The organism is Streptomyces sp. NPDC015139 (assembly GCF_043079785.1).
Classification (GTDB): Bacteria; Actinomycetota; Actinomycetes; order Streptomycetales; family Streptomycetaceae; genus Streptomyces; species Streptomyces albidocamelliae.
Genome location: NZ_JBIBUW010000014.1, coordinates 1 through 57,671, shown reverse-complemented (window position 1 = coordinate 57,671; position 57,671 = coordinate 1). Strand labels below are relative to the sequence as shown.

General features: G+C 72.2%; 49 protein-coding genes (1 of these 49 running past the window's edge). 31 read left to right on the top strand and 18 right to left on the bottom strand.

What is annotated here, in order from left to right; genetic code table 11:
• Positions 1-218 carry the 5' end (the start) of an RNA polymerase sigma factor SigF gene (locus ACF08B_RS31225; protein ID WP_093477088.1) on the bottom strand. The gene continues 679 nt to the left of window position 1, outside the view, so only the first 218 of its 897 coding nucleotides appear in the window; the start codon lies at positions 216-218; its stop codon lies off the left edge, out of view.
• A gap of 246 nt (positions 219-464) precedes the next feature.
• Here ACF08B_RS31225 and ACF08B_RS31220 point away from each other — a divergent pair, with 246 nt between their 5' ends.
• From ACF08B_RS31220 to ACF08B_RS31195, 6 genes are all read left to right on the top strand, one after another.
• Positions 465-842: an STAS domain-containing protein gene (locus tag ACF08B_RS31220; RefSeq protein WP_059251093.1), complete on the top strand. Its 378-nt coding sequence runs from the start codon at positions 465-467 to the stop codon at positions 840-842.
• Positions 843-1,162: 320 nt separating this feature from the next.
• Positions 1,163-1,732 (top strand): ATP-binding protein, encoded by a 570-nt coding sequence (locus tag ACF08B_RS31215; protein WP_392320496.1) that lies wholly within the window; start codon positions 1,163-1,165, stop codon positions 1,730-1,732.
• A 469-nt stretch (positions 1,733-2,201) separates the two neighbouring features.
• A complete protein-coding gene (locus tag ACF08B_RS31210) occupies positions 2,202-2,912 on the top strand; it encodes an LPXTG cell wall anchor domain-containing protein (RefSeq protein WP_392320495.1) in 711 nt (236 codons plus the stop codon).
• 60 nt (positions 2,913-2,972) lie between these two features.
• Entirely contained in the window at positions 2,973-3,908 is a 936-nt protein-coding gene (locus ACF08B_RS31205) for a hypothetical protein (protein ID WP_392320494.1), read from the top strand.
• A 14-nt stretch (positions 3,909-3,922) separates the two neighbouring features.
• On the top strand, positions 3,923-5,032 hold the full coding sequence (locus ACF08B_RS31200; RefSeq protein WP_392320581.1) for a hypothetical protein: 1,110 nt from the start codon (positions 3,923-3,925) through the stop codon (positions 5,030-5,032).
• Between the two features lie 2 nt (positions 5,033-5,034).
• Positions 5,035-6,342: a hypothetical protein gene (locus ACF08B_RS31195; RefSeq protein ID WP_392320580.1), complete on the top strand. Its 1,308-nt coding sequence runs from the start codon at positions 5,035-5,037 to the stop codon at positions 6,340-6,342.
• Positions 6,343-6,460: 118 nt separating this feature from the next.
• On the opposite strand, the gene ACF08B_RS31190 is transcribed toward ACF08B_RS31195, so the two are convergent.
• Positions 6,461-7,966, bottom strand: coding sequence for an oligopeptide:H+ symporter (locus ACF08B_RS31190; RefSeq protein ID WP_093477098.1), 1,506 nt, complete (start codon positions 7,964-7,966; stop codon positions 6,461-6,463).
• A gap of 494 nt (positions 7,967-8,460) precedes the next feature.
• On the opposite strand from ACF08B_RS31190, the gene ACF08B_RS31185 reads away from it, so the two are divergent.
• Both ACF08B_RS31185 and ACF08B_RS31180 read left to right on the top strand, forming a co-directional pair.
• Positions 8,461-9,138, top strand: coding sequence for a response regulator transcription factor (locus ACF08B_RS31185; protein WP_020940464.1), 678 nt, complete (start codon positions 8,461-8,463; stop codon positions 9,136-9,138).
• Positions 9,139-9,185: 47 nt separating this feature from the next.
• Positions 9,186-10,457: an ATP-binding protein gene (locus ACF08B_RS31180; RefSeq protein ID WP_392320493.1), complete on the top strand. Its 1,272-nt coding sequence runs from the start codon at positions 9,186-9,188 to the stop codon at positions 10,455-10,457.
• A 161-nt stretch (positions 10,458-10,618) separates the two neighbouring features.
• Here the strand turns inward: ACF08B_RS31180 and ACF08B_RS31175 are convergent, their stop codons facing one another.
• Positions 10,619-11,146, bottom strand: a complete 528-nt coding sequence (locus ACF08B_RS31175) for a GtrA family protein (RefSeq protein ID WP_392320492.1) — start codon at positions 11,144-11,146, stop codon at positions 10,619-10,621.
• Between the two features lie 183 nt (positions 11,147-11,329).
• On the opposite strand from ACF08B_RS31175, the gene ACF08B_RS31170 reads away from it, so the two are divergent.
• The 3 genes from ACF08B_RS31170 to ACF08B_RS31160 are packed head-to-tail and all read left to right on the top strand — an operon-like array spanning position 11,330 to position 14,189.
• The gene (locus ACF08B_RS31170) at positions 11,330-12,469 is read left to right on the top strand and encodes a 5-(carboxyamino)imidazole ribonucleotide synthase (RefSeq protein ID WP_392320491.1); all 1,140 of its coding nucleotides are present in this window, start codon (positions 11,330-11,332) and stop codon (positions 12,467-12,469) included.
• Complete coding sequence (gene purE, locus ACF08B_RS31165) at positions 12,466-12,987, top strand: 5-(carboxyamino)imidazole ribonucleotide mutase (protein ID WP_392320490.1); 522 nt, start codon at positions 12,466-12,468, stop codon at positions 12,985-12,987. Before ACF08B_RS31170 ends, purE begins: the two co-directional genes overlap by 4 nt.
• Before the next feature lie 5 nt (positions 12,988-12,992).
• A complete protein-coding gene (locus ACF08B_RS31160) occupies positions 12,993-14,189 on the top strand; it encodes a dipeptidase (protein WP_392320489.1) in 1,197 nt (398 codons plus the stop codon).
• 72 nt (positions 14,190-14,261) lie between these two features.
• Here the strand turns inward: ACF08B_RS31160 and ACF08B_RS31155 are convergent, their stop codons facing one another.
• Together ACF08B_RS31155 and ACF08B_RS31150 are read right to left on the bottom strand one after the other, a co-directional pair.
• Positions 14,262-14,654, bottom strand: coding sequence for a VOC family protein (locus ACF08B_RS31155; RefSeq protein WP_392320488.1), 393 nt, complete (start codon positions 14,652-14,654; stop codon positions 14,262-14,264).
• A 348-nt stretch (positions 14,655-15,002) separates the two neighbouring features.
• On the bottom strand, positions 15,003-16,346 hold the full coding sequence (locus tag ACF08B_RS31150; RefSeq protein ID WP_392320487.1) for a UDP-glucose dehydrogenase family protein: 1,344 nt from the start codon (positions 16,344-16,346) through the stop codon (positions 15,003-15,005).
• A gap of 180 nt (positions 16,347-16,526) precedes the next feature.
• On the opposite strand from ACF08B_RS31150, the gene ACF08B_RS31145 reads away from it, so the two are divergent.
• The 3 genes from ACF08B_RS31145 to ACF08B_RS31135 all read left to right on the top strand — a co-directional run bounded on the left by ACF08B_RS31145 (position 16,527) and on the right by ACF08B_RS31135 (position 19,119).
• A complete protein-coding gene (locus ACF08B_RS31145; RefSeq protein WP_093696573.1) occupies positions 16,527-17,684 on the top strand; it encodes an acyl-CoA dehydrogenase in 1,158 nt (385 codons plus the stop codon).
• A gap of 151 nt (positions 17,685-17,835) precedes the next feature.
• Positions 17,836-18,210 carry a four-helix bundle copper-binding protein gene (locus tag ACF08B_RS31140; RefSeq protein WP_392320486.1) on the top strand — a complete coding sequence of 125 codons (375 nt, stop codon included), beginning with the start codon at positions 17,836-17,838 and terminating at the stop codon, positions 18,208-18,210.
• A gap of 69 nt (positions 18,211-18,279) precedes the next feature.
• Positions 18,280-19,119: a class I SAM-dependent methyltransferase gene (locus tag ACF08B_RS31135; RefSeq protein WP_392320485.1), complete on the top strand. Its 840-nt coding sequence runs from the start codon at positions 18,280-18,282 to the stop codon at positions 19,117-19,119.
• Here ACF08B_RS31135 and ACF08B_RS31130 read toward each other — a convergent pair.
• Complete coding sequence (locus ACF08B_RS31130; RefSeq protein WP_392320484.1) at positions 19,116-20,432, bottom strand: LCP family protein; 1,317 nt, start codon at positions 20,430-20,432, stop codon at positions 19,116-19,118. The two genes, ACF08B_RS31135 and ACF08B_RS31130, sit on opposite strands and share 4 nt — an antisense overlap.
• Positions 20,433-20,524: 92 nt before the next feature.
• Here ACF08B_RS31130 and ACF08B_RS31125 point away from each other — a divergent pair, with 92 nt between their 5' ends.
• Both ACF08B_RS31125 and ACF08B_RS31120 read left to right on the top strand, forming a co-directional pair.
• Positions 20,525-21,100: an acyl-CoA thioesterase gene (locus ACF08B_RS31125; RefSeq protein ID WP_093477118.1), complete on the top strand. Its 576-nt coding sequence runs from the start codon at positions 20,525-20,527 to the stop codon at positions 21,098-21,100.
• Positions 21,101-21,279: 179 nt separating this feature from the next.
• Positions 21,280-22,941 carry an LCP family protein gene (locus ACF08B_RS31120; protein WP_392320483.1) on the top strand — a complete coding sequence of 554 codons (1,662 nt, stop codon included), beginning with the start codon at positions 21,280-21,282 and terminating at the stop codon, positions 22,939-22,941.
• Positions 22,942-23,001: 60 nt separating this feature from the next.
• On the opposite strand, the gene ACF08B_RS31115 is transcribed toward ACF08B_RS31120, so the two are convergent.
• Complete coding sequence (locus tag ACF08B_RS31115) at positions 23,002-24,375, bottom strand: LCP family protein (protein ID WP_392320579.1); 1,374 nt, start codon at positions 24,373-24,375, stop codon at positions 23,002-23,004.
• Positions 24,376-24,655: 280 nt separating this feature from the next.
• Here ACF08B_RS31115 and ACF08B_RS31110 point away from each other — a divergent pair, with 280 nt between their 5' ends.
• The gene (locus ACF08B_RS31110) at positions 24,656-25,684 is read left to right on the top strand and encodes a glycosyltransferase family 2 protein (protein WP_093477122.1); all 1,029 of its coding nucleotides are present in this window, start codon (positions 24,656-24,658) and stop codon (positions 25,682-25,684) included.
• A 75-nt stretch (positions 25,685-25,759) separates the two neighbouring features.
• On the opposite strand, the gene ACF08B_RS31105 is transcribed toward ACF08B_RS31110, so the two are convergent.
• From ACF08B_RS31105 to ACF08B_RS31090, 4 genes are all read right to left on the bottom strand, one after another.
• A complete protein-coding gene (locus ACF08B_RS31105; protein WP_392320482.1) occupies positions 25,760-27,400 on the bottom strand; it encodes an LCP family protein in 1,641 nt (546 codons plus the stop codon).
• 185 nt (positions 27,401-27,585) lie between these two features.
• A complete protein-coding gene (locus ACF08B_RS31100; protein WP_392320481.1) occupies positions 27,586-29,337 on the bottom strand; it encodes an LCP family protein in 1,752 nt (583 codons plus the stop codon).
• A gap of 231 nt (positions 29,338-29,568) precedes the next feature.
• Positions 29,569-30,768 (bottom strand): LCP family protein, encoded by a 1,200-nt coding sequence (locus ACF08B_RS31095; protein ID WP_392320480.1) that lies wholly within the window; start codon positions 30,766-30,768, stop codon positions 29,569-29,571.
• A 310-nt stretch (positions 30,769-31,078) separates the two neighbouring features.
• A complete protein-coding gene (locus ACF08B_RS31090) occupies positions 31,079-31,834 on the bottom strand; it encodes a TIGR03089 family protein (protein WP_392320479.1) in 756 nt (251 codons plus the stop codon).
• A gap of 110 nt (positions 31,835-31,944) precedes the next feature.
• Here ACF08B_RS31090 and ACF08B_RS31085 point away from each other — a divergent pair, with 110 nt between their 5' ends.
• Positions 31,945-33,378: a peptidoglycan recognition protein gene (locus ACF08B_RS31085; RefSeq protein WP_392320578.1), complete on the top strand. Its 1,434-nt coding sequence runs from the start codon at positions 31,945-31,947 to the stop codon at positions 33,376-33,378.
• A gap of 193 nt (positions 33,379-33,571) precedes the next feature.
• Positions 33,572-34,654, top strand: coding sequence for a sugar phosphate nucleotidyltransferase (locus tag ACF08B_RS31080; protein WP_392320478.1), 1,083 nt, complete (start codon positions 33,572-33,574; stop codon positions 34,652-34,654).
• A gap of 143 nt (positions 34,655-34,797) precedes the next feature.
• Here the strand turns inward: ACF08B_RS31080 and ACF08B_RS31075 are convergent, their stop codons facing one another.
• The 4 genes from ACF08B_RS31075 to ACF08B_RS31060 all read right to left on the bottom strand — a co-directional run bounded on the left by ACF08B_RS31075 (position 34,798) and on the right by ACF08B_RS31060 (position 38,737).
• Positions 34,798-35,820, bottom strand: coding sequence for a DNA-3-methyladenine glycosylase family protein (locus ACF08B_RS31075; RefSeq protein WP_392320477.1), 1,023 nt, complete (start codon positions 35,818-35,820; stop codon positions 34,798-34,800).
• Positions 35,821-35,900: 80 nt separating this feature from the next.
• Positions 35,901-37,253: a coenzyme F420-0:L-glutamate ligase gene (locus tag ACF08B_RS31070; RefSeq protein WP_392320476.1), complete on the bottom strand. Its 1,353-nt coding sequence runs from the start codon at positions 37,251-37,253 to the stop codon at positions 35,901-35,903.
• A complete protein-coding gene (gene cofD / locus ACF08B_RS31065; RefSeq protein WP_392320475.1) occupies positions 37,250-38,209 on the bottom strand; it encodes a 2-phospho-L-lactate transferase in 960 nt (319 codons plus the stop codon). Before cofD ends, ACF08B_RS31070 begins: the two co-directional genes overlap by 4 nt.
• A 33-nt stretch (positions 38,210-38,242) precedes the next feature.
• Positions 38,243-38,737 carry a cysteine dioxygenase family protein gene (locus ACF08B_RS31060; RefSeq protein WP_073901344.1) on the bottom strand — a complete coding sequence of 165 codons (495 nt, stop codon included), beginning with the start codon at positions 38,735-38,737 and terminating at the stop codon, positions 38,243-38,245.
• 678 nt (positions 38,738-39,415) lie between these two features.
• On the opposite strand from ACF08B_RS31060, the gene ACF08B_RS31055 reads away from it, so the two are divergent.
• The 3 genes from ACF08B_RS31055 (at position 39,416) to ACF08B_RS31045 (ending at position 45,088) form a co-directional block, all read left to right on the top strand.
• The gene (locus ACF08B_RS31055; protein WP_010986447.1) at positions 39,416-39,679 is read left to right on the top strand and encodes a WhiB family transcriptional regulator; all 264 of its coding nucleotides are present in this window, start codon (positions 39,416-39,418) and stop codon (positions 39,677-39,679) included.
• Positions 39,680-39,872: 193 nt separating this feature from the next.
• Positions 39,873-43,586, top strand: coding sequence for a glycosyltransferase (locus tag ACF08B_RS31050; RefSeq protein WP_392320474.1), 3,714 nt, complete (start codon positions 39,873-39,875; stop codon positions 43,584-43,586).
• Positions 43,583-45,088, top strand: a complete 1,506-nt coding sequence (locus ACF08B_RS31045; RefSeq protein ID WP_392320473.1) for a DUF5719 family protein — start codon at positions 43,583-43,585, stop codon at positions 45,086-45,088. The genes ACF08B_RS31050 and ACF08B_RS31045 overlap by 4 nt, the downstream gene beginning before the upstream one ends.
• 69 nt (positions 45,089-45,157) lie before the next feature.
• Here ACF08B_RS31045 and ACF08B_RS31040 read toward each other — a convergent pair whose 3' ends face one another.
• Positions 45,158-45,544, bottom strand: a complete 387-nt coding sequence (locus ACF08B_RS31040; protein ID WP_093477152.1) for a metallopeptidase family protein — start codon at positions 45,542-45,544, stop codon at positions 45,158-45,160.
• Between the two features lie 400 nt (positions 45,545-45,944).
• Between ACF08B_RS31040 and ACF08B_RS31035 the strand changes: the two genes are divergently transcribed.
• From ACF08B_RS31035 to ACF08B_RS31010, 6 genes are all read left to right on the top strand, one after another.
• Positions 45,945-46,319, top strand: a complete 375-nt coding sequence (locus tag ACF08B_RS31035; protein WP_392320472.1) for a DUF3499 domain-containing protein — start codon at positions 45,945-45,947, stop codon at positions 46,317-46,319.
• Between the two features lie 169 nt (positions 46,320-46,488).
• Positions 46,489-47,853 (top strand): phosphomannomutase/phosphoglucomutase, encoded by a 1,365-nt coding sequence (locus tag ACF08B_RS31030; RefSeq protein WP_392320471.1) that lies wholly within the window; start codon positions 46,489-46,491, stop codon positions 47,851-47,853.
• A gap of 113 nt (positions 47,854-47,966) precedes the next feature.
• The gene (locus ACF08B_RS31025; protein ID WP_079060162.1) at positions 47,967-48,137 is read left to right on the top strand and encodes a Trm112 family protein; all 171 of its coding nucleotides are present in this window, start codon (positions 47,967-47,969) and stop codon (positions 48,135-48,137) included.
• Positions 48,138-48,285: 148 nt separating this feature from the next.
• A complete protein-coding gene (locus ACF08B_RS31020; protein WP_392320470.1) occupies positions 48,286-49,413 on the top strand; it encodes an SIS domain-containing protein in 1,128 nt (375 codons plus the stop codon).
• A gap of 137 nt (positions 49,414-49,550) precedes the next feature.
• A complete protein-coding gene (gene manA, locus ACF08B_RS31015; protein ID WP_093477158.1) occupies positions 49,551-50,702 on the top strand; it encodes a mannose-6-phosphate isomerase, class I in 1,152 nt (383 codons plus the stop codon).
• A gap of 141 nt (positions 50,703-50,843) precedes the next feature.
• Positions 50,844-51,824 (top strand): cation diffusion facilitator family transporter, encoded by a 981-nt coding sequence (locus ACF08B_RS31010; protein WP_392320469.1) that lies wholly within the window; start codon positions 50,844-50,846, stop codon positions 51,822-51,824.
• 25 nt (positions 51,825-51,849) lie between these two features.
• Here ACF08B_RS31010 and lepB read toward each other — a convergent pair whose 3' ends face one another.
• Complete coding sequence (lepB, locus tag ACF08B_RS31005) at positions 51,850-52,542, bottom strand: signal peptidase I (RefSeq protein WP_392320468.1); 693 nt, start codon at positions 52,540-52,542, stop codon at positions 51,850-51,852.
• Positions 52,543-52,924: 382 nt separating this feature from the next.
• Here lepB and ahcY point away from each other — a divergent pair, with 382 nt between their 5' ends.
• Both ahcY and ACF08B_RS30995 read left to right on the top strand, forming a co-directional pair.
• Complete coding sequence (gene ahcY, locus ACF08B_RS31000) at positions 52,925-54,382, top strand: adenosylhomocysteinase (protein WP_093696556.1); 1,458 nt, start codon at positions 52,925-52,927, stop codon at positions 54,380-54,382.
• Positions 54,383-54,563: 181 nt separating this feature from the next.
• A complete protein-coding gene (locus tag ACF08B_RS30995; RefSeq protein WP_093477169.1) occupies positions 54,564-55,178 on the top strand; it encodes a hypothetical protein in 615 nt (204 codons plus the stop codon).
• Positions 55,179-55,215: 37 nt separating this feature from the next.
• On the opposite strand, the gene ACF08B_RS30990 is transcribed toward ACF08B_RS30995, so the two are convergent.
• Entirely contained in the window at positions 55,216-56,196 is a 981-nt protein-coding gene (locus ACF08B_RS30990) for an RDD family protein (RefSeq protein WP_392320467.1), read from the bottom strand.
• A 143-nt stretch (positions 56,197-56,339) separates the two neighbouring features.
• Here ACF08B_RS30990 and ACF08B_RS30985 point away from each other — a divergent pair, with 143 nt between their 5' ends.
• Complete coding sequence (locus ACF08B_RS30985; protein ID WP_392320466.1) at positions 56,340-57,347, top strand: stage II sporulation protein M; 1,008 nt, start codon at positions 56,340-56,342, stop codon at positions 57,345-57,347.
• Positions 57,348-57,671 lie beyond the last annotated feature (324 nt).

Below are 57,671 nucleotides of genomic sequence, written 5' to 3'. Positions count from 1 at the left end.
ACGTACGAATATTCGTGCGTCCCCTCCTCCAGCGACTCGAGGCGCTCGAAGAGGGTCTTGGAAAGGGCCCGCGCGTCGACCGGGCCGATCTCGTCGTACCGAGGGATCTCCGGGAGTCCCTCGAGGAGATCGAGAGGATCGATGGCATGATCCAGTTGTTCCGGTGGGGGTGTCGACGTCGCGAGCGGGGTATGCGATTCGTCGAGCCGGGGTGACATGGGTGTCCTCCATCGTTCTCGGCATAAGGCAGCCGAAGCCAGAACGTGCACTGCGGTGTGCGGCGCCTCCGAAGCCGGCGTGTTGGTCTACGTGTCCTTACTAGCCCTACCCGCTTCCCCGAGTTGGTCGCAAGTGCGTTCTGTCCATATATGTCCGTTTGTGTGCGGATGTTCGGGTGTCGGAGTCCGCAGGGAAGGCGTAATGTTCGAGGGCATCAGCAGCCACGACCTCGGGAGAGAGACGGCATGGACCACGGGACGGTCGGCAGCGCACAGTCGGGCCGGCTTCTGGTGGAGGTGCGGGAAGAGGGCTCCAGCGCCGTTGTGACACCGGCCGGCGAGCTTGACCACCACACCGCCGATCTTTTGCGTGAGCCCCTCGACGACCTTCTGGCCAAGGGCTTCTCGCGGCTTGTGGTCGACTGTTCACGCCTGGAGTTCTGCGACTCCACAGGGCTGAACGTCCTGCTCGGGGCGCGCCTGAAGGCAGAAGCCGCGGGGGGTGGAGTCCACCTGGCGGGAATGCTGCCGGTGGTCGCACGCGTGTTTGAGATCACAGGGGCCGAGGCGGTCTTCACCGTCCACGACTCCGTGGAGGCGGCCCTGGCCGACGGCGCGGACTGAGCGGGTGTCCCGGCCCTGCCGGACGGCGCTCGTTTCTGTGACGTTGCGCCTGTCACGCCGAAGACGGGGGTGTTCCGCCGGATCCGTCGGGCAGGAGAGGGCAGGAGGAGGCAGGAGACATCCTGCCGACCGCCCGCCGCCGGACCGACCCGGTACCGGTGGACGACCTGGAAGGCGATCCCGGACGGGACATGTGTGCGACGGACGGGCCGACAAGGGACGTCGCACGGACGGTGGGCGTACGACGGATCGACCGGCCGGCACGCAGTGGTGCCGGGCTTTTGAATTGTGAACTGGTGAATCGGTGAGGTGAAGCGCTGATGAGCACCACCCGGCCTTACTCGCCGGGCGACCGCGGCCCGGAGCCGAGCGGCGCTTCCGGGGCGTCCGAGGGGGATGCGCCGGCTGTCGGCGCAGCCACGGGGGCAGCCGCGCCGTCCGTGCCGTCGGTGCCGTCCGGTGGCACCCCGGGGACACGGGGCCGGCAGGTCCGCAGACTCGTCCTGGAGGGGGAGAGCGGCGTCGTCCCGCTCGCCCGCGATTTCACCCGCCAGGCGCTGTACGCGTGGGGCTGGCTGCCCGCCGACACCGCCGACCAGCGGGCCGCGGCCGAGGACGTGCTGCTCGTCGTCTCCGAGCTGGTGACGAACGCCTGCCTGCACGCCGAGGGTCCCGACGAGCTGTTCCTCGCCTGCGACAACAAGGTCATCCGGCTGGAGGTCTCCGACCGCGGCACCGGCCAGCCGTCCCCGCGCACCCCGCACCGTGCCGGCCGCCCCGGCGGCCACGGCATGTTCATCGTGCAGCGGCTGTGCCTGGACTGGGGCGTCGTCCGCGCCCCCGGCCGCCCCGGCAAGACGGTGTGGGCGGAGCTGGGCGCTCCGGCGTAGGCACGGCCGGGCGCGTCCTGGCAGCGGCGCAGGCGCGGCCCGGCGACCCGGACGGCCCGCGCGCGTCTCGGAGTGCTCCCTGGGTGAGGGATGAGCGCCGTCTGCCTGTGCCCGCCTGTTCGCGTCCCGGTGCGAGGGCCGGCCGCTGCCGTTCCCGCGCGCCTCGTGGTCGAGGCCCCGCCGGTCCCACCCAGGCTCCGGCGCGCCCTGTGCCCGTGGACGAGGGGCCGGCCCGCACTCGTTCCGGCTTGCGGCCTGAAGCCCCCGGCGAGGGTCCGGCGTCTTCGGGCGGGCGGCACCGGCGCGCCCCGCGGGTCCCCGTCTCCACTCCGGCATCTCCGCGCGCGCCGGATCGCCACAACTCCGGCCTGTGACGCGTCTTCCTTCCTCACGACCCCGGGCGTACCTTGACGGCCGAATCTGATATGCCGTCAGGTACCTCGTCGTGAATGAATGGGGTGGACCGATCGTGTCGTACCCGAAGCGAACCGCCGCGCTCGCGTCCGCCGCGGCCCTGGCCGGCTCGGTGGTGCTGCTGGCCGCCCCGGCCGCCCACGCCGACGTCGTCGACGTCAACTACCGCTGCCAGACACCGATCGGCGTCAAGAGCGCCGTCTCGCCCATCGACATCAAGGGCGTCCGCAGCGGCGGCGGCTACAAGATCACCATGTCCTGGCAGAAGGGCGTCTCCTCCAGCCCGGTGGAGCTGGGCAAAGGGGCGATGACCCCGAGCGCGACCATCAGGCTGGGCGGTGCGGACAGCGGCACGCTCGCGGTCAGCGGCCCCGCCAACGCGGCCGCCATCCCCGCCAACACCCCCATCAAGATCAGCGACTTGAGCGGCACCTACACGCCGAGGAAGACCGGCAAGGTCACCTTCACGGCGGCCACGCTCACGATCAAGGCGCTCGGTACGACGACGACCTGCGCGCCCACCAACGGTCCGAAGCCGTCGCTGACCCTGGACGTCACGGCGGCGGGCGGCTCGTCCTCCGGCGGCTCCTCCTCGTCCTCGGGAGGCTCGTCCTCGGGCGGTTCCTCCTCCGGCGGACAGCTCCCGCAGACCGGCCCCGCGGATTCGGCCGTCGCGCTCGGCACGCTGGGCGGAACGGTCCTCCTGGCCGGCGCGGCGGGCGCGCTGTGGCTGACCCGGCGCGGTCAGACCGCCGCGCGCCGCTGAATCCCCGACCCGACCGCCCGGCCCACGCCTGCCCTCGGCCCACGACCGCCGGAGCCGCCCATGCCGTCCGCCACCCGCGCCCCGCGCCGCCGCCGGCGCCTGCACCGGGCCGCCGTGTCCGCGGCCCTGTGCCCGGTCGCGCTGCTGGGTGCGGCGCACGGGGCCGCCGCCGACACCTGGTCCGTGGCGCCCACGGGCGCCGGCCGGCCGTTCCTCTACGCGGAAGGGCCGCCCGGAGCCGTCCTCCAGGACACGGTGTCCGTCACCAATCCCGGGCGGACGCCCGTCGTCGTACGGCTGACCGGCACCGGTGTCCGGACCGCCTTCGCGGACGGGCGGGTACGCGTCCCCGCCCGTACCCGCGCCGACGTGCCCTTCACGGTGACCGTCCCGGCCGGGGCCGAGCCCGGCGACCTGTCCGGCACGGTCGTCGCCCGTGATGCCGGTGGCCGGACGGCGACCGTGCGGCTACGGCTGCGCGTCGCCGGCCCCGCGCTCGCCGCGCTGACCGTCGAGCACCTGTCCGTGGGCGCCGACCGGATCACCTACGAGCTGGTCAACCGCGGTACGACCGTCCTCGTGCCGAGGCTCGCGGTGCGCGCGGACGGCGTCCTCGGCCGGGTCCTGGACCGCCCGCCGCGCGACCTGCCCGTCCGCCTGCGCCCGGGCACGCGCCTGAAGCTCACCGAGCCCTGGCCGGAGCGGCCCGCGGTCGACTCGGTCGACGTACGGCTGACGGTCACGGCCGCCGGCGGAGCGCACGACACGGCGACCGCGTCCGCGCGCTTCGTGCCGTGGACCGTACCGGCGGGAGCGGCCGCCGCGCTGGCCGCGGGCGTGGTGCTCGCCGTACGGCGGCGGGGGAGCCGTACGGCCGCCGACGGCCGTGCGCCGGGCCGGGGCGGGGGCGGCCCGGCGTCCGGTGGCGCCCGTGACTCCGGCGCGGACGAAGAGGTGCCCGAGGGCGTCGAGTCGACGGGAGGACCGGTGAGGTGAGCGGCACCGTACGGATGATCCGGCTGTCCGTGTGGGCGGCCGTGCTGGCGCTGCTCGTCCTGGCCCTCGCCGGGCCCGTGACCGCCGCCGACCGGCCGGCCGTGCAGTTGTCGGCGTCGCAGGCCGGCACCGGCGGTTCGGTCACCGTCACGGGCACCGGATGGCGCCCGCACACCCTGCTGATGCTGCTGGTGTGCGGGCGGGCCACACCGTCCCGGGGCGTCGTCGGCGGCACCAACTCCTGCGCCAACGGCGACGGCCGGGCCGTGACCACCGACGCGCGGGGCGCCTTCCGCCGGAAACTCCCCGTCGCCGAACCACCCGTGCCCTGCCCCTGCGTGGTCCACGTGGCCACCGTCACCGGCACGACGGCCGAGACGGACGCGGTCCTCCGGGTCGCCGGACACCCCGTCGCCCCGCTGCCCGCCCAGCGTTCCGGCGGCCGCCTCGCGGTGCTGTCCGACACCCGGCTGACCGGTTCGGGCTCGCTGCTGACCTGGTTCGGGGCCCCGCCGGGCCGCACCCTGGTCCTCACCGTCGGCAACACCGGCACCAGTCCGATCCGGGACCCGGTCTTCCAGGTCGGCACCGCGCACGGGGTCTTCGCCCCGCAGTGGGACGACCAGCAGTGGCGCGGCACCCTCGGACCCGGGAAGAAGGCGCGGATCGAACTGCCGGTCGAGCTGTCCGCCGGGGCGTACGGCGACTACACGGTGACCCTGAAGTACGACGGCCGGGTCCTCGCCGAGCAGCCGTGGGGCGTGGGCCGCCCGTGGGGCGTGACGCTGTTCTGGCTGCTGCTCTGCGTGGTCGTCCCGGCCGCCCTGTTCCGCGCCGGGATGGCCGTGGTGGACCGGGTACGACCGCGCCGCCCGGGCGGTGACCGCCACCGGCGGCCGTCCCGGCCCGCCCTGCGACCGCCGGGCGCCGCGCGGCTGCCGGGCACCCGGCGGCTTCCGGGCGGGGGCGGCCGGGCGCGGGAGACCGCACCGCCCCCGACGACTCCGACCCTGCCGTGGTTCGGCCCGGGCTCCGTTCCGGGCGGCCCGGCCGGCCGGCTCTCCGCACCGCACGACGACAGCCCGACGAGTCCTACGACTCCCACCACGAAGGGACCCACGTGAGCATGCGAAGGAGAGGCACACCGGTCGGCGCGCGCAGGCCGGCCGCGGCGGGCGCCGCGCTGGTGCTGGGCGGTGCGGGAGTCCTGCTGGGCCTGGCGGCGGTGCCCGCGCAGGCGGCGCAGGTGTCGTTCGCCACCCACTGCGTGCCGCCCGCGGGCATCGACCCCGTCGACGGCACCACCAAGGTCGAGATCACCGCGCCCGCCACCGCGAAGGTCGGCGACACGGTGGACATCGTGTGGAAGTTCGCCCAGGCCGCCTCGAAGAACCCCGACATCATCGACCTGCCCGCGAACTCGGTCCAGCCGTCCGGTGTGCTGAAGGCGGCCGGCGCGCAGACCGCGGACATCGCGATGAGGGGCCCGCGGGAGAACCCGGCGATCCCCAAGGGCGGCGCCATGGTGCTGTCCGACATGAAGGGCAGCCTGAAGCTGACGACGGCCGGCGAGGTGACGCTGACCCCGGACGCGTACACGGTGAACGCGATGTCCACGGACACCGAATGCTCGCCGAAGGAGACCGTGCAGAAGGCGGCGACGATCCAGGTCACCGCGGGCGGCGGCGGGACCTCCACGGCGACGCCCACCAAGTCGGGCACGCCGACCGGGTCGGCGACACCCACGAAGACCGCGACCGCCACCCCGACGGCGACCGGCGGCACCGGGCAGACCGACTTCACCGGCAAGGAGGTGCAGATCCCGTACGCCTGCAAGACCCCGATCGGCGACAAGGACGCGACCTCGCCGGTGCAGATCAACGCCAAGAAGAACGGCGGGAGCTACGACCTCACCGTGCAGTTCAAGAAGTCGGTCATGGACAGCCCCGCCGACATCCCCAAGGACTCCGTGAAGCCGTCCATGGAGGTCGTGCTCGGCGGGGCCGACAAGGGGACGGTCCACGTGGAGGGCCCGGCGAACGCGAACCCGATCAAGTCCGGCGACCCGATCGAGATACCCGACCTCACCGGCACCTACAAGCCCGGCGCGGACGGCACCTCGACCCTGTCCCCGGGTGTCCTCACGGTCAAGGCGCTCGGTACGACCACCACGTGCACGCCGAAGAAGACGGAGGTCTCGCTCACCCTGGACACCGCCCAGCAGCCGGGCGGCGCCGCGGGCGGCACGTCGACCTCGGGAGGCGGTGTCGCGGGCGGCGGCAGCGGTGACAGCGGCGACAGCGGTTCGGGCGGTCTCGCCGAGACCGGTTCGAGCGACCACGGCGGACTGAAGGCCCTGGGCCTGGTCGCGGGCACGGCGATCCTGCTGGGCGCAGCGGTCTTCACCTTCATGCCCCGCCGCGGAACCCGCTAGCCGCGGCGCGGGCCCACACGGGTGACCGGTGGTGGGCCGGCGCACCGGTGCCGCGTACGCCGAAGGGCCGCCGCATCCCCAGGGATGCGGCGGCCCTTCGCCGATCAGGTCCGGGCGGTCAGCGCACGTCGCCCATCAGGGCGTTGACCTTCCGGCGGTACATCCAGACCGCGAAACCGGCGACCACGGCGAGCGCGGCCTCCAGGCCGACGAAGCCCATCCGGTCGAGGTTGACCCCGCCGACGGCCGGGTTCGACAGCAGCGCGGTGATCGAGTCGCCCGCGGTGACCGCGAGGAACCAGACGCCCATCATCTGCGAGGCGTACTTCTTCGGCGCCATCTTCGTCGTCACCGACAGGCCCACCGGCGACAGCGTCAGCTCACCGACGGTCTGCACGAAGTAGATCGCGACCAGCCACATCGCCGCGGCCTTGTGACCGCCCTCGGCGATCGACAGCGGGGCGAGGAAGAGGAAGAAGGACGCACCGACCAGCACCAGGCCGGACGAGAACTTCACGATCGTGCTCGGCTCCTTGCCGCGGCGGTTCAGCCACAGCCACAGCCAGGCGAACACCGGCGCCAGCGCCATGATCATGACGGGGTTGACCGACTGGTACCAGGAGACCGGGAACTCCCAGCCGAAGACCGAGTTCTCGGCCTTGCCCTCGGCGAACAGCGACAGGGTCGAGCCACCCTGGTCGTAGATCATCCAGAAGACGGCCGCGGCCACGAAGAACCAGACGTAGGCCGACACCTTCGACTTCTCGGCGGCGTCCAGGTCCTTGTCCCGGCGGATACGGGCGATCACCAGTATCGGGACGATCAGACCGATGAGGGTGAGCGGGATCAGCGCCCAGTTCAGCGTGAAGTGACCGGAGAAGCCGACGGTGGCGTAGAAGACCGCGGCGATGCCCAGCCAGATCAGGCCCTTGCGCAGCGTGGCGGCCTTCTCGGCGGCGGACAGCGGCGTCGGGACGACGCTGGACTTCTCGCTCAGGTGGCGGCCGCCGAGCAGGTACTGGGCGAGGCCCAGCGCCATGCCGAGCGCGGCCAGCGCGAAGCCGATGTGCCAGTTGACGTTCTCGCCGACGGTGCCGATGACCAGCGGAGCGGCGAAGGCGCCCAGGTTGATGCCGATGTAGAACAGCGTGAAGCCACCGTCACGGCGCGGGTCGTCGGCGCCCTTGTACAGGTGGCCGACCATCGTGGAGATGTTGGCCTTCAGCAGACCCGAGCCGATGGCGACGAGACCGAGGCCCACGAAGAAGCTGGCCGAGACCGGCAGAGCCAGGCACAGGTGGCCGAGCATGATGATCAGACCGGAGACGGCCACCGTCTTGCGGGGACCGAGGACGCGGTCCGCGAACCAGCCGCCGGGAAGGGCGAGCAGGTACACGAGCGACACGTACACCGAGTAGATCGCGGTCGCCGTGCCCGCGTTCAGGTGCAGGCCGCTCGGGGCGACCAGGTACAGCGGGAGCAGGGCCCTCATGCCGTAGTAGGAGAAGCGCTCCCACATCTCGGTCATGAAGAGAGTGGCCAGTCCGCGGGGGTGGCCGAAGAAGGTCTTCTCGGAGCCGGGGGTGCCCGGGCGGACCGAGTCCTTCGTCAGGCTGGACGCCATGGTCGTTCCTTGCTGGTCGGGACGCGCGGTGGAGCGTTGCGCGCCCGGTGGGGGTGTCGGCCGGCACCGGCGGGGTCGGTCGTCCACCCCCACGCCCGGGGGGAGTCCGCTGCCGGATCACGGAGCGGTGGACGGCGACCACCGGGATCCACGCCCCGGGACGCGTCGCTGCGCCCGGAGCCCGGCCAGAGGTCATTCCTGTTGAGGCTGATCTTGATCAGCCCGCACACAAAAGAGACCCTCAGCGTCAAGTGCTCGCCAAAGGTCCCCGGTGTGCTAGAGGCGTTCACGTCACTCTACGTCAGGACACTGCCGGATATGGAAGGACTTGAGACGCGGATCACAGGTGTCGGAGGAACCGCGGGTCACGTTTCGAAGGTCCCTTCTACGATCGCATCCCCAGGTCAATGGTTCGTACCAGTGCGCCGCAAAGGTAAGAATCCCTGGAAGCGATCACACCCCAGCACCGCGCACGGGCGGTCTACCATCACCTCATGACCCGTGTACTGCTCGCCGAGGACGACGCGTCCATCTCGGAGCCGCTGGCCCGCGCCCTGCGCCGCGAAGGTTACGAGGTCGAGGTGCGCGAGGACGGCCCCACCGCACTCGACGCCGGCATGCAGGGCGGTGTCGACCTGGTCGTGCTGGACCTGGGCCTGCCCGGGATGGACGGCCTGGAGGTGGCCCGCCGGCTGCGTGCCGACGGCCACACCGTGCCGATCCTCATCCTCACCGCGCGCGCCGACGAGGTGGACACCGTCGTCGGCCTGGACGCGGGCGCCGACGACTACGTGACCAAGCCCTTCCGGCTCGCCGAACTGCTCGCCCGGGTGCGGGCGCTGCTCCGGCGCGGTGCCGCCGAGCCGCAGCAGCCGCCGGCCACCCACGGTGTGCGGATCGACGTCGAGTCGCACCGGGCGTGGATGGGCGACGAGGAGCTGCAGCTCACGGCGAAGGAGTTCGACCTGCTGCGCGTGCTGGTGCGGGACGCCGGCCGGGTCGTCACGCGCGACCAGCTGATGCGCGAGGTCTGGGACACCACGTGGTGGTCGTCGACGAAGACCCTCGACATGCACATCTCCTGGCTGCGCAAGAAGCTCGGGGACGACGCGGCGAACCCCCGGTACATCGCGACCGTGCGCGGCGTCGGCTTCCGTTTCGAGAAGAGCTGAGAGAGCTGAGAGAGCCGCGCCCTCAGGGCCTGCTCGGGTAACAGGACATGCGCCGACGTCTCATCCAGTCCACCCTCGCCGTCGTTCTCGTGGTGATCGCCGTCTTCGGCCTCTCCCTGGTGATCGTCGAGACCCGGACGATCAGCAACAGCGCCCAGGAACGGGTGGAGTCCGAGGCGCTGCGGCTGGCGAGCATCATCGACAGCCGGGTGCTGGCCGAGGAGAAGGTCAACGCGAACGTCCTGCGCAATCCGGTCGGCAAGGACCAGTACGTGCTGATCACCATGCCCGGCAAGGCGCCGATCGAGATCGGCACCAAGCCGCAGGGCGACGTCATCCACTCCACGCAGCACGGCGAGGAGGGCGAGACGGTCACCGTGCAGGAGCCGCGCTCCTCGGTGACCCGTGAGGTCGGCCGGACCCTGCTGATCATCGGGCTGGTGGCGCTGCTGGCGGTGGTCGCGGCCGTGCTGCTCGCCGTACGGCAGGCCAACCGGCTCGCCTCCCCGCTGACCGACCTCGCCGAGACCGCCGAACGCCTCGGCTCCGGGGACCCGCGCCCGCGGCACAAGCGCTACGGCGTCCCCGAGCTGGACCGGGTCGCCGATGTGCTGGACTCCTCGGCCGAGCGGATCGGGCGCATGCTGACCGCCGAGCGGCGGCTCGCGGCCGACGCCTCCCACCAGCTGCGCACGCCGTTGACCGCGCTGTCCATGCGGCTGGAGGAGATCACCCTCACCGACGACCCGGACACGGTGAAGGAGGAGGCGAACGTCGCGCTCACGCAGGTCGAGCGGCTGACGGACGTCGTGGAGCGGCTGCTCACGAACTCCCGCGATCCGCGTACCGGCTCCGCCGTCACCTTCGACCTGGACGAGGTCATCCAGCAGCAGCTCGCCGAGTGGCGACCCGCCTACCGCTCGGTGGGCCGGGCCATCGTGAGCTCCGGCAAGCGGCACCTCCAGGCCGTCGGCACGCCGGGCGCGGTCGCCCAGGTGCTGGCCGCGCTGATCGAGAACTCGCTGATGCACGGAGGCGGCACGGTCGCCCTGCGCACCCGGGTCACCGGCAACCAGGCCGTCATCGAGATCACCGACGAGGGTCCCGGCGTGCCGGCCGACCTGGGGGCGCGGATCTTCGAGCGCACGATCAGCGGCCGCAACTCCACGGGCATCGGTCTCGCCGTCGCCCGCGACCTCGCGGAGGCCGACGGTGGCCGCCTCGAACTCCTCCAGGCCCAGCCCCCGGTCTTCGGCCTCTTCCTCTCCCGAACCCCCCCGACCCGCAAACCGGACGAGCCCCACCCGACGGTCCGCTAGCCCGGGCCCGACCGAACGGAGGGCACGCGGGCCGGCTGTCCTCGGGCCGGCGGGCGGCCCGGCGCAGGCTGCGGATCCGTTGCGCGGGAATGAGTCGCCGGTTCCCGGTATGCCGGCTCACTGGTCGTGCGGCCCGCTCCACCCCCGGAGGGGTCGGTGCCCTACGGGACCCGCTGCTTCGGGCCCTGGCGCTTCTGGGGCTGCTGCTTGTTCGGGGCGGCCGGGTGCTTCGCCTCCGCCGCCAGGATCGACTCGGCCTCGCGGGCCGGCAGGGCCCGGAAGACCCAGGTGCGGTACGACCAGAAGCGGAACAGGGTGGCGACGCCGATGCCGACGAACTTGAAGATGTTGCTCTGCAGCGGGCTGTCCCAGCCGAAGCCGTAGGTCGCCAGGTAGAGCACGCCGTTCTCGATCACCAGGCCCACGGCGCTGAACAGCAGGAACAGCGTGAGTTCCTTGGTGCGCCCGCCCTTGTCGCGGTCCCGGTACGTCCAGTAACGGAAGCCGACGTAGTTGAAGGCGATCGCCACGACGGTCGCGATGATGCTGGCGCGCACCACCGGCAGGTCGGAGACGTGCCGGACCAGGTTGAACACGCCGAGATTCACAAGGACCCCGGCGCCGCCGACGGCGCCGAACTTGGCCACCTCGCGTACGAGCCGTTGCAGCCCCGAGGAACGAGGTTCCATGGCTGTGCAGCTCCCGTCCGTAGGTTTCACCAACCTGGCCATGCTATCCAGCCGGACCCGCCCACGCCTGTGGACCCGGCCACGGCAGGGAAACGGGTTGGAAAGAGACGGGAAAGCGCTGGGTAAGAGGCTGTGCGAGGGACGCGATCGGGGCACCCCCGGCGTGGCCGATACGCTAGGGGTGTGACGTTCCCGGTAGTCGGCATGGTCGGCGGGGGGCAGCTCGCGCGTATGACGCACGAAGCGGGCATCCCGTTGGGCATCAGGTTCAAGCTCCTCAGTGACACCCCTCAGGATTCCGCGGCGCAGGTCGTGAGCGAAGTCGTCGTCGGCGACTATCGCGATCTCGACACGCTGCGCGAGTTCGCGCGCGGTTGCGACGTGATCACCTTCGATCACGAACATGTACCCACCGAGCACCTCAGGGCCCTGGAGGCGGACGGCATCCCCGTGCGCCCCGGGCCCGACGCCCTGGTGCACGCCCAGGACAAGGGGGTGATGCGCGCCAGGCTCGACGCGATCGGCGTCCCGTGCCCACGGCACCGGATCGTCGCCGATCCGCAGGACGTCGCCGCCTTCGCGGCGGAGGGCGACGGCTTCCCGGTCGTCCTCAAGACCGTCCGCGGCGGCTACGACGGCAAGGGCGTGTGGGTCGTCGACTCCGTCGAGGAGGCCGCCGACCCGTTCCGGGCGGGCGTCCCCGTCCTCGCCGAGGAGAAGGTCGACTACGTCCGCGAGCTGGCCGCCAACGTCGTACGCTCCCCGCACGGCCAGGCCGTCGCCTACCCGGTGGTCGAGTCCCAGCAGGTGAACGGCGTGTGCGACACGGTCGTGGCCCCCGCGCCCGGCCTGGACGAGGGCCTGGCCCTGCAGGCCGAGCGGATGGCGCTGAGCATCGCCAAGGAGCTGGGCGTCGTCGGGCACCTCGCCGTCGAGCTGTTCCAGACCCGCGACGGCCGCATCCTCGTCAACGAGCTCGCCATGCGCCCGCACAACTCCGGGCACTGGACCATGGACGGCGCGATCACCTCGCAGTTCGCCAACCATGTGCGCGCGGTCCTCGACCTGCCGCTCGGCGACCCGCGCCCCCGCGCCCCGTGGACGGTGATGGTCAACGTGCTCGGGGGTGACTACCCGGACATGTACTCCGCCTACTTGCACTGCATGGCACGCGACCCCAAGCTCAAGATCCACATGTACGGCAAGGACGTGAAGCCCGGCCGCAAGGTCGGACACGTCAACACCTACGGCGACGACCTGGACGACGTGCTGGAGCGCGCCCGTCACGCAGCCGGCTACCTGAGAGGCACCATCACCGAATGAGCCCCGTTGTTGGCATCGTCATGGGGTCGGACTCCGACTGGCCCGTCATGGAGGCCGCCGCCAAGGCCCTCGACGAGTTCGAGATCGCCTACGAGGTCGACGTCGTCTCCGCGCACCGCATGCCCCGCGAGATGATCGCGTACGGCGAGCAGGCCGCCGACCGCGGTCTGAAGGTGATCATCGCCGGTGCGGGCGGCGCCGCCCATCTGCCGGGCATGCTCGCCTCCGTGACGCCGCTGCCCGTCATCGGCGTCCCGGTGCCGCTGAAGTACCTCGACGGCATGGACTCCCTGCTGTCGATCGTGCAGATGCCGGCCGGTGTCCCGGTCGCCACCGTCTCCGTCGCCGGCGCCCGCAACGCCGGTCTGCTCGCGGCCCGGATGCTCGCCGCGCACGACGAGGACCTGCTGCACAAGATGCGTGACTTCCTGCAGGACCTCAACGACCAGGCCACCGAGAAGGGCAAGCGGCTGCGGTCCAAGGTCGAGGGCGCGAGCGGCTTCGGCTTCGGGAAGTGACGCGCATGACCTCCTCGGCCTCGCTGGACGCGGCCCGTGCGCTGCTGCGCGAGTTCCCGGTCGTCGACGGACACAACGACCTGCCGTGGGCGCTGCGCAAGCAGGCCCGCTACGACCTCGACGCCCTGGACATCGGCGGCCACCAGCACGACCGCCTGCACACCGACATCCCGCGGCTGCGCGAGGGCGGCGTCGGCGCGCAGTACTGGTCGGTGTACGTGCCGTGCGAGCAGCCGGCGCCGGTCGCGGCGACGCTGGAGCAGATCGACTGCGTCCGGCAGATGCTGGCCCGCTACCCCGCCGACCTGGCGCCCGCGCTGACCGCCGGGGACATGGAGGCGGCGCGCCGGGACGGCCGTATCGCCTCCCTGATGGGGGCCGAGGGCGGTCACTCCATCGCCAACTCCCTCGGCACGCTGCGCGGGCTGTACGAGCTCGGGGTGCGGTACATGACGCTCACCCACAACTTCAACGTGGACTGGGCGGACTCGGCGACCGACGAGCCGAAGGCGGGCGGTCTCACCGCGTTCGGCCGTGAGGTCGTCCGGGAGATGAACCGGCTCGGCATGCTCGTCGACCTCTCGCACGTGGCGGCGACGACCATGCGGGACGCGCTGGACGCCAGTTCCGCGCCAGTGGTCTTCTCGCACTCCTCCTCGCGCGCGGTGTGCGACCACCCGCGCAACATCCCCGACGACGTGCTGGAGCGGCTGTCCGCCAACGGCGGCGTGGCGATGGTGACGTTCGTGCCGAAGTTCGTCCTCCAGGCGGCCGTGGACTGGACCGCCGCGGCCGACGAGAACATGCGCGCGCACGGCCTGCACCACCTGGACACCAGCCCCGAGGCGATGAAGATCCACCGGGAGTTCGAGGAGCGCACCCCGCGGCCGGTCGCCACGGTGTCCACCGTCGCGGACCACCTGGACCACATGCGCGAGGTGGCCGGCATCGACCATCTGGGCATCGGCGGCGACTACGACGGCACGGCGTTCACCCCGGACGGCCTGAACGACGTCTCCGGTTACCCGAACCTGCTCGCCGAGCTGCTGGACCGCGGCTGGTCCACGGCCGACCTGGCCAAGCTGACCTGGAAGAACGCGGTGCGGATGCTCGGCGCGGCCGAGGACGTGGCGCGCGGCCTCCGGGCGACGCGCGCGGCGTCCAACGCCACGATCGAGTCGCTCGACGGCGCCGAGGGCTGAGCGCCGAGGGCGGGGTGGCCGGCCGTGCCGGCCACCCCGCCCTCGTGTATTCCGGTACGGCTGCCGGACGGCTCAGGGCTCCTCGATCCGGCACAGGCAGAACGGATGTCCGGCCGGGTCCGCGTACACCTGGAAGTCCTTCGTCTCCCGGTCCTCCAGGTCCAGCGGACGGGCCCCCAGCTCCAGGACCCGCTCGTGCGCGGCGTCGACCTCCGCCCAGGTCCGCCCCGCGTCGAGGTCGAGGTGGAACTGCTGGCCGTTGCGGTCCGCCCGCGGCCACTGAGGCGGGGTGTGGCCCTCGGCGCGCTGGAAGGCCAGCCGCGGCCCGTCCGGGACCTCCAGGACCACCCAGTCGTCGTCCTCGGCCTGCGGCGTGCCGCCGGCCACCGCCGCGTAGAAGGCGGCCAGCGCGTGCGGGTCGGGACAGTCCAGCACCACGGAACGGAAGCGGGCGACGGACGCCATGGTGTCCTCCTCGGGGACGGTTCGGCGGGCGCCTCGGTCAGCAGGCGCACAGACAGAACGGGTGCCCCAAGGGGTCGGCACGGACACAAAGCCGGCCGGTGCAAGGAATCGGGACTGCCGGGCGAGCTGGAACCGGTGCGGGACCTGCGCGAGTCGCTGCGGGCAGCGTCGCTCGCCCACGCCGGGCACCCGCCGCACCGCCCGGTCGCCCCCCTCGGCACCTGTGAACGCCGGGGAGTTCATCGGCCACGTATGTGTGCCGTGGTGCAGAATGCGGGAAGACGCCGGTTCGGCCGACTGAGCCTCGGCCGAACCGGCGTCCCCTTTTAACGTGTGTCCGGGCGTCCGCTAGGCGGTGGGACGCCCCATCGCCCGGTAGGTCCAGCCGGCCCGCCGCCACAGCTCCGGATCGAGGGCGTTGCGCCCGTCCAGGAGCAGCCGGTCCGTGGCGACCTCGCCGAGCGCCGCCGGGTCCAGCTCGCGGAACTCCCGCCACTCCGTCAGGTGCAGCACGATGTCGGCGCCGCGGACGGCCTCCAGCGCGGTCTCCGCGTAACCGAGGGTCGGGAAGACCTTGCGGGCGTTGTCCATGCCCTTCGGGTCGTACACCGTGACCTGGCCGCCCTGCAGATGGATCTGGCCCGCCACGTTCAGCGCGGGCGAGTCACGGACGTCGTCCGAGTCGGGCTTGAAGGTGGCGCCGAGCACCGCGACCCGCTTGCCGAGGAAGGAGCCCCCGCCGAGCGCCTCCCGGGCCATCTCGACCATCTGCCCGCGCCGGCGCATGTTGATGGAGTCGATCTCCCGCAGGAAGGTCAGCGCCTGGTCCGCGCCCAGCTCGCCGGCCCGGGCCATGAACGCCCGGATGTCCTTGGGCAGGCAGCCACCGCCGAAGCCGATCCCGGCGCGCAGGAACTTCTTCCCGATCCGGTCGTCGTACCCGATGGCCTCCGCCAGCCGCGCCACGTCACCGCCGCCGGCCTCGCACACCTCCGCCATCGCGTTGATGAACGAGATCTTGGTCGCGAGGAACGAGTTCGCCGCGGTCTTCACCAGCTCCGCGGTCGGGAAGTCGGTCACCACGAACGGCGTGCCCTCGCCGATCGGAGTCGCGTACACCTCCCGCAGCAGCTTCTCGGCACGCTCGCTGCGCAACCCGGCCACGATCCGGTCGGGGTGCAGCGTGTCCTGCACGGCGAAACCCTCGCGCAGGAACTCCGGGTTCCAGGCCAGCTCGGCGTCCGCACCGGCCGGCGCGTGCTCGGCGAGGTACGTGGCCAGCCGGTCGGCCGAACCCACCGGCACCGTCGACTTGCCGACCACCAGGGCCGGGCCGTGCAGATGGGGGGCGAGCGAGGCGATCGCCGAGTCGACGTACGACATGTCGCAGGCGTACTCGCCGTGCTTCTGCGGGGTGTTCACGCACACGAAGTGCACATCGCCGAAGGCGCCGGCCTCGGCCCAGTCGGTGGTGAAGCGCAGCCGCCCCGAGGCGCCCTCGAAGCCGGCCACGTGCCGGCGCAGCAGCTCCTCCAGGCCCGGCTCGAACATCGGCGTCTCGCCGCGCTCCAGCATGGCGATCTTCTCGGGTACGACATCGAGCCCCAGCACCTCGAAGCCGAGCTCGGCCATGGCCGCGGCGTGCGTGGCGCCGAGATAGCCGGTGCCGATCACGGTGATCTTCAGGCTCATGGGGGTGCGCTCCAGCCGGTGGACTCTCTCGTGCGGGCCCGAGCATAGCCGGGCCGTCCACCGGGCAATTTCCCGCTGTCGCGTAGGTCACGTAGGCGTGCCGTCGGCGGCCCTCTAAAATTTGAGTTACTTAACGGTAATTAGCGTCAGTATCACTGCGTCTTTGGAGCGTGAGAGACCGTGGCCGGATCGGCTGACTTCGACCTGTACCGCCTGTCCGAGGAGCACGACATGCTCCGGGACGCCGTCCGCTCCCTGGTCGAGGCGAAGATCGCGCCGTACGCCGCGGCGGTGGACGAGGAGGCCCGCTTCCCGCAGGAGGCGCTGGACGCCCTCGTGGCCAACGACCTGCACGCCGTGCACGTCCCCGAGGAGTACGGCGGCGCCGGCGCCGACGCGCTCGCCACCGTCATCGTGATCGAGGAGGTGGCCCGCGCGTGCGTGTCCTCCTCCCTCATCCCCGCGGTGAACAAGCTGGGCTCCCTGCCGGTGATCCTCTCCGGCTCCGAGGACCTGAAGAAGAAGTACCTCGCCCCGCTCGCCAAGGGCGACGGGATGTTCTCGTACTGCCTTTCCGAGCCCGAGGCGGGCTCCGACGCGGCCGGCATGAAGACCAAGGCCGTCCGTGACGGCGACCACTGGATCCTGAACGGCGTGAAGCGCTGGATCACCAACGCGGGCGTCTCCGAGTACTACACGGTCATGGCCGTCACCGACCCGACGAAGCGCTCCAAGGGCATCTCCGCCTTCGTCGTCGAGAAGTCGGACCCGGGCGTCTCCTTCGGCGCCCCGGAGAAGAAGCTCGGCATCAAGGGCTCCCCGACCCGCGAGGTCTACTTCGACAACGTCCGCATCCCCGCCGACCGCATGATCGGCGAGGAGGGCACCGGCTTCGCCACGGCGATGAAGACCCTCGACCACACCCGCATCACCATCGCCGCCCAGGCGCTCGGCGTCGCGCAGGGTGCCCTCGACTACGCCAAGGGCTACGTCCAGGAGCGCAAGCAGTTCGGCAAGCCGATCGCCGACTTCCAGGGCATCCAGTTCATGCTGGCCGACATGGCCATGAAGATCGCCGCCGCCCGCGCCCTGACCTACCAGGCCGCGGCCGCCTCCGAGCGCGGCGACAGCGACCTCACCTTCCAGGGCGCGGCCGCCAAGTGCTTCGCCTCGGACGTGGCGATGGAGGTCACGACGGACGCCGTCCAGCTCCTCGGCGGGTACGGCTACACCCGCGACTACCCGGTCGAGCGCATGATGCGCGATGCGAAGATCACGCAGATCTACGAAGGCACGAACCAGGTCCAGCGGATCGTGATGGCCCGCAACCTGCCGTAGCGGCCAGGGAATCCGGACACCGGCGAGAGGCGCCCCGCGGGGCGCCTCTCGTGCGTCCGTAGGGCCGTAGGTCGACATGCGGGGCGGCACTTCCCGACGTAGGACGGAAGCACACAGGGCCCGTCCGGGGTCCCTGCCGCGAGGAGGAGCCATGACCCAGTCCCAGTCCCGTTCCGGCACGATGACCGCCCTCACCCCGCAGATGCAGGAGTGCATCGCCGCCTGCATGGACTGCCACAGCATGTGCGAGGAGACCATGAGCTCCTGCATGCAGAAGGGCGGCCAGGCGCAGATGCAGGTCATGCGCGCGCTCATGGACTGCTCCGAGACGACCCGCATGTGCGCCGACATGATGATGCGGCGCTCGCCCATGTCCGCGGAGATGTGCGCGATGTGCGCGAAGGTCTGCGACATGTGCGCCGAGGCGTGTATGTCCATGCCGGACGACGAGATGATGATGCGCTGTGCCGAGGCGTGTCGCCGCTGCGCGGAGACCTGTCGCGCGATGGCGGGCGCCGGTATGTGACCGGTCCGGACATCGGTCGAGGGCACCCCCCCGGGGTGCCCTTGATCATGTGTACGGCAGGCTGGCCGCATGACGACCAGCGACGCGACCGACGCCTTCGACGCCACCGAGCGGGCCATGTGGGCGGGCCGGACCGAGGCGTACGCGCGCGGCTTCGGCCGGCTGTGCGCGCACCCGGTGCCCGCCCTGCTGGACGCGGCCGGGGTCGCGGCCGGGACGCGGGTGCTCGACGTCGGCACGGGCACCGGCACGGCCGCGCTGGCGGCGGGGGAGCGGGGCGCGCTGGTGCGGGCCGTGGACGCCGACGCCGGGATGGTGGCCGAGGCTCGCCGGCGCGGGGTCGCCGCCGAGGTCGCCGTACTGCCCGGGCTGCCCTTCGGGGACGGCGAGTTCGACGCCGTGCTCGGCAACTTCGTGCTGAACCACGTCGGCCGGCCCCGCGCCGCCCTCGCCGAGCTGCGCCGTGTGCTGCGCCCCGGCGGCCGGCTGGCCGTGACGCTGTGGGGCGCCCGGCGCGGTGCCGGGCAGGACCTGCTCGGGCGGGCCCTGGCGGCGGGCGGCGCGGTACCGCCGTCGTACCTGCCGCGGCTGGACCCCGCCGAGGACTTCGCCCGCACCCCGGACGGTCTCGCCGGCCTGCTCGCCGAGGCCGGCTTCACCGGCGCCGGGGCGGCGGAACTGGTCTGGGACCACCGGACGACCGTCGAGGAGTGGTGGGGCGGCGCGGCCGGCGGGGTCGCCACCGTGGGCCTGGTCCTGACCTCGCAGGAGGCCGGCACCGTGGCGGCGGTCCGGCGGGAGTACGAGCGGCTGTGCGCCGCCTTCGTGCCCGGGGACGCCGGAAACGCCGATGGGGAAGGACCGCTGGCCCTTCCCCATGTGGCGCTGCTCGCACGCGCGGTGCGCTAGTTGCCGGAGACGGTGACCTTCTCGTCGTTGTTCAGCTGGCTCACGAGGGTCTTCACCTTCGCCTTGTCCCAGACGAGGTTGCCGCCGGAGGAGCCGGAGATCGGCATGTTCATCGACGTGCCGTCACCGCTGTTGACGCCCTTCATCGCCCAGAACATCGAGGCCAGGTCCCACAGGCCCATGTCCTTGTCGACGATCAGGGAGTCCAGACCCGCGCCCATGGTCGGGTAGAACGTGAACGGGTTGAGCACCGTGGAGGGCGTGGCCACCTGGTGGGCCAGGGCGGCGAGGAACTTCTGCTGGTTCTTGGTGCGCTGCAGGTCCGAGGCGGCGAACGCGTGCCGGGTACGGACGAAGGCGAGAGCCTGCTGGCCGTCCAGGGTCTGCTTGCCGCTCTTGAAGTCGGCGCCGGACCATTTGTCCTTGAATCCCTTGTCGATGTCTATGTCGACACCGCCCACCGCGTCCACGATGTTCGCGAAGCCCTGGAAGCCGATCTCCACGTAGTGGTCGATGTGCAGGCCGGTGTTGAACTCGATCGCGCGGACCAGCAGCGTCGGCCCGTCCTCGGCGTAGGCGGCGTTCAGCTTCGTGTGCCGGCCGCGCGCGGGATAGGTCTTCCCGGACGTCGACCCCTTGTACGACGGGATCTCCACGTCCGAGTCGCGCGGCAGCGAGATCAGCGTGTCGCCGTTGTCGCCGACGTGCAGGATCATCATCGAGTCCGTGCGCTTGCCCTCGGCGCCGCCGGTGTGCAGCTTCTTCTCGTCCGCCTTGGACATGCCCTCACGGCTGTCCGAGCCGACGATCAGGTAGTTGGTGCCGTCGCCCGACTCCGGCCGGTCGATGACCGTCCCCAGGTCGACCTCGCGGCGCAGCTTGGAGTCGGCCCAGAAGTACGTCCCGACGGATGTGACGACCAACACGGTCGCCAGTGTGATCACCGTCCACTTGATGCGGCGCCGCCAGTTCGGGGCGGGGCGCGGAGCCCGGGCGGGCGCGCCCTGCGGCCCGCCGGGGCCGCCACCGCCGTAGACCTGGCCGGTGTTGTAGCCGCTGTCGTAGTCGTCGTGGCCGGGGCCGTCGTCGTAGCCCCGGCCGTCGACGTACGACGGCTGCTGCGGGACGCCGTTGCCGTACGGCGGCGCCGCCGGACCGGGGTCGCCGTAGCCGGAGCGCTGGCCGGGCGGTACCGCCGGGCCGCGCCGCACCTGACGCATCACGCGGGCGCCCTCCGGCTGCGAGCCGGCACTGCCGCGTCCGTAGCGCGGGCCGCGGTTGTCGTCGGACCATCCCTGGGGCCAGTCATTCATGCGGACCAGTGTGCAGGGCGCGGGTGTGTGCCTTACAAGGCCTGTCGGAAAATCAGAGCGGCGCTGTTGCCAAGCTGACACAAATTCCGTGAATGTCGCTTCGGCATAAGGTGGAGGGCATGACAGACCTGGCCACGGACACGGAAACCGACATCCCGGGCAAGCCCACGTCCGCCTCCCGCACCACGCTCAGCCACATCATGACCCACAACGACACCAACCTGCTGGGAACGGTACACGGCGGCGTGATCATGAAGCTCGTCGACGACGCCGCGGGCGCCGTGGCCGGCCGGCACTCCGGCGGTCCCGCCGTCACCGCCTCCATGGACGAGATGGTGTTCCTGGAGCCGGTCCGGGTCGGCGATCTGGTCCATGTGAAGGCTCAGGTGAACTGGACCGGGCGGACCTCCATGGAGGTCGGTGTCCGGGTCCTCGCGGAGCGCTGGAACGAGTCGACCCCGGCCACCCAGGTCGGCTCGGCCTACCTGGTCTTCGCGGCGGTCGACGGCGACGGCAAACCGCGCCGGGTGCCGCCGGTGGTCCCGGAGACCGAGCGGGACCGCCGCCGCTACCAGGAGGCCCAGATCCGCCGCACCCACCGCCTGGCCCGCCGCCGCGCGATCCGCGAGCTGCGCGAGAAGCGCGCCGCCGAGGGCTTCCAGGACTAGTAACTGCCGTGTTTTGCAGGGGGGTTGTGCGGAAGTGGGAAGTATCACGCCGGGCTTCCGTTTGAGACCTGTGGGGATAGTGTGAGCGATCCGGTGGGCGGCCGCGCGGGTTGCCGCCGTCCTACAGGTGGAGAGTGAGGCGGGGCACTCGTCGTGTGCCCGCGACGGGGGGCTGAGGCGTGGACGCACCGTTCCGTGGCAGTGGTGACGACATCGATCCCGCGGACCAGTGGGTGCTGAACCCCCGCACGGGCGAGTACGAACTGCGGCAGCCGGACCCCGCCACCGAGCGGCCGGCCGTGCCCGGCCCCCGCTCCGCGCCGGAGCCCGGGCCCGCGCCCGAGCCGTTGGTGCCGGGCCGTCGCCGCACCACGGGCCGCGGACAGCGCAAGGCGAAGAAGAAGTCCACAGGCAAAAGGATTCTGCTGTGGACCGGCGGCACTCTGGCCTTCGTCCTGGTCGCGGGCGCGGGCGCCGCCTACCTGTATCTCAAGCACCTCGACGACAACATCACCACCACCGACACCGCGGGCGCCACCAGCGACTCCTTCAGCAAGGACAAGGCGTTCAGCATCCTGGTGATCGGCACCGACAAGCGGACCGGCAAGGGCGACGCCGGCTACGGCGACGCCAACAGCCTCGGCCACGCGGACACCAACATCCTGCTGCACGTGTCGAAGGACCGCTCGAACGCCACCGCGCTCAGCATCCCCAGGGACCTGGTGACCGACATACCCGACTGCCCGACCAGGCAGCAGGACGGCTCCCTCAAGACCGTCCCCGGCACCCGGAACATTCGGTTCAACGAGAGCCTCGGCCAGCTCGGCCGCGACCCCGGCTGCACCGTCCGCACCGTCGAGGCGCTCGGCGGCGGAGTCACGGTGAACCACTTCATGATGGCCGACTTCAACGCCGTGAAGACGCTGACGACGGCCGTCGGCGGTGTCGAGGTGTGCCTGGACCACGCCGTGAAGGACACGAAGTCGCACCTCGACCTGCCGGCCGGACCGTCGAAGGTCGAGGGCGAGCAGGCCCTGGCCTTCGTCCGCACCCGGCACAGCTGGGCGAACCAGAGCGACCTCGACCGGATCAAGGTCCAGCAGCAGTTCCTCGGCTCCCTGTTCCGCAAGATGAAGTCCGACGACACCCTGACCAGCCCGACCCGGCTCTTGGGCCTCGCGGAGACGGCGACCAAGGCGCTCACCGTGGACAAGGGCATCGGCCACATCACCACCCTCAAGGACGTGGCGCTGGAGCTGAAGAAGGTGCCGCCGAAGAACATCACCTTCCTCACCCTGCCGGTCAAGGACAACCCCGCCGACGGCGCCTTCCACAAGACGGTGATCGTGGACCCCGTCCCCGCCGCGCAGATCTTCACCATGATCAAGGACGACGCGTCCTTCACCGAGGTGAAGAAGAAGCAGAAGGCGAAGGAGGCGGCCAAGCTGAAGGGGCCCCGCTCCGCCGCCGCGGACGTGCGGGTCGACCTGTACAACGCCGGTGCGCCCGGCGGTTCCGCCCAGACCACCCTCGCCTGGCTCCAGACCGAGAAGGGCGTCGCCAAGGCGAGCCAGCTCGGCAACGCCGGCGCGGACCAGAAGCGCACGACGCTCCAGTACGCGCCCACCCAGGCGGCGCAGGCCCGCGAACTGGCCGACCTGATGGGGCTGCCGGCGTCCGCGCTGAAGCCCGGCAGGAGCGAGACCAACGCCCAGGGGCTGCCCGCGATGGTGCTCAGGCTCGGCGCCGACTTCAAGGGCGCGGGTGTACCGCTCACCGGCCCGGCGAAGGCCCCGGCCGTGCCCAAGACGACGGCGGACCAGGTGAAGTGCGCCTCGTGATCCGCCCGGCGGTGCCCGCCGGGAGGCGGACCCGCCGGGCGCCCGGCCGCGCCCCGGACGTCAGGCCTTTCCGGAGCACACCACCTCGTTGCCCCGCACCACGTTCGTCTCCGGCTGCCCGGGGTCCTCGAACCGCACCTGGTGCACGTTCCTGAAGTCGGCCCCGACGGTCAGCTTCAGCAGCGGTCCCTGGCCGGGGACGGCCCGCAGCTCGCTGCCGGGCAGGGCCGCCGCCAGGGACAGGGCCGAGCGGTCCCACCGGGGGTCGTAGGAGATCACGGTGCGCGGCACATGGGCGGGCGCGGTCACCGGCTGGTGGGTGGCGGCGAAGCCGGTCGCGGTCAGCGCGGCGTCGACCCGCTTGGCGAGCCCGACGGTGCCGGTGCCGTTCGCCACCTGCACCCGGATCTGCCGCGGGTCCACCTCCACCGGCGCCGGCGCGGGGCCGCGGTGCGGGCGGTCCACGGCGAGCGGCTTGTCGTCGCGCACCGAGCCGAAGAGCTTCTCCGCCTTGGCCGGGTCCCACTTCAGGGTCGAGCCGATGCCCTTGACCTGGTAGTTCAGCTGCCCGATGGGCACGGTGGTGAACTCCGAGGACGACGGGGAGAAGTTCCGCATCGCCCGCCCCAGGTCGAGCAGCTCGTCGGTGCCGAAGCCCTCGTCGGCACGGACCGAACCCAGCACCGCCCGGGTCACGTCCCGGAACCTGATCGGGTTCAGCAGCACACCGGACGACGTGGTCTTCTCGATCAGCGCCGCCAGGAACCGCTGCTGCCGCTTCATCCGTCCGAGGTCGCTCGCCCCGTCGACGTGCCGGGCACGCACGTACTGCAGCGCCTGCCCGCCCATGAGGGTGTGCGTGCCGGCCGGCAGGTCGAGCCCGGTGTAGGAGTCCTTCATCGGCGTCGGCGTGCACACCTTGACGCCGCCGAGCACGTCCACGGTCCTCATGAAGCTGGTGAAGTCGACCTCCAGGTAGTGGTCGATCTTCACGTGGGTCATGTTCTCGACCGTGCGGATGGTCAGCTGGGGACCGCCCTCGGCGTAGGCCGCGTTCAGCTTGACCGGGTGCGGGCCGTGCCGCTTCCGGGAGTTCTGGTCGACGTGCTCGGGCGTCTCGGCGTAGGAGTCGCGCGGCAGGCTCACCACCGTCGCCCGGTCCCGGTCCTCCGAGATGTGCACGATCATCATGGTGTCGGTGCAGTGACACGGCGCACCCCCCAGCCGGAAGGCGCGCCGGTCCCGCTCGCTGATCTTGTCGCGGCCGTCGGTGCCGACCAGCAGGACGTTCATGCCGTGGCCGGCCCGGGGTCGGTTCTTCATGTCCTTGAACGCGTCGATCCGGGCGATGCCCGCGTCCAGGCTCGTGACGACCGCGTGCCCGATCCCGGCCGAGGCGAGCACCACGACGGAGAGCGTGGTGACCGCCCGCATGGCCCAGCGCGGCCGCCGGGGCGGCCGGACGGACCGCACGGGCCGCTCGGGCGGGCGCGGCCCCCGGCGGGGTGGCTGCGGGCGGCGCTGTGGCCCGGGCACACCCCCCGCGCCTTTGGCGGTGGGGGACGGGGGCCGAGGCGGGCTGGGCAAAGGGACACCTCCGGACGAGGCCGTACGTGGGATCCGTGAGCACAGTAGGCCGATACGATCTCCAGCCCGCCGTCCCGCCCCGGCGGCGCGCACCGCTGTCCCCCGTTCGCGGTAACGTGAGCGTCCTATGAACGCCAAGTCCGACGTGCGGCTCCCCGCTGTCTCCGTGATCATGCCCGTCCTCAACGAGGAGCGGCATCTGCGCGGGGCCGTCCAAGCGATCCTCGCGCAGGAGTACGCCGGCGAGATGGAGGTCGTGATCGCCCTCGGTCCGTCCACGGACCGCACGGACGAGATCGCCGCCGAGCTCGTGGCCGACGACCCGCGTGTGCACACCGTCCCGAACCCGACCGGCCGTACGCCCGCTGCGCTGAACGCGGCGATCAAGGCGTCCCGGCACCCGATCGTCGTCCGCGTCGACGGCCACGGCATGCTCTCGCCGAACTACATCGCGACCGCGGTCCGCCTCCTCGCGGAGACCGGCGCGCAGAACGTCGGCGGCATCATGCACGCCGAGGGCGAGAACGACTGGGAGCACGCGGTCGCCGCCGCCATGACCTCGAAGATCGGCGTCGGCAACGCGGCCTTCCACACCGGCGGCCAGGCCGCCCCCGCCGAGACGGTCTACCTCGGCGTCTTCCGCCGGGAGGCCCTGGAGCAGCAGGGCGGTTACAACGAGGAGTTCATCCGCGCCCAGGACTGGGAGCTGAACTTCCGCATCCGTGAGGCGGGCGGCCTGATCTGGTTCTCGCCGGAGCTGAGGGTGTCGTACCGCCCCCGGCCCTCGGTGCGCGCGCTGGCCAAGCAGTACAAGGACTACGGCCGCTGGCGGCACGTCGTCGCCCGCTACCACTCGGGCTCCATCAACCTGCGCTACCTGGCCCCGCCGACCGCGGTGTGCGCGATGGCGGCCGGCCTCCTGGTGGGCGTGGCGCTGACCCCGTGGGGCTTCGTGGTCCCCGGCGGCTACCTGGCCGCGATCGTCGCGGGCTCCCTCCCGGCGGGCAGGGGCCTGCCGCTCAAGGCGCGGCTGCAGATCCCGGTGGCCCTGGCCACCATGCACATGTCCTGGGGCTGGGGCTTCCTGACCAGCCCGCGGTCCCTGGCGCGGAAGGTCATCGCCTCCCGGCGGCCGGCGGTGGCGAACGCCGCCTGAGCGCACGGCAGCTGACGACAGGGCCCCCTTCTCCCACGAGAAGGGGGCCCTGCGTACGGCCGGCCGAGCGCTCGGCTACCAGCGGTAGACGTCGTACACGTCCATGCACTTGGTGGTGTCCGAGCCGTTGACGGCGTCACTGCCGTCGGGCAGGTCGCCGGCCTCGGGCGTGTCCTCCTTGGGGAAGGCCGTGCCGGTGCGCCAGTCCGCGCCGACGACGACCGTGACCCCCGACACGTCGGTCGACTGCTTCACCGCGTCCATGGGCAGCCCGAGCGCCTTGGCCACGTACTGCGCGTCGCCCTTCAGGTCCGCGCTCGGGTACCGCACGACCGTCTTCTCCTCGGACAGCGTCCCCGAGGTGTCCGCGTTCGCCCTGCCGTAGCCCTTCGCGATCAGCGCCCGGGCGATCGTCGACGCCCGCTGGGGCACCGGTGCCTCGGTGGAGCTCCGGGTGGCGTTCTGCACGAGCACGCCGAGCCCGCCCGCGTCGAGCGAGGGCTCCTCGGTCGGCTTGTACTTCTTGGACTTCTTCTTCTTCTTGTGCTTGCCGTTCTTGTCGAACGGCACGTCGTCCTGGAGCATCCGCCACACCTTGTCGGCGTTGGCCCCGTCCGGCACGACGTGGTTGCTGTTGCGCTGGTCCGGCACGTTGGGCATGGTCAGCGAGGTGACCCGGTCCGAGGGCACCTCCTTCATCTGCATGCCCAGGTCGTAGAGCTTCTTCACCGTGCCGATCTCCTCGGAGACCGTCAGCGACTTGGTGGCCGCCTCCGCGAGGTCCATCAGCCGCCCGGTGTCCGTGAACACGTTCTGCTGCCGCAGCGTGCGGATCATCGAGTTCAGGTACATGTGCTGGGCGCGGGCCCGCATCAGGTCGCTGCCCCAGGCGTGCCGGGTGCGCAGCCACTGCAGGGCCTTCTCGCCCTTCACCTTGTGCGTTCCCGCCTTCATCTTCAGGCCGGAGCCGCCGGGCACCGAGGCGGTCGGGCGGTCCCACACGTTCTGCTTCACACAGACGTCGACACCCCCGATGGCGTTGCCCATCCGCACCACACCCGCGAAGTCGATCGTCATCCAGTGGTCGATGTAGACCCCGGTGAGGTTCTCCCAGGTGGCCAGCGTGCAACCGGCCCCGCCCCGGGCCAGGCTGACGTTGATGATGTCGTTGGTCGCCGGATAGACCTTGCCGGTGTCCGGGTCCGTGCACTTGGGGATGTCGACCCGGGTGTCGCGCGGAATGCTGACCATGGCGGCGCTCGTGCGGTCCGCGGAGAGGTGGATGAGCATCTGGACGTCCGCGAGCGGCGGGTCGCCGCGGTGGTCCCGGCTGCCGCCGAGCTTCACGTTCTCGTCGGAGTTACGGCTGTCGGAGCCGATCAGCAGGATGTTCAGCGGGGTCTGCCCGGCCGCGTTCGGCTGGGTCCGCTGCGCCTTTGAGTCGTCGGCGCTGCTGCGTCTGCCCTTGTGGATATTGCCGTTGAGATGCTCGTAGTACAGATATCCGGCGCCCGCCGTCCCGAGTATCACCACCGCCAGCACGGTCGCCGACCAGCGCAGCGCGCGCCGTCCGCGTCGCGGCCGGTCGGCCCTCGGCCCGCCGCCCGGCCCCCCGCCGGTACGACGTCCCGAGCCCGCCGACGCATCCGCCTGCGGCGCGGGCGACTTCGCGCCGTCGACCGCAGGCGCCTCCCCGCGCACCTCGCTCTGCGCCAATCTCCCTGCCCTCCCCACCCTTGCGCCCATGCAACGGGCCCGTCACGCGCCCAGTTAGACGCACGACAGGCCCATTGGGTTACCTACGAGGCGCACCTCATCTGCAAGTCATCGCACAGGATACGCATTCCTGTGAATTCCACTCGATCTGTGAATGCGAAAAACCCGTCTCCGTTCGGTCACGCCTATTGCGCGCACTGCACCTTGTCCGCCGTCGACTTGTCGACGTCCGGTGCCTTCGTCGCGGGCGTGAGGGAGACACCCGCGCCCTTGAAGTCCTTGCCGAGGGTCAGCGTCATCGCCGGCAGCCCCTGGGAGTTGGTCACGCTCTTGCCCGGCTTCAGAGCGGAGCCGGAAAGCCCCATGACGGCGGCCAGCTTGCGTGCCTGGGCGGCCTGGTCGGGCGCGTACTCCAGCTGGGTCTTGGCCAGTTCGGCGGGCGCGTTGCCGGCGTTCTCCGACTTGGAGATGCCCTCGTCGTTCTGCAGCCAGTTGAGTGCCGCCTGGGCGCTGCCCGACGCCGCACCGCCGTTGAGGATGCGCACCCGCACCTCGGAGGCGGGCGCCTTGGTGCCCTTCAGCCGCGCGGCCTGGGCGTCCTTCGCGGCCTTCGCCTTCTTCTTCACGTCACTGAAGGAGACGTCGTCCTTGATCGCCTGGAAGACCGCGGGAGCCTTCGCCTCGTTGAGGACGACCGTGGTCTTGACCTTCTCGGCCGGGTTGTCCACGACCGGCACCGTGGTGAAGGTCAGGTTCTTCGGATTGAGCTTGCCCAGCTCCATCCCGAGGTCCTTCAGCTTCCCGATGCTGTCCAGTTTGTCGTCGACGGTCAGCGCCTTGGTGCCGGCCTCCGCCAGCTTCAGCATCTTGCCCGGGCTGGTGAGCGTGTCGTTGGAACTGAGCTTGCGCATCAGCGCGCTGAGGAACTGCTGCTGAAGGCCGATACGGCTCAGGTCGCCGCCGAAGCCCACGGAGTGCCGGGTCCGCACGAAGGCCAGCGCCTGCTCGCCCGAGATGTTGTGCGTGCCCTTCGACAGCTTCAGGTGCGAGTCGGCGTCGTCGATGTCCTTGCCCAGGCACACCTCGACCCCGCCGACCGCCGTGGTCAGCGTCTTGACCGCGTTGAAGTCGGCGACCATGAAGTCGTCGGGCTTGATGCCGGTCAGCTCGGTCACCGTGCGCATGGTGCAGCTCGGCGTACGGTCGTCCTGACCGAGGCTCGTGTTGAACCGGGCGCTCGGCGTGCCCTTGATGACCTTGCTGCTGCCGTCCTCCTGCTGGGTCGGGCAGTCCGGGACGTCGACGATCAGGTCGCGCGGGATGCTGAGCGCGGTCGCGTTGGAGCGGTCCTTGGAGACGTGCAGCAGGATGTTGGTGTCCGCGTGGCCGACGCTGCCGGCGTCGCCGTAGCCCTCGTTGCCCTTGCCGGTCCGCTTGTCGGTGCCGATCAGCAGGATGTTGATCGCCTCGTCCTTGCGGAAACCGCCCGTGCTCGCGCCGTCGTCGGAGATGGACGTGATGTTGCCGTTCAGGTGCCTGATGTAGAGGTACCCGGCGGCGGTCACGGCGACCAGCACGAACGCCATGGTCCCGCCGGTCCACAGCAGGGCCTTCTTGGCCTTCGACTTCTTCTTCACCGGCCGCCGGGCCGCACGCCGCCCCTGCGGCGCCTCCGGCTCGGGTCCCTTGCGCCGGTTGCGCGGCGGCGGCACGTCCCCCGGGCGCACCCGGCTCATCTCACGTGTGCCACCGGGTTTCGCGTCGTTGCGACGGCGCGGTGCGCCGCCGCTGTCCCGGGCGGGTCTCCGGGGGCCGGGGACCGGCGACTGCGCTGCGGAAGGGCTCAGTCGCAGTTCGTATTCGCCGGTGTTCGGATTGAGTACCCACTGGTCTGCGGGGTCGATGTGCTCCGCCCGCCCACGGCCTTGCGCGTCCACGGTTGTCCGAATCCTCCGTCGGGGCCACGCGGCGCCTTCCCCCTCCAAGGCGCTCGGGTCTCGGTGAATCGGTGCGCGACCGCAGGACGGACCTCGTGGTCGGGTGCACCGGATCGCTCACACTATCCGCCCAGTTCAGCGTCGGGCGACGCCGGTGACAAATTCGACGTCCCTACAACCGGGCAATCCACCTCATTTTCTGAACGGAAGTTCGTCGTCTTGGTGAAGCCCTTACTCGCACGCGTGCTCGGCGGCGGTGTTCCCGCTGAAGGTGGGGGCGGGAGAGGCGCCGCTCGCGGTGCCGTCCTGTGCGCCCGTTCCGGGGGCGTTTTCCGGGAGATCCCGGGCCACGGCCACCGGCTGGTCGGCCCGCAGTCGCGCGAACAGCTTCTCCGCCGCCGGCTCCACGAGTTGATCACGGTTGGCGTTGTGGACGTACGACTCCCTCGGCACCGTCAGGAACTGCACACGTTCGGTGGGGATGTCACGCAGCCCGCGCACCAACTGGTACAAGCCACGCAGACTGGCCAGTTCCGGATCCGTGGTCAGCGAGGAGGTCGCCGCGTCCAGCACCGGATACAGCTTCACCGGGTTGAGCAGGACGTCGTTGCTCTGCACCTTGTCGACGAGCGCGCCGAGGAACAGTTGCTGCCGCTCCATCCGCTCGGTGTCGCTGCCGTTCCCGAGCGACTTGCGCGCCCGTACGTACCCGAGCGCCTGCTCCCCGTCGAGGGTGACCCGGCCGGCGGGCAGCTTCAGCTTGGCCGCCTTGTCGTCGACGGGTTCCTTCAGGCACACCTGCACCCCGTCGACGGCGTCCACCATCTCCTTGAACCCGCTGAAGTCCACGACCATGTGATGGTCGACGCGGATGCCCGTCAGTTTCTCGACGGTGCGGATCGTGCAGGCGGAACCGCCCACCTGGAACGCGTGGTTGAACATCGCGAACGCCGGCCGGCTGCGGCTGCCGTCCGGCCGGCGGCAGCCGGGGACGTCCACCATCAGGTCCCGGGGCAGCGAGACGGCGGTGGCGCTGCGCCGGTCGGCGGCCAGGTGCAGCAGGATCGTCGTGTCCGACCGCTCGCTGCCCAGGTCCCGGCCGTACTCGTCGTTGCCGTCCCCGGCCCGGGTGTCGGAGCCGATCAGCAGAATGTTCTGGGCGCCCCGCACCAGCGCGGTGGGCCGCTCCCGCTCGTACCGGGCGAGCTCGGCGGCGGCCGCCTCGTCGGGCGTGATGTTGGCGCTGAGCTTGGCGTAGACGATCCAGCCGGCTCCCGAGGCCGCCACGACGAGCACGGTGAGCGCGAGTGCCGAGCCCTTCAGCCAGCGCCGTCTGCGCCGCCCCAGCAGTCCGTCACCGGTGGCCGTGGACCCGGGGCCGGGACCGAGGGGCTGACCTGCGGGTTCGGTCACGACCGGGCACCCCCTCATGGCGTACGGGCGTCATGTGCTGCTCCTACGACCATGGCGGGGGGAGGGGAGCGGGAGCGCCCTTTGTTACTCCGTTCGGGGGACCGCTGCCCGGCCCGGGCGCGGGGCCGCCCGGGTGTGCGCCGCTGCGCCGCGCGGGTGTACGCCCGCACAGGGGCACCCGCGTCCGTCGCCCGCACCGGGCACTCGGATCGGTCGCCCCCGCGGGCACTCGGGGCACTCGAGGCGGTCGGGGCGGTCGTCCCGCCGGGCGCCCGGGTGGGTCGCCCCCACCGGACGCCCTCCTCCGCGCACGGGCCCGGCGCTCCTCTCAGCGGCGTACCGCGGTCACCCGCTCACTCTCGATCCGCTTCGCGAGCGCGTCCTCGTCCAGCCGGTCGAGGTGGCGGCACAGCACCACGGACCCGCCGACGGCGAGCGGCGCGTACAGCCCCGCGGCCAGTCCCTCCCACGTGTCGTACGCGAGCCCCGAGAGCAGCCGGGAACCGGGCCCCGTCAGGTCCAGCGCCGGCGCCTGCGCCGCGGCCCGTTCCACGACCTCGGCCCCGCTGAACTCCCGGCCGGCGACGATCAGCGCGGCGTCCTCCGCGTCCACCGGAGCGAACGGTGCGAACCGGTCGCCCTGGCCCGGCACTTCCACGGCGTAGTCGGCGAACCCGGCGGGCGTCCGCGGGAAGCGCCCGCCCAACGGCCGTAGCGCCAGAGCCACTCGCTCGCCGGTGCAGGCGAGCGCGGCGTCGAGCGAGTCGGGCCCGCTGACCACCACGTCGGCCGCCGCCGGGTCCCCGTCGACGTCCGCGACCGCGCCCACCGAGGAGCAGGCCAGCAGCCACACCGCCGTCTGCCAGTGCGCGGGCAGCAGCAGCGCGACCCGGTCACCGGGCCCGGCGGCCAGGTCGCCCTGGAGGAGGTTGGCGGTCTTGGCCACCCAATTGGCGAAGGTGGCCACGGACAGTTCGACGCGTTCACCCGTGGCGTCGTCGTAGAAGGTCACCAGAGGGCGGCCGGGGTCCGCGGCGAGCGCGGAAGTCAGCAGGTCGGCAGGGGTGCGATCGGTGGCGTTCACCCGGGACAGGGTACGCGCGGGCCGACGCGCCCACCGAGCGCCGGGCCACCGGTTCGGCGGAACGACTCCCGACGGACCGTCAGTTCCCGGTTGGACACATATCGATGGATATGTCCAGGATCATGGCCATGCGTGGATTCCTGACTTCGTCCCCCGGTGCCTCCCCGGCCGTCGCCGCGTCGATCGGTGCCGCCTGCGCGGCGGCCCTCGCGCTGCCGTTCGCCCTGCCCACGCCCGCGGCCGCCGCCGGGCGGTCCGCGCACGATTCCGCCACCGCACGGGCCGCCGGTACGGGCCTGCCGGCCGGGTCTCCGGTCCCGGGGAGCACCCGCTCACTGCCGCTGGTCCCCCTGACCCGCGACCGCGTTCTCGGCACGGCCCCGGAGCAGGGCCTGTACCGCGCGGGCGTCGAGCACTTCTCACTGGTCGGGGTCGTCTGGGACGACCCCGACACCGAACTGCACGGCCGGGTCCAGGTGCGCACCCGGTCCACGGCGACGGGGAAGTGGTCCGGATGGCAGGCCGTCGAGACCCACAACGGCGAGCACGGCGCCGACCCGGGCACCGCCGAACGCACCTCCCGGCATGTGCGCGGGGCCACCGCGCCGCTGTGGGTCGGCGACTCGGACGGGGTGGACCTCCGGGTCCGCGCGGACCTCGCGGGCGACGCGGGCGCCCGGACGGGCCAGGGCGGCGGGCCGTGGCTCGTCCTGCCGTCGGGGATGCGCCTGGAACTCGTCGACCCCGGACAGGAGGCACCGCCGCTCGGCCCGCCCGCCGACGCGTCCCGCACCGGCCCGGACATCGACGAGGCGATCGCCACCTCGGCCGCCAACACCGACATCACCGGATTCGGCGCCACGGAGATCCCCGAGCTGAGCCGGTGGGCCACCGAGCGGGAGCTCGCCCGGTTGCAGGGACCGGTGGGGGCGAAGCCGTACGTCGGGGCGCGCCCGAAGATCGTCACACGCCGGGGCTGGGGCGCCGACGAGTCACTGCGGGAGCGCGGGTTCGTCTACACGAAGAAGGTCAAGGCGGCCTTCGTGCACCACACGGCCTCGGGCAACAAGTACACGTGCGCCCAGGCCCCCTCGGTCATCCGCGGTATCTACCGCTATCACGTCAAGAGCATGGGCTGGCGGGACATCGGCTACAACTTCGTCGTCGACAAGTGCGGAAGCATCTACGAGGGCCGGGCCGGCGGAGTGACCAAGGCGGTCCTGGGCGCGCACACCCTCGGCTTCAACAGCAACAGCATGGGCATCGCCGTGATCGGCACCTACGGCGCGAGCAAGCCGTCCGGGGCGGCGGTGACGGGGATCGCCCGGCTCACCGCCTGGAAGCTCGGACTCTTCGGGGCGGATCCGCGCGGAAAGACATATCTCACCTCGGGCGGTGGCAATCTCTACCCCAAGGGGAAGAACGTACGACTGCACGTGATCTCCGGCCATCGGGACGGCTTCGCCACCGACTGCCCGGGCAAGTCGCTCTACGCCAAGCTCGGCACCGCCCGTTCCAGCGCGGCGCGCTACCAGGGGCGCTGAGGAACCAGGGGCGCCGAGGAACCGGGGGGCCGTTCGGGGGCCGCTCCGGGCCGGCCGGGGGAATCCGCCCGCCCGTTCCGCGGGGCACCGCGTGGCCACCGGGGGCGTCGTCGCACGGTCTGCATACACTGACCGGCCGATACGAGTACCAACGAGTAGTCCGGCCGGTCCCGGCAGGAAGCAGAGACGACAGGTGACAGAAGCGATCCTCCTGGTCGGCGGCAAAGGCACCCGGCTGCGCCCGCTCACGGTGCACACTCCCAAGCCCATGGTCCCGGCCGCCGGGGTGCCGTTCCTCACCCACCAGCTGGCGAGAGCCAGAGCGGCGGGCGTCGAGCACATCGTCCTCGCGACGAGCTACCTCGCCGAGGTCTTCGAGCCCTACTTCGGCGACGGCGCCGCCCTCGGGCTGCACATCGAGTACGTCACCGAGGAGGAGCCCCTCGGCACGGGCGGAGCGATCCGCAACGTGGCCTCGCGGCTGCACTCGGGCCCCGACGACCCGGTGCTGATCTTCAACGGCGACATCCTGACGGGCCTGGACATCCGGGCGCTGGTCGGCACCCACGAGTCGACGGGCGCGGACGTCTCCCTGCACCTGACCAAGGTGACGGACCCGCGCGCCTACGGCCTGGTCCCGACCGACGGCACGGGCCGTGTCCTCGCCTTCCTGGAGAAGCCGCAGACGCCCGAGGAGATCGTCACCGACCAGATCAACGCGGGGGCCTACGTCTTCCGCCGCTCGGTCATCGACACCATCCCGGCGGGCCGCCCGGTCTCCGTGGAACGCGAGACCTTCCCCGAGCTCCTCGCCGCCGGCGCCCATCTCCAGGGCATGGTCGACTCCACGTACTGGCTGGACCTCGGCACCCCGGCGGCCTTCGTCCGCGGCTCGGCCGACCTGGTCCTCGGGCGCGCCCCGTCCCCGGCCGTGCCCGGCCGCTGCGGCGACCGTCTGGTCCTGCCCACGGCCACCGTCGCCCCGGACGCGAAACTCACCGGTGGCACGGTGGTCGGCGAGGGCGCGTTCGTGGCGAGGGGCGCCCGCGTCTTCGGTTCGACCATCCTGCCCGGCGCCGTCATCGAACCCGGAGCGGTCATCACCGACTCCCTCATCGGCAGCCGCGCCCGCGTCGGCGAACGCACGGTCCTCACCGGCACCGTCGTCGGCGACGGCGCGGTCGTGGGCGCCGACAACGAGCTCCGCGAGGGGGTACGGGTCTGGTGCGACGCCCGCATCCCGGCGGGCGCGGTGCGGTTCTCCTCCGACCAGTAGCTCACCGGCGGCTCTGCCCGAGGCGGGTTCCGCCACGGCGGACCCGCGGCCGTCCGTCGGCAGCTCACGCAGTTCCCCGCGTCACTGGGGAACTGCGGCCGACGCCCGCCGCCACAGCGTCCCGCGCCCCGGCCCGGGGCGCCTCAGATCAGTCCGATGTCCCACCGGGGCATCTTCGGCGCCCGCCGAGCCGGGACGCGCCCGCTCAGCAGGATCAGCCGGGCCGCCCGGTGCCGCTGCCCGGCGTACGGTTCGAGCAGGCGCAGCATCTCCGCGTCGTCGGCGTCCCGGTTCCCGGCCAGCGCCCAGCCCACGATCCCGGGCAGGTGCAGATCCCCGACGGTCACCGAGTCCGGCGCGCCGTGACTGCGCTGCACGACCTCCGCGGACGTCCACGGCCCGATCCCGGGGACGACCTCCAGCCGTGCCTGCGCCTCGACCGCCGGCATCCCCACCGCCTGCTCCAGCCGCGCGGCGACCCGCACGGCACGCAGGATCGTCGAGGCCCGCTTGTCGTCGACGCCCGCCCGGTGCCACTCCCAGGAGGGGATCAGCGCCCAGGCGCGCGGCGCGGGCATCACCCACATCGGGCGTTCCCCCGTCCCCGCGGGGCCCGGCGCCGGCTCGCCGAACCTCCGTACGAGGAGCCGCCACGCCCGGTACGCCTCGTCGGTCGTGACCTTCTGTTCGAGGACCGAGGGGATCAGCGACTCCAGCACCAGCCCCGTCCGCGTCAGCCGCAGTCCCGGCCGCCGGTGCCGTGCCGTCGCCACCACCCGGTGCCGCGGTACGAAGGCGTCCGGATCGTCGGCCGCGCCGAGCAGGTCCGGCAGCCGGTCCAGCAGCCACTCCGCACCGGGCCCCCACGCCTCGCCGAGCACCTCGCCGCCGTGGCCCCGCACCCGCAGGGTGCCCGGTCCGGCGGGTGTGCGGGTGGCCCGCCACACGGACCCGTCCGGCAGGGCCCGGAACGTCGGATCGGCGGGACCGCGCCGGAGCGGTCCGAGCACCAGCCCGAGATCGAGCGGCCCGTCCGGCGTCCAGCGGCGGACCCGGGGCGGCGGCGCCGCCTGCCGCGGTATCCCGGCGGCGGCTCCCGCGGGTACACCGACGTGCCCGCCGCGCACGGTGGTACGCGTGGGACGCGGAGCGAAACGTCCTGCCACTGGTGAGGTCCTAGAGGTGCCGGGGCTGTCCTACGAGACTAGGCGGTCGCCGGGGGAGCCGGACGGAAGTCCGCCGGAACTCACCGCGTCTCGATGAACGCCCCCGCGTCCCGCTGCGGCCGCGGCCGCGGATCCTCCGCCGGGTGACCGACCGCCACCGCGCCCATGGGATCCCAGCCGGCGGGCAGCCCGAGCACCTCGCGCACCACGTCCCGGCAGAACATCGTGGACGACACCCACGCCGAGCCCAGTCGCTCCCCGGCCAGCGCGACCAGGAAGTTCTGTACGCCCGCGCCCGTCGCGACGACGAACATCTCCCGCTCGGCGGCGTCCCGCCGGGCGTCCCCGTAGTGGTGCGAGCCGTCCATGACGAGGCAGGGCACGACGAGGTACGGCGCATTGCGCAGGACGTCGCCGCGGCGGACGCGCTTGGCGACGGACTCCTCGTTCTTGCCGTCGCCGCGCAGGTCGGCGATCCAGGCGTCCCGCATCGCGTCCAGCAGCCGGGTCCGCGAGCCGGCCGACTCCAGCAGCACGAACCGCCAGGGCGTGGTGTGGTGCGGAGCGGGGGCGGTGACCGCCGCCGCCACCGCGCGCCGTACCGCGCCGGGGTCGACGGGTTCGTCGGTGAAGGCCCGTACGGTGCGCCGCCGGGTCACCGCCTCGCGGACCGCCTCGGAGGTGCCGAGCCGGAACATGTCGTCCCGCGCGGAGCGCACCAGTGCCCGCGCACCCTCGTCGCCCTGCTGACCGGCGCCGTCCGCACCCTCCGCGCCGTCCGCACCCTCCGCGTCGTGCACGACGTGGGGCAGTCCGCGCACCACCGCGACCGGCCGCCCGGCCGCCTTGCCCTTGACCAGGTCGCCGGCCGCGGCCAGTTCGTCCGCCGTGGCCACCACGGTCGCGCTCAGCGGATTGCCGTGCGCGTCCACGCCCCCGCGCAGATCGTCGAGCACGCGCACCCCGGCGGAGCCGATCGCCACGTCCGTGAGCCCCGCGCGCCAGGGTCGCCCGAAGGTGTCGGTGACGAGGACCCCGACGTTGACACCTAGGGCGTCGCGCAGGCCGGCGCGGATCGCGCGCGCGGAGGCGTCCGGGTCCTTCGGCAGCAGCAGCACGGTCCCGGCGGGCGTGTTGGAGGCGTCGACCCCGGCGGCGGCCATGACCAGGCCCTGCCGGTTCTCCACGATGCGCAGCGTGCCGCGGCGGGCGACGACCCGGACGGTCTCGGCGTCGATGGCCGCCTCCCGGTCGGCCGCCCGCACGACGCGGCCCTCGGCCTTGGACACGATCTTGGAGGTGACGAGCAGCACGTCCCCGTCGGCGAGCCCCGGCGCGGCGGCGGCGATCAGCTTGGCCAGGTCGTCGCCCGGCTGCACCTCGGGGATGCCCGTCAGGGCCCGGACCGTGAACTCCGGGTGCCGCTCGCTCACGCGCCCCGCACCTCCTCGGCCAGCGCCAGCGCCTCCCGCGCCATCTGCGCGGTGGCGTCGAGGTCGGTCATCATCAGCGGTACGGCCCGGCAGCGGATGCCGTCGGCCTCGACCCGCTCGACCACGCCCGCGTCCACCGTGTCGACCAGCCAGCCGTCCAGCAGGCCCGAGCCGTAGTGCTCGGCGACCGCGGCGGCGGTCGACTCGACGCCGACCGCGGCGAGCACCTTGTCGGCCATCCCGCGCACGGGTGCGTCGCCGACGATCGGGGACAGGCCGACCACGGGCACGCCCGCTTCCGCGATGGCCTCACGGACACCGGGCACGGCGAGGATCGTGCCGATGGAGACGACCGGGTTGGACGGCGGGAAGAGGATGACGTCGGCCTCCGCAATGGCCTCCAGCACGCCCGGGGCCGGCACGGCCCGCTCGGCGCCGACCGGTACCACGGCGTGCGCGGGCACGGAGGCGCGCAGCCGCACCCAGTACTCCTGGAAGTGGACGGCCTTGCGCTCGCCGTCGACCTCGACGGCCACGTGCGTCTCGACGCGGTCGTCCGTCATCGGGAGCAGCTTCACGCCCGGCTTCCAGCGGTCGCACAGCGCCTCGGTGACCGCGCTCAGCGGATAGCCGGCGCCCAGCATCTGCGTCCGCACGATGTGCGTCGCGAAGTCGCGGTCGCCCAGCCCGAACCAGTCCGGGCCGACGCCGTAGGAAGCCAGTTCCTCCTTGAGGTGGAAGGTCTCGTCGGCCCGCCCCCAGCCCTGCTCCTCGTTGATGCCGCCGCCGAGCGTGTACATCACCGTGTCCAGGTCCGGGCAGACCTTGAGCCCGAAGAGGTGGATGTCGTCGCCGGTGTTGCCGATCACGGTGATGTCCGCGTCCGGCGCGGCCTGCTTCAGACCACGCAGGAACCGGGCACCACCGATGCCGCCTGCCAGAACCACAATGCGCATGCGCCAAGTCTGGCAGGCGCTCACGACAACGTGTCAGGCAGTCACCGCACGCGCCTCGCACCGCGGCGAGGAGTGCATCGGCATCTCGGTCAGACCCGGGTAGTACATGTGCAGGCTGACGGCGGGCTCCAGCGCGTCGTTGACGACCTCGTGGACGTAGCCCGGCGCGAACACCCGCTGCGCGCCCGCGGCCAGCGCGCGCGTGCCGCGTTCGGTGCGCTCGGTCAGGGACCCCTCAAGGACGGTGAGGACACCGGAGGAGCGGCCGTGGTCGTGCAGCCCGCTGCGCTGGCCCGGCACCCACGACAGCAGCCACACCTCGTAGCCGGGGCCGGTGCGCAGGCGGTGGTACCAGCGGGTGGTGGCGTCGTAGCGGACGAGGTGCGCCCACTGGGAGCGGTCGGCGGCGATCGAGCGGGCGAGGCCCACGAACTCCGCCACGGTGGCCGGGTGCTCGCGCGGCGGCTGGAGCAGGTGCGGGACTTCGAGGATGTCGCCGGCGATCTGGAGGTCGTTGTCGCTGTTCATCGGGATGCGGTGGTCCTCGGCGGGAGAAGTGGGGGGCTGGAGCTGACTGGCGCGTGCGGTCCGCCCGGATCACGGGCGGGCGGGGTGCCCTGGGTGAGGGATCACGAAGGGGGAGACGCGACCGAGCCGGGATGGACTCGGGAACAGCCGGAGCGGGCGTGGCTCAACAGCTGGGACAGCAACAACAGCTACAGCGCGCGCGGGCGGCACCGTGGGACCCGGCGGTGCGGGTCGAGGTGGGCGCCAAGTTCGCGAGCATGCCCAATAGGACATCGGTTCACACGCGCACTGTCAACTCGATGCCCGGTATGTGGGACATGTTTCACCTCATCCGGTTCTTCTGTCAGGTGAAAGGTTTGTTCACCGGGATGCCGGGACACATGGGGCACATCCGAGCGCGCGAGCCCCACGGAACGCGATCGAACACGGGGGCGTCTTTCTCCGTACAGAGACCTGTACGGGGTCCGGCCGCCCCCGGGGGTCCCGTCTGCGTGTCAAGGTTTATGCCGATTTGAACACTTTCCGCATGGCCTTGGTTCCGCAGAGTGAATAACGGGCCCAATAGCAGATCTCGGCTTGACTCGCCCGGAGCAGCACACTTGTAATTTCACTCGTGTCGTTCAGCCGGCATCCGTAACGGCTACGCACGGGGACGCGAAAGACAGACGAGGGGCGCACATGACCGAGCTGGTGCAGCAACTGCTGGTCGACGACGCGGACGAGGAACTCGGCTGGCAGGAGCGCGCGCTGTGCGCCCAGACCGACCCCGAGTCCTTCTTCCCCGAGAAGGGCGGCTCCACCAGAGAGGCGAAGAAGGTCTGCCTCGCCTGCGAGGTCCGCTCCGAATGCCTCGAGTACGCCCTCGCCAACGACGAGCGCTTCGGCATCTGGGGCGGTCTGTCCGAGCGCGAACGCCGCAGGCTCAAGAAGGCCGCCATCTGAACGGACGGCAGCCCGCGCCCACGCACCAAAACGTCACGAACGGCCCGTCGCCGGTGGGTTATCCACAGGCGGCGGGCCGTCGTCATGGGCAGCCGATAGTGTGGGCGCTCGTCCGAGACGCCGCGCTGTCCCCTCCCCGACCGAGGAGGCACGGGCGTCCACCGCAGTCCATCGAACCGGGGCCCGTACCTCGATGTCCGTGCACAGCCACACGGCAGCCCAACGCGACGCTGCCACTGCCGGGTTTGACCCGTCCCGCCCGCCCGAGTTCCCGCGTCACGTGGTGACCGCGGTCCTCGTCTCCCACGACGGTGCCCGCTGGCTGCCCGACGCGCTCGCCGGGCTGCTCGGCCAGGAGCGCCCCGTCCAGTACGCGGTGGCCGCCGACACCGGCAGCGCGGACGACTCCGCCCCGCTGCTCACCGAGGCCCTCGGCGACGGCAACGTCCTGCACCTCGCCCGCCGCACCGGCTTCGGCCAGGCCGCGGAGGAGGCGAGCCGCACCGCCCCGCTGCTCACCCCGGACGAGCTGCCGTACCTCAAGCGCCCCAGCGGCTGGGACCCCGTCACGCGCAGTTGGCGCGACGACGCCTACGACCTGCCCGAACTGCCGTACGGCGAGCCCGTCCAATGGCTGTGGCTGCTGCACGACGACTGCGCCCCCGAACCCGACGCCCTGGCCCAGATGCTCCGGGTCGTCGACAACGAACTCGAACTCGGCCGCGACGACGTCGCCGTCGTCGGCCCCAAGCTGCGCGGCTGGTACGACCGCCGGCAGCTGCTGGAGGTCGGCGTCTCCATCGCCGACTCCGGCCGCCGCTGGACCGGCCTGGACCGCCGCGAACAGGACCAGGGCCAGCACGACCACGTCCGGACCGTGCTGTCCGTCTCCACCGCCGGCATGCTCGTCCGCCGCGACGTCTTCGAGCAGCTCGGCGGCTTCGACCGCCGGCTGCCCCTGATGCGCGACGACGTCGACCTGTGCTGGCGCGCCCACGCGGCCGGTCACCGCGTCCTGGTCGCCCCCGACGCCGTCGTCCGGCACGCCGAGGCCGCCTCCCGCGAGCGCCGTACGGTCGACTGCGCGGGCCGCACCACCGCCTCCCCGCACAAGGTCGACAAGGCGGGCGCCGTCTACACCCTGCTCGCCAACACCCGCACGGCCGCCCTGCCCTGGGTGCTGCTGCGGCTCGTCCTCGGCACCCTCGTCCGGACCGTCGCCTACCTCGTCGGCAAGGTCCCCGGCCAGGCCGTCGACGAGATCCGCGGTCTGCTGAGCGCCCTGCTGCGGCCCGAACGGATCATCGCCGCGCGGCGCCGCCGCGGCCCCTCGCAGATCGACAAGACCGAACTGCGCCGGCTCTTCCCACCGCCCGGCGCCACCGTCCGGGCCACCGTGGAACAGATCGCGGGCAACTTCAGCAGCGGCTCCGACACCGACACCTCCGCCGGCCGGCACGGCGGCGCCGTGGAGTCCGGGCCCGGCGGTGACGACGCCGAGTTCCTGGAGATCGAGCAGTTCGCCCGGCTCAAGCGGATCGCCCGCAAACCGGGACCGGTCCTCTTCCTCGCCCTGCTGCTGGTCTCCCTGGTCGCCTGCCGCGGCCTGCTCGGCGGCGGCGCACTCGCGGGCGGCGCCCTGCTGCCCGCCCCCGCCGACGCCGGCGACCTGTGGTCCCGCTTCCTGGACGCCTGGCACCCGGTCGGCGCCGGCGGCACCCCCTCCGCGCCGCCCTACCTGGCGATCGTGGCGTCCCTCGCCTCCCTCCTCCTCGGCTCCACCGGGCTCGCGGTCACCGTGCTGCTGGTCGGTTCGGTGCCGCTCGCCGGGTTCACCGCCTACTTCGCCTCCCGGCCCCTGGTCACCTCCCGGCTGCTGCGCGCCTGGGTGGCCATCGCCTACGCCTTCCTGCCCGCCACCACCGGCGCCCTCGCCGGCGGCCGGATCGGCACCGCCGTACTCGCCGTCCTGCTCCCGCTGATCGCGCGCGCGGGCGTCGCCGCGAGCGGCCTCGCGAGCCGCACCGGCGCCCGCGGCAGCTGGCGCGCCACCTGGGCGTACGCACTGCTGCTGACCATCGCCACCGCCTTCACGCCGATCGTCTGGCCCCTCGCGCTGGTCCTCGGCCTCGGCGTCCTGGTGCTGCGCCGCGGCGACCTCGTCGCCCACGGCCTGCGCTTCCTGGCCCAGCTCGGCACGCCGCTGCTGGTCCTCGCCCCGTGGTCGCTGACCCTGCTGCCCACCGGGTTCTTCCAGGAGGCGGGTCTGGAGTACGGCCCCTCGACCGCCTCCGCGTCCGACCTGCTCGGCTCCAGCCCCGGCGGCCCCGGCACCGTGCACGGCCTGATGCTCATCGGCATCGTGTGCGCCGCCCTGGCCGCCCTGCTGCGCTCCGAACGGCAGCGGGCCGTCCGCACCGCCTGGGCCGTCGCCCTGCTCGGCCTGGTCCTGGCCGTCCTGTCCAACCACTCCGCGTGGGCCGGACCGGCCACGCTCGTCTACGGCATCGCCCTGCTGGCGGCCGCCGCCCTCGGCGCCGACGGCGCTCGCGCCCGCGTGGCCGAGCAGAACTTCGGCTGGCGCCAGCCCGTCGCCGCCCTGATCGCCTTCGCCTCCGCCGCCGGACCGCTGCTCGTCGCCGCGGGCTGGATGATCCGCGGAGCCGACGGCCCCCTGGAGCGCCGCGACCCGGCCCAGGTGCCCGCGTTCGTCGCCGAGGACTCCAGCGGCGGCGACCAGGCCCGCACCCTCGTCCTGGACAGCGACTCCACCGCGCGCGTGCGCTACACGCTGGTCCGCGGCTCCGGCGCCCGCCTGGGCGACGCCGAACTGGCGGCCGGCGGCGGCGAGAACGCCCGCCTGGACAAGGTCGTCGCCAACCTGGTCGCCGGCTCCGGCGCCGACCAGACCGACGAACTCGGCGGCTTCGCCGTGCGCTACGTCCTCGTCCACAAGGGCGCGCCCCGCGAGATCACCCGCGTCCTCGACGCCACCCCCGGCCTGGGCCGGCTCAGCCAGCAGGACGGCAGCGCCCTGTGGCGGGTCGACCAGGAGGTCTCCCGCGCCACCATCGCGCCCGCCGGCGGCTCGGGCAAGGCCCAGCCGGTCACCGCGGGACCGGTGGAGATCCACACGGCGATCCCGTCCGGTTCGGACGGCCGCGTCCTGCGCCTCGCCGACACCGCCTCCGACGGCTGGACGGCCACCCTCGACGGCAAGCCGCTCACCCGCACCACCGTCGACGGCTGGGCCCAGGGCTTCCGGCTGCCCGCCGCGGGCGGCAGGCTGGACGTCGTCCACGACGACCCGGTCGGCCACACCGCCTGGCTGTGGGCGCAGGGCGCCCTCGCCGTCGTCCTGATCGTCCTCGCCCTGCCCGGCCGCCGCCGCGACGTCGACGACGACCTCCCCGAGGAGCAGCCCCTGCCCGCCCAGGCGACCGCCGGTGAGGGCCGCCGCGCCCGCCGTCTGCGCGCCCAGGCCGAGGAAGCGGCCACCGAGGAGCAGCCGGACACCCCGCCGCCGCCCGCGCAGCCCCCGGCCGCCGTACCGCACCAGCAGTCGTACGACATGGGGGCGGCCCCGGACGAGCCGGGCCAGGACTGGCAGAACGACCCGTCCGCCTACCAGAACACCGGCTACGGCGGCTACGGGACCGACCCGTACCAGGACGCCGGGCAGTACCGGTCCGCCGGCTACGACCAGCAGGGCTACCCGGCCGACCCGTACCAGGCGGCGCCGTACGACCCCTACGCCTACGGCGGCCCGGCCGACGGGACGCCCTACGACCCGACGGCCTACCAGCAGGGCTACGACCCGGCGTACGACCCCGCCCAGCAGGGCTACGACCCGGCCCAGCACCCCCACGGCACCGGCAACGAGCGCCCCGACGGGAGCCAGCAGTGAACCGCACGACCCTGTCCCTGATCGCCGGCACCACCGCGCTGGCCGCCGTCACCGCGTTCGCCGCGTTCGACAGTCCGTCCGCGTCCGGCGCGTCCGCCCCCGGGGCGGCCGCCCAACTGCCCGTCGAGCGCACCAGCCTGCTGTGCCCCGCGCCGAGCAACTCGGAGATCGCGGAGACGTCGTACACGTCGTTCACGCCCGTCACCCGGGGGCCCGCGAGCGGCGGCAGGGCCGAACTCGCGGCGGCCACCGCACAGTCGGCGGACGGCTCCGCGAAGGGCGGCAAGGGCGGCGCCGGCAAGAAGAAGGCGGACAAGCCGGTGCTCACGCCGAAGGCGCCCGGCACGCCCGTCACCGCGGACGTCTCCGGCTCCGACGCGCCCGCGCTGATCGGCACGGCCGAGGGGAAGTTCGCGCCCGGCTGGACCGTCCAGGAGACCACCGAGGTCGCCGCCGGCACCGGCCGCGGCCTCCAGGGGGTCAACTGCACCGCGCCGGACACCGAGTTCTGGTTCCCGGGCGCCGCCACGGCCACCGGCCGCACCGACTACGTGCACCTGACCAACCCCGACGACTCGGCGGCCGTGGTCGACATCGAGCTGTACGGCAAGGACGGCGCGATCAAGTCGCCGCTGGGGGAGAACCTCACCGTCAAGCCGCACACCAGCGAGCCGTTCCTGCTCTCCACGCTCACCGACGAGCGGCAGAGCGACCTGACCGTCCACGTCAGCGTGCGCAGCGGACGGGTCGGTGCCGCCGTGCAGGCACTGGACGACAAGGCGGGCGGCGACTGGCTGGCCGCGGCCGCCGACCCGGCCGGCAGCCTGGTCCTGCCCGGCATCCCCAAGGACGCCACCGACGTCCGGCTGATCGCCTTCAGCCCCGGTGACGACGACGCCGACCTCAAGATCCGCCTGGCCTCGCCCGACGGCCTGATCACCCCGGCCGGGCACGAGACGGTACACGTCAAGTCCGGCATGACCACCGGCGTCGACCTCGGCGACATCACCCGCGGCGAAGCCGGCTCCCTGGTCCTCACCCCCTCCGACCGGACGGTCCCGGTCGTCGCGGCCCTCCGGGTCGTACGCGGCAAGGCCGGCCGGCAGGAGACGGCCTACATCCCGGCCACGGCACCCGTCGGCACGCGCGCGACGTCCGCCGACAACAGCGCCAAGGGCACCACACTCGCCCTGACCGCACCCACCGGCACCGCCAGGGTGAAGGTCACGGCCTCGGCGGGCAGCGAGGGCGGCAGCGCGGCGACGAAGACCTACACGATCAAGGCCGGCACCACCCAGGACATCGACGCGCCGGCGTCCGGCCCGAAGGGCACCTACGCCCTGACGGTGGAAACCGTCTCCGGCGGCCCGGTCTACGCCTCGCGCACCCTGGCAGCCAGTGAAGGGGGCGTCCCGGCCTTCACCGTGCAGACCCTCCCGAACGACCGGGGGATGGTGGCGGTGCCGCACACCGACGAGGACCTGTCGGTCCTCCAGAGGTGATGGGGGCACGCACCCCGAGAGCGCAAGCAGTCATGCACCCCGAACAGGCGACCGGAGACGGCGGCGGACCTAGTCCTCCCCGTACCGCGGGTCCACCGTCTCCGGCGTGAGCCCCAGCAGCTCCGCCACCTGCTCCACGACCACCTCGTGCACCAGCGCGGCCCGCTCGTCCCGCCCCTTGGTCCGGATCTCCACCGGCCGCCGGTACACGACCACCCGCGCCCGCCGCCCGTCACGCGCGGGGATGATTCCGCCGAGCGGCACGGCCTCGTCGCTCCACTCGGCCTGATCGCCCTTGCCGTCCAGCCGGGGCACCTCCAGCACGAGGAAATCGATGTCCCCCAGCTGCGGCCACCGCCGCTCCAGCCGCTCCACGGAGTCCTGCACCAGATCCGCGAACACCTCGGCACGGCTCGCCGCCAGCGGCACCTGCGGAGGTGCGATCGGCCCTCGCATGCCCCGCCCGTGGCGGTCACGGCGACGAGGCCCGGGGCCTGCGGCACGGGGCGGTACACGGTTGTCCATCACCGGTGAAGCCTAGTCCCCGTGCGCTGCGCCCGCCCGGCCCCACGCGGCAACCGGCCACCGGCGACCCCCTGTCGCAGGATGACCATTCAGGCCAAGGTCTGGCTCGTTTCCGTAACCCTCCAAGACCGCCGAACTCAAGGCAATTGACGTTGTTTATGCCGACTCGTGACCGGATGCAGTAGCGCCCCGGGCCCGCCGCACCCTTGTCCGCGCAGGTCAGCGACGTCCGCCTAACACGGCGTGTGGGGTGTTTCACAGCACGACACGGTGGAGTGACCTGGGGGAGAGTCGTCGCGGCCCGCTCAAGAGTGCGGTACCGTCCAACGTCGTGAGCCCTGTACGTCGCTGTTCGCGCACCGCCTGCGGCCGACCCGCCGTCGCGACGCTGACGTACGTCTACGCCGACTCGACCGCGGTCCTCGGCCCGCTCGCCACCTACGCCGAACCCCACTGCTACGACCTGTGCGCCGAGCACTCCGAGCGCCTCACCGCCCCGCGCGGCTGGGAGGTCGTCCGCCTCCTCGACGGCTCCGCTCCCGCCCGGCCCAGCGGCGACGACCTCGAAGCACTCGCCAACGCGGTGCGCGAGGCGGCCCGCCCCCAGCAGCGCACGGCCGAGGCCGGCGGCGGAGCCCGCACGGCGGACCCCATGGAGGTCGCCCGCCGAGGGCACCTGCGGGTCCTGCGCTCCCCGGACAACTGAGCCGACACCCCGCCTGCGGGCCGTCCCACGGCCGCCACCGCGCCACTTCGCGCCCCGCCGTCCGTCACGGCGAGGGAACCACCGTGTGTCCGCACGGTGTCCGCACACCTCGCTCCCACCCCGGCCGGGTAGTTTGTGGGCACCCATAGGACTTTCAGGAGGGTTGGCCGTGGCTGCTGATCTGTCGCAGATCGTGAAGGCGTACGACGTGCGCGGAGTGGTCCCGGACCAGTGGGACGAGTCACTGGCCCGGCTCTTCGGCGCCGCCTTCGCGGAGGTGACGGGTGCGGCGGCGATCGTCGTCGGCCACGACATGCGGCCCTCGTCCCCCGGCCTGTCCCGGGCGTTCGCCCACGGCGCCGCCGACCGCGGAGTGGACGTCACCGAGATCGGCCTGTGCTCCACGGACCAGCTGTACTACGCCTCCGGCGCGCTGAACCTGCCCGGCGCGATGTTCACCGCCTCGCACAACCCGGCCCAGTACAACGGGATCAAGCTGTGCCGCGCGGGCGCCGCCCCGGTCGGCCAGGACACCGGCCTCGCGCAGATCCGCGAACTGGTCGAGGGCTGGCTGGAGTCGGGCGCACCGCGGCCCGCCGCCGAGCGGGGAACCCTCACCGTCCGCGAGACGCTGGACGACTACGCGGCGTACCTGCGCTCCCTCGTCGACCTGACCTCCATCCGTCCCCTGAAGGTCGTCGTGGACGCGGGCAACGGCATGGGCGGCCACACGGTCCCCAACGTCTTCGCCGGCCTTCCCCTGAGCCTCGTCCCGATGTACTTCGAACTGGACGGCACCTTCCCCAACCACGAGGCCAACCCGCTCGACCCGGCCAACCTCGTGGACCTGCAGAAGCGGGTCCCGGCGGAGGGCGCCGACCTCGGCATCGCCTTCGACGGGGACGCCGACCGCTGCTTCGTCGTGGACGAGAACGGCGACCCGGTCTCCCCGTCCGCGATCACCGCGCTGGTCGCCGCCCGCGAACTGGCCCGCAACGGCGGCACGGGCACCGTCATCCACAACCTGATCACCTCCCGCACCGTCCCCGAGGTGGTGCGGGAGCACGGCGGCACACCGGAACGCACCCGTGTCGGCCACTCCTTCATCAAGGCCGAGATGGCCCGCACCGGCGCGATCTTCGGCGGCGAGCACTCCGCCCACTACTACTTCAAGGACTTCTGGAACGCCGACACGGGCATGCTGGCCGCCCTGCACGTCCTCGCCGCCCTCGGCGGGCAGCAGGACCCGCTGTCCTCCCTCGTCGCCCAGTACGACCGCTACACCGGCTCCGGCGAGATCAACTCCACGGTCGCCGACCAGAACGCCCGTCTCGCCGCCGTCCGCGCCGCCTACGAGGGCCGCCCCGACGTCACCCTCGACGACCTCGACGGCCTCACGGTCGCCGCGCCCGGCTGGTGGTTCAACGTCCGCCCCTCGAACACCGAGCCGCTGCTCCGCCTGAACGCGGAGGCCGAGGACGAGGCGACGATGACCCGGATCCGGGACGAGGTCCTGTCCCTCATCAGGGCCTGACCCTCCGCCGCAGGCCGCCGCCGGAAGTCGGCCGGACCCTCCGGCGGGGCCCCTTCGGCGGTACGCTGACCAGCACATCCACAGAGCCGTACCCGCCTCAGAAGGGACACCCCATGCCGCTCGAAGCCGGCCTCCTGGAGATCCTCGCCTGCCCCGCGTGCCACGCCCCCCTGAAGGAGCAGGACACCGAGCTGATCTGCACGAGCCAGGACTGCGGCCTCGCCTACCCCGTCCGCGACGGCATCCCGGTCCTGCTCGTGGACGAGGCCCGCCGCCCCGCGTGACGACACCCTTCACCTCGTAAGCGACGAGGGGCCGCCGCGCACGGGTGAGGCACCGTCCCCGCGCCGGTGACCGTCCGCCCGCGCCCGACGCGGCCCCTCGCGCGCACCTCCCGCACAGGACCCCGGCGATCGGAAGAGGCTGCCGCCCATGCTGGACGAATCGCTGCTCGACACCCCGGAGGGCCTCGCCGAGGCCGACCGCCGAGGCCTGCTGCGCGGCGCGGCGGAGGCCGGCGCCCGCGTCCGCACCGCCGCCCGGCACGCCGCGGAGGCCGGCATCGGCGACCTCAAGCCCGACGGCCGCCCCCGCGCGGTCCTGATCGCCGGTCCCGGAGCCGCCGCCACCCACACCGCCGACCTCCTCGGCGCCCTCGCCGGCGCCGGCAGCCCCTTCGTCCGCCTCGCCCCCACCGGCGTCGCCCCGGCCGCGGGCGCCCTGCGCTGGGAACTCCCGGGCTGGGCCGGGTCGGTGGACCTGCTGCTGATCGCCACCCCCGACGGCACCGAACCGAGCCTCTCCCTCCTGGCCGACCAGGCCTACCGCCGCGGCTGCTCGGTCGTCGCCGTCGCCCCCGCGGGCACCCCGCTCGCCGAGGCGGTCACCGGCGCCCACGGCATGTTCCTGCCGATGGCGACGGCACCGTACGACCACGAGGAACCGATCGCCGCGTCCTCCCCGGGCGTCTTCTGGGCCCTGCTGACCCCGCTCCTGGCGCTCCTGGACCGCATCGGCCTGCTCGGCGCCCCGCAGGACGCCCTGGAGAAGATCGCCGACCGCCTGGACACCATCGCGGAGCGCTGCGGGCCGGCCATCGCCACCTACAGCAACCCCGCGAAGACCCTCGCCGCGGAACTCGCCGACTCGCTGCCCGTGGTGTGGACGGAAGGCAACTCGGCGGGCCCGGCCGGCCGCCGGTTCGCCGCCGCCCTGGCCGACCTCGCCGGCCGCCCCGCGGTCGTCGCCGAACTGCCCGAGGCCCTCGCCGCGCACAACGCCCTGCTGGCCGGCCCGCTCGCCGCGAGCGCCGACCCGGAGGACTTCTTCCGCGACCGCGTGGAGGAACCCCCCGCGCTGCACGCGCGCGTGGTGCTGCTGCGCGACCGCCCGATCGGCGGTCTCACCGCCGCCCCCGGGGCCCGCGACGTCGCCCTGAGCCACGACACCCCGATCAGCGAACTCGAACCGGACGAGGGCGACGAACTGGAGACCCTCGCGGAACTGATCGCCGTCACGGATTTCGCCGCCGTTTACCTGGCGCTCGCTTCCAGGGCCTGATCTTGTCGCGGGCCGGACCACCCGCGCCCACCGCCGGCCGACGGTCTCGCGCGCAGACCGGCACGACGACCGGCGCAGCGACCGGGACCGGCACCGACACCGGCCGAGCAGCGTACGCACGGAGACAGAGAAGACACATGGACCGCCTCGACAACACCGTCCGCCCCTACGCCTGGGGTTCCGCCACCGCCATCCCGCACCTCCTCGGCGTCGAACCGACCGGGGAGCCGCAGGCGGAGATGTGGATGGGCGCGCACCCGGGCGCGCCCTCGCGCACCGGGCGCGGCACCCTCGTCGAGGTCATCGACGCCGACCCCGAACAGGAGCTCGGCGCGGCGGCGGTCGCGAAGTTCGGGCCGACACTGCCGTTCCTGCTGAAGATCCTCGCCGCCGGCGCGCCCCTCTCCCTCCAGGTCCACCCCGACCTGCGGCAGGCCGAGGAGGGGTACGCCGACGAGGAGCGCCGCGGCATCCCGATCGACGCCCCGCACCGCAACTACAAGGACGCCAACCACAAGCCCGAACTCATCTGCGCGCTCACCGAGTTCGACGGCCTCTGCGGCTTCCGCGACCCCCTCGCGACCGCGGACCTGCTCGACGGCCTCGGCGTCGACTCCCTCAAGCCGTACGTCGACCTGCTGCACGCCCACCCCGCGGAAGCGGCCCTGCGCGAGGTCCTCACCGCCGTCCTCAGCGCCGACCCGGCGGAGATGGCCCACACCGTCGCCGAAGCCACCGCCGCCTGCACCCGCCTCGGCGGCGACTACGCCCCCTACGCCGACATCGCCCACCACTACCCGGGCGACCCCGGCGTCATCGCGGCCATGCTCCTCAATCACGTCCGCCTGCAGCCCGGCGAGGCCCTGTTCCTCGGCGCCGGCATCCCGCACGCCTACCTGAACGGGCTCGGCGTCGAGATCATGGCCAACTCCGACAACGTCCTGCGCTGCGGCCTGACCCCCAAGCACGTCGACGTCCCCGAACTCCTGCGCATCGTCCGCTTCGAGCCCAGCGACGCCGGTGTCCTGCGCCCCGAGGCCTCCCCGGACGACGAGGAGGTGTACGAGACGCCGATCGACGAGTTCCGGCTCTCCCGCTTCGTCCTGCCCGAGGGCGGCACCACCCACGACGTCACCCGCGACACCCCGCAGATCCTGCTCTGCACGGCCGGCTCCGTCCGGGCCGGGGAACACGAGCTGACCCCCGGCCGGTCGGTGTTCGTACCGGCCGGCGAGAAGGCGGAGCTCTCGGGTGCGGGCACCGTGTTCCGCGCCACCGTGATCGTATGACCGGGGTCGTGGGCACCTGAGGAACCGGTGCCCGGCCGGGCTGCAAGAATGGCCCACCGGCAAAGGCCGGGCAAAGCCGGGTACACGCCGGGACGGCGTGGACGTACGAGGGCCACACAGGCGAAGGGACAACGCGGACACATGAGCGCGTCAGGCGGAACCAGGGCGATCGTGGCGGCACTCGGCGCCAACCTCGCCATCGCGGCATCGAAGTTCGTGGCGTTCGCGTTCAGCGGCTCCTCCTCGATGCTCGCCGAGGGCGTCCACTCGCTCGCCGACTCCGGGAACCAGTTCCTGCTGCTCCTCGGCGGCAAGCGCGCCCAGCGCGAGGCCACCCCGCAACACCCGTTCGGGTTCGGCCGCGAGCGCTACATCTACGCGTTCCTCGTGTCGATCGTGCTCTTCTCCATCGGCGGCATGTTCGCCATCTACGAGGGCTACGAGAAGGTCGTCCACCCGCACAACCTGGAGAACTGGTACTGGCCGGTGGGCGTCCTGGTCTTCGCGATCATCGCCGAGGGCTTCTCCTTCCGCACGGCCATCAAGGAGTCCAACGAGCTGCGCGGCAAGCTCTCCTGGGCCCAGTTCATCCGCCGGGCGAAGGCCCCCGAGCTGCCCGTCGTCCTCCTGGAGGACTTCGGCGCGCTCATCGGCCTGGTCCTCGCCCTCGGCGGCGTCGGCCTCGCCCTGCTCACCGGCGACGGCGTCTGGGACGGCATCGGCACCGTCTGCATCGGTGTCCTGCTCGTCTCCATCGCCCTCGTCCTGGCCGCCGAGACCAAGTCACTGTTGCTCGGCGAGGCCGCCGGCCTCGAGGACGTCCAGAAGATCGAGGCCGCGATCGTCGACGGTGACACCGTCACCCGCGTCATCCACATGCGCACCCTGCACCTGGGCCCCGAGGAACTGCTGATCGCCGCCAAGATCGCCGTGCGGCACGACGACACGGCCGACAAGGTCGCCGAGGCCATCGACGCCGCCGAGGCCCGCATCCGCGCCGCCGTCCCCATCGCCCGTGTCATCTACCTGGAGCCGGACATCTACAGCGAGGCCGAGGCCGCCAAGGGCCCGGACCCGAAGGCGACCCCGGGCGGCCCGAACCCGCACGCGGCCGGCCACTGAGGCCGGACAGCCGGACGGTACGCCCTCAGCCCTGAGCCGGCCCCACCGGCCAGGGCACCGGCGGCACCGGCGAGGACTTCCGCCGCCGTACGACCAGGGCACCGATCCCCAGGCCGATACCGGTGAGGACCAGCACCACACCGACGAGCAGGGCCGTCCCCACCAGGGCCAGGCCCGCCCGGTCCCCGGTCAGCCGCCCCTCCACGGCACCCACCGGAAGAGTGCCGTCGTGATCCGCGACGAAGAAACGCGAGTCCATCGAGTTCGACCGGTGGTCGCCCAGCAGGAACAACCGGCCCCGCGGCACCTTCACGTCGTACGGGTGGTGCACACCGTCGGCCTCGCCCTGAAACAGATACGGCTCCTCGACCGGCTTCCCGTTCACGGTGACCCGCTCCCTGCCGCCCACGAGCGTGCAGCAGGCCACCCGGTCGCCGCCCACCCCGATCACCCGCTGGACGTGAACCCCGACACCCGGATAGCGGTCCGGCGCCGAGAACGCCACGACATCACCGCGGCGCACCTCGTCGCCGTCCACCCGCTCCCACACGATCCGGTCACCCGGCTCGTACGTCGGCGTCATGTTCCCGCTCCGCACGGTCCCCAGGCCGTACGCGCCGCGCCCGTACGTGAACGAGCCGATCCCCAGCAGCAGCCCCAGCAGCCCTGTCACCAGCGCCGCGACCGTCAGACCCCGTCCCCGCCCCGTACCCGCCATGTCCCGTCCTCCCCACGCGGACCATCCGCGGCGCGGAGGATATCGGCCGGCTGTGAACACTCCGCGCGGACCCGGTGCGAAGCCTGCGAGAGGCCCCGCCGAGGCCCCGCCCCGGCTGGAAACAGCCCCCCGTACGACCCGAACCGTGCGCAGACGGACTGGGGACGACCGGGTTCAGCGGTGTAGCTTGGGACGGAGCCAGACGTCGCTGCTGATGGCGGTCGGGCGGTCCCTCCGCGGACCGGCCGAGGGAGAGAGGGCCTCCGACGGACTGCGCTGCGCGCACCGGGCATGCCTGTGTCCTCTTCTCGGGCACTCCTGTGTCCGCCGCCGCGCAGACCAGCCCTACCCACCTCGCCCCAACCCCGAGGAGCAGCTCGCAATGACGACTGTCGACAACCGACAGGACTTCAAGGTCGCCGATCTCTCGCTGGCCGAGTTCGGCCGCAAGGAGATCACCCTCGCCGAGCACGAGATGCCCGGTCTGATGTCGATCCGCAAGGAGTACGCCGAGGCGCAGCCGCTGGCCGGAGCCCGGATCACCGGTTCGCTGCACATGACGGTGCAGACCGCGGTACTCATCGAGACGCTGGCCGCGCTGGGCGCCCAGGTCCGCTGGGCCTCCTGCAACATCTTCTCCACCCAGGACCACGCGGCCGCCGCCATCGCCGTCGGCCCGAACGGCACGCCCGACAACCCCCAGGGCATCCCGGTCTTCGCCTGGAAGGGCGAGACGCTGGAGGAGTACTGGTGGTGCACCGAGCAGGCGCTGACCTGGCCGGACAGCCCCACCGGCGGCCCGAACATGATCCTGGACGACGGTGGTGACGCCACCCTCCTCGTCCACAAGGGCGTCGAGTACGAGAAGGACGGCAAGGTCCCCTCCGTCGACACCGCCGAGTCCGACGAGCACCGCGTCATCCTCGAGCTCCTGCACCGCACCATCACCGACGGCTCGCAGAAGTGGACCCAGCTCGCCTCGGAGATCCGCGGTGTCACCGAGGAGACCACCACCGGTGTCCACCGTCTGTACGAGATGCACCGTGACGGCACCCTGCTGTTCCCGGCGATCAACGTGAACGACGCGGTGACGAAGTCGAAGTTCGACAACAAGTACGGCTGCCGGCACTCGCTGGTGGACGGCATCAACCGCGCCACCGACGTCCTCATCGGCGGCAAGACCGCCGTCGTCTGCGGCTATGGCGACGTCGGCAAGGGCTGCGCCGAGTCCCTGCGCGGCCAGGGCGCCCGGGTGATCATCACCGAGATCGACCCGATCTGCGCGCTGCAGGCGGCGATGGACGGCTACCAGGTCACGACCCTCGACGAGGTCGTCGACAAGGCCGACATCTTCGTCACCACGACCGGCAACAAGGACATCATCATGGCCGCCGACATGGCCAAGATGAAGCACCAGGCCATCGTGGGCAACATCGGTCACTTCGACAACGAGATCGACATGGCCGGCCTGGCGAAGATCCCCGGCATCGTCAAGGACGAGGTCAAGCCGCAGGTCCACACGTGGACGTTCCCCGACGGCAAGGTGATCATCGTGCTGTCGGAGGGGCGCCTGCTGAACCTGGGCAACGCCACCGGCCACCCGTCGTTCGTGATGTCCAACTCCTTCGCGGACCAGACCCTGGCCCAGATCGAGCTGTTCACCAAGCCCGACGAGTACCCGACCGACGTGTACGTGCTGCCCAAGCACCTCGACGAGAAGGTCGCCCGTCTCCACCTGGACGCGCTCGGCGTGAAGCTCACGACGCTGCGTCCGGAGCAGGCGGCGTACATCGGCGTCGAGGTCGACGGCCCGTACAAGTCCGACCACTACCGCTACTGAGCAACCCGGCGCGGCCCGTGGCGAGCGCGTCACCGCGCTGACGCGCTCCTCCACGGCAGTACCTCCGAGGCAGGCCCCCGCACCCCCGTGCCGGGGGCCTGCCCCGTTGGCCGCCGCGGTCGGTCCCACAACTCCGCCCGCCGCGGCCACGCCGACCGGCCCGTCACGACCCAGGACCCCCATGCCCCGCGGCCGCTATTCGCTCCACGATCCGCACGATCACACCCCCCTCGCCGAAGAACACTTCCAGTGCGCCCCCGGCCCCTCCGGCTGGCGCTACGTCTCCCGGCTGACGACCCCCGCCGGCGACCACCTCGGCTCGGTCGACCTCGCCCTCGACGAACTCGGCCGCCCTATCCGCCTCGAACTCCACGCGGGAGGCTGGCAGGTGCGCGGTGCGGCCCTCGACGGCGTCACCTGGGTCCGGACCGACCCCACCGGCGCCCATGCCACCGAAGGCAATGTGCGCGCCCACGCCTTCACCGGCACGTCCCCCGCGTTCCTCGTCGCCACCGCCCGTCTCCTGCGCCTCACCCCCTCCTCCGCCGCGACCCGCGTACGCCTGGTCGCCTTCACTGATCCGGTCCTCGCCCCCCGCACCGTGGACCAGTCCTGGGCCCTGGTGAAGAGCGAAACACACGCCACTGACAACGGCCCTCTGACGGTGGACGAATACCAGGTCACCGCCCTGGACACCGGTGAACAGCACGCGATCCACATCGCCGGGGACGTCGTCCTGGCCGCACCCGGCATCGAGCTGGAGGACCTCCAGTCACCACCGTCGCGGTTCGACTGAGCTCCCGGGGCAGCACGGCTGCCCCGGGGCGCCGCCCCTAGGCCGGAGGCGCGAACCCGGTCGCCGGGCGCTCGGCCGGCGACTCGTCCCGCGGCGGCGCCGGTGTCGAGGAGAGTGGCGAACGCGGGGGTCCCGAGGGCGTCGCAGGAGCCAGGGGCAGGGAGGACGTCTGCGGCTCCCCGGCCCACGGCTGCGCCGGCACGGGCCTACCCGCGGGCGGCGCCCCCGCCTCCACCGGAGCCCGATGCGCGGCCGGCGGGGCGAAGCGTGCGGCGGCGAACGCCTGCCGGGCCTCCCGCGACTGCCGCTCGTGCACCACGGCCGCGAGGAACGCGGCCGGCGGGATCTCCTGCGGCGCCGGAGAACCGGTGCGCGCCGCGAGATCGTCCGCGAGCCGCCGCGCCATGTGCAGGGACACCTGCGGATCGAGATGCTGCATGCGGGACAGGTACTGCCGGACGGCCAGCCACAGCCCGTCCGGAACCGCCGACAGATCCAGCCCGCCGAACCGGCCGGCCAGCCATGGAGGGGGAGGCGGAACGAAGCCGCCGCGTCCGGCGGGTATCCGCTCACGCACCACGAGGGTGCCCGCGAACACGTCTCCGAGCCGCCGCCCGCGCGCCGACACCAGCGAGGCGATGCAGGCCACCACCCCGAACGTCAGCAGAATCTCGACGACACCGATGGCACCCCGCACGAGGGCGTGCCGGAACCGGATCGGCCCGCCGTCGTCCCGCACCACGCGCAGCCCGAGCGCCAGCTTCCCCAGCGAACGCCCGTGCGTGAGCGTCTCCACCGCGATGGGCCCGCCGATCAGCACCAGCAGAAACGTCGCGATCGCCAGCGCCGTCTGCGCCGCCTCGTCCAAGGAAGCCGTCGTCGCCACCACCAGTACGGTCACGAGGATGTACGCGATCATGGCCGCCACCAGATCGAGCAGCACCGCCAACGCCCTGCTCGGCAGCTTCGCAGGGCGTAGCTCCAGGGCCACCGCCTCGCCCGTCACCAGCTCAGTCACGCCCGCCGTCCTTCCCTGGTCCACCGCGTGAACCGCAAGTCTGCCAAGCTGTGGGCGCATCGCGCCCCAGTACGACAAGCTGACAGCGATCGATAGTCTCCACGACGATCAGTCGCTGAGCAGCCGAGGAGCAGGCAGACCCGATGGACCTGGACGTCTTCGTCTCCGTACACCGTGCCGAATGGGACCGCCTCGACGCCCTACTCCGCCGTCGGCGCCGTCTCGACGGAGCCGAAGCCGACGAACTCGTCTCTCTCTACCAGCGCACAGCGACCCATCTGTCTCTCATCCAGTCAAGCGCTCCCGACCCGCAGCTGACGGGACGGCTGAGCCAGCTCGTCGCCCGCGCGCGCAGCGCGGTCACCGGAACGCGCCGCGCCTCCTGGAGAGACGTCACGCGTTTCCTGGGTCGAGGCTTTCCCGCCGCCGTCTACCGCGCGCGGCACTGGTGGGTGCCCACGGCGCTCGTCTCCACCGCCGTCGCGATCCTCCTTGGCTGGTGGATCGGCACCCACCCCGACGTGCAGTCCTCCATAGCCGCGCCCAGCCAGCTGCGTGAGCTGACCCGGCCGGGCGGCGAGTACGAGACCTACTACTCCAGCCACCCCGCGACCTCGTTCGCCGCCCAGGTGTGGACGAACAACGCCCAGGCAGCCGCGATGTGCCTGGTCCTGGGTGTCTTCCTGGGGTTGCCGGTGCTCTTCATCCTGTTCGAGAACATGCTCAACCTGGCCGTGGGCTTCGGCCTCATGTCTTCGGCCGGCCGTCTCGACACGTTCCTGGGCCTGGTCCTCCCTCACGGTCTGCTGGAACTCACCGCGGTCTTCGTCGCCGCCGGTACGGGCCTGCGCCTGGGCTGGACGCTGATCGACCCCGGTCCGCGCACCCGCCGCACGGCTCTCGCGGAGGAGGGGCGGTCGGCGATCGCGATGGCCATCGGCCTCGCCCTGGTCCTGTTCGTCTCCGGCGCCATCGAAGGCTTCGTCACCCCGTCCGGCCTGCCCACCTGGGCACGCATCGGCATCGGAGTCCTGGCCGAGCTGACATTCCTCGCGTACGTCTTCGTCCTCGGCGGTCGAGCCGCCCGGGCCGGCGAGACGGGTGATCTCGAAGCAGCGGAGCGCAGCGCGGCCGTGCCGACCGCCGCCTGATGTGCATCCGGCCCCTGTGAGCTGCTAGTCTCCTCTTCGCCCCGCAAAAGCCGTTGACACGGCCGGCGCGGGGAGGTAGATTCAAACAGTTGCCTAGAACTGGACAAGTTCGGTGGCGGCCGTTAGGCTCTATCTCGCTTCCGAGAAGTCGCTACCGACATACGAAGAAGCATCCTCTCCGATTCTCAGAAATGAGCGGCTGGTCAAACCGGCCAAGAACTTCTGATAAAGTCGGAACCGCCGGAAAGGGAAACGCGAAAGCGAGAACCTGGAAAGCACCGAGGAAATCGGATCGGAAAGATCTGATAGAGTCGGAAACACCGA

Bases quoted from the DNA above. Each gene is read 5' to 3' on its own strand.
- ACF08B_RS31130 (WP_392320484.1), bottom strand. From the start codon at position 20,432: ATGAATGACTGGCCCCAGGGATGGTCCGACGACAACCGCGGCCCGCGC.
- ACF08B_RS31055 (WP_010986447.1), top strand. From the start codon at position 39,416: ATGACCGAGCTGGTGCAGCAACTGCTGGTCGACGACGCGGACGAGGAA.
- ACF08B_RS31195 (WP_392320580.1), top strand. From the start codon at position 5,035: ATGCGAAGGAGAGGCACACCGGTCGGCGCGCGCAGGCCGGCCGCGGCG.
- ACF08B_RS31040 (WP_093477152.1), bottom strand. From the start codon at position 45,544: ATGCGAGGGCCGATCGCACCTCCGCAGGTGCCGCTGGCGGCGAGCCGT.
- ACF08B_RS31160 (WP_392320489.1), top strand. From the start codon at position 12,993: ATGACCTCCTCGGCCTCGCTGGACGCGGCCCGTGCGCTGCTGCGCGAG.
- ACF08B_RS31010 (WP_392320469.1), top strand. From the start codon at position 50,844: ATGAGCGCGTCAGGCGGAACCAGGGCGATCGTGGCGGCACTCGGCGCC.
- ACF08B_RS31185 (WP_020940464.1), top strand. From the start codon at position 8,461: ATGACCCGTGTACTGCTCGCCGAGGACGACGCGTCCATCTCGGAGCCG.
- ACF08B_RS31125 (WP_093477118.1), top strand. From the start codon at position 20,525: ATGTCGCTTCGGCATAAGGTGGAGGGCATGACAGACCTGGCCACGGAC.
- ACF08B_RS31175 (WP_392320492.1), bottom strand. From the start codon at position 11,146: ATGGAACCTCGTTCCTCGGGGCTGCAACGGCTCGTACGCGAGGTGGCC.
- cofD (WP_392320475.1), bottom strand. From the start codon at position 38,209: ATGCGCATTGTGGTTCTGGCAGGCGGCATCGGTGGTGCCCGGTTCCTG.
- ACF08B_RS31220 (WP_059251093.1), top strand. From the start codon at position 465: ATGGACCACGGGACGGTCGGCAGCGCACAGTCGGGCCGGCTTCTGGTG.
- ACF08B_RS30995 (WP_093477169.1), top strand. From the start codon at position 54,564: ATGCCCCGCGGCCGCTATTCGCTCCACGATCCGCACGATCACACCCCC.
- ACF08B_RS31115 (WP_392320579.1), bottom strand. From the start codon at position 24,375: ATGCGGGCGGTCACCACGCTCTCCGTCGTGGTGCTCGCCTCGGCCGGG.
- ACF08B_RS31050 (WP_392320474.1), top strand. From the start codon at position 39,873: ATGTCCGTGCACAGCCACACGGCAGCCCAACGCGACGCTGCCACTGCC.
- manA (WP_093477158.1), top strand. From the start codon at position 49,551: ATGGACCGCCTCGACAACACCGTCCGCCCCTACGCCTGGGGTTCCGCC.
- lepB (WP_392320468.1), bottom strand. From the start codon at position 52,542: ATGGCGGGTACGGGGCGGGGACGGGGTCTGACGGTCGCGGCGCTGGTG.
- ACF08B_RS31060 (WP_073901344.1), bottom strand. From the start codon at position 38,737: ATGAACAGCGACAACGACCTCCAGATCGCCGGCGACATCCTCGAAGTC.
- ACF08B_RS31140 (WP_392320486.1), top strand. From the start codon at position 17,836: ATGACCCAGTCCCAGTCCCGTTCCGGCACGATGACCGCCCTCACCCCG.
- ahcY (WP_093696556.1), top strand. From the start codon at position 52,925: ATGACGACTGTCGACAACCGACAGGACTTCAAGGTCGCCGATCTCTCG.
- ACF08B_RS31025 (WP_079060162.1), top strand. From the start codon at position 47,967: ATGCCGCTCGAAGCCGGCCTCCTGGAGATCCTCGCCTGCCCCGCGTGC.
- ACF08B_RS31215 (WP_392320496.1), top strand. From the start codon at position 1,163: ATGAGCACCACCCGGCCTTACTCGCCGGGCGACCGCGGCCCGGAGCCG.
- ACF08B_RS31155 (WP_392320488.1), bottom strand. From the start codon at position 14,654: ATGGCGTCCGTCGCCCGCTTCCGTTCCGTGGTGCTGGACTGTCCCGAC.
- ACF08B_RS31190 (WP_093477098.1), bottom strand. From the start codon at position 7,966: ATGGCGTCCAGCCTGACGAAGGACTCGGTCCGCCCGGGCACCCCCGGC.
- ACF08B_RS31205 (WP_392320494.1), top strand. From the start codon at position 2,973: ATGCCGTCCGCCACCCGCGCCCCGCGCCGCCGCCGGCGCCTGCACCGG.
- ACF08B_RS31200 (WP_392320581.1), top strand. From the start codon at position 3,923: ATGATCCGGCTGTCCGTGTGGGCGGCCGTGCTGGCGCTGCTCGTCCTG.
- ACF08B_RS31085 (WP_392320578.1), top strand. From the start codon at position 31,945: ATGTCCAGGATCATGGCCATGCGTGGATTCCTGACTTCGTCCCCCGGT.
- ACF08B_RS31180 (WP_392320493.1), top strand. From the start codon at position 9,186: ATGCGCCGACGTCTCATCCAGTCCACCCTCGCCGTCGTTCTCGTGGTG.
- ACF08B_RS31110 (WP_093477122.1), top strand. From the start codon at position 24,656: ATGAACGCCAAGTCCGACGTGCGGCTCCCCGCTGTCTCCGTGATCATG.
- ACF08B_RS31150 (WP_392320487.1), bottom strand. From the start codon at position 16,346: ATGAGCCTGAAGATCACCGTGATCGGCACCGGCTATCTCGGCGCCACG.
- ACF08B_RS31135 (WP_392320485.1), top strand. From the start codon at position 18,280: ATGACGACCAGCGACGCGACCGACGCCTTCGACGCCACCGAGCGGGCC.
- purE (WP_392320490.1), top strand. From the start codon at position 12,466: ATGAGCCCCGTTGTTGGCATCGTCATGGGGTCGGACTCCGACTGGCCC.
- ACF08B_RS30985 (WP_392320466.1), top strand. From the start codon at position 56,340: ATGGACCTGGACGTCTTCGTCTCCGTACACCGTGCCGAATGGGACCGC.
- ACF08B_RS31095 (WP_392320480.1), bottom strand. From the start codon at position 30,768: ATGAGGGGGTGCCCGGTCGTGACCGAACCCGCAGGTCAGCCCCTCGGT.
- ACF08B_RS31020 (WP_392320470.1), top strand. From the start codon at position 48,286: ATGCTGGACGAATCGCTGCTCGACACCCCGGAGGGCCTCGCCGAGGCC.